Origin of the sequence: Amaricoccus sp. (genome assembly GCF_017993425.1) — a bacterium.
Lineage (GTDB): Bacteria > Pseudomonadota > Alphaproteobacteria > Rhodobacterales > Rhodobacteraceae > Amaricoccus.
Window position 1 is genome coordinate 1 of record NZ_JAGOMQ010000026.1, and the last position, 56652, is coordinate 56652.

The window sequence follows — 56652 nt, forward strand, 5'->3', positions numbered from 1 at the left end:
GACATGGCCCCGTAGCGTCCGGGAGAGGGCGGCGACGGCTCGGTGAGACATGGGACGATCCTTGCAAGGGAGTCGTCCAGTAGAATCCAACCAGCCGCCCTCAGCCAGCACTGTGTCGTGTAGTGTGCCGTTGGTATAATTTCCGATTTTCGCTTACATGAAATCAATGACTTAGCGAATATTCACGCGTGAACACACGCGCCGCGTCCTGCGCCGGCATGGCCCGCGCGCCGGCGCGCCTCCCTCCGGAGACAGCGCCGGTCGGGCGCCCGGACGGGCCTCAGCCCGGCTTGTAGTCCCGGGTCGCCTCCGGATCGTCGGTCCCGAACTCCACCGCCATCAGCTCGCGCCAGACCGCCTCCGGGATCGGCGCCTCGGCCCAGTCCAGCGTCTGCGCCACCCGCTCGGGCTTCGAGACGCCGCAGATCGTCGCGGCGATCCGGTCGTCGCGCAGCGAGAACTGGAGGGCGGCCGCGCCGGGGGCGACGCCGTGGCGGGCGCAGATCTCCTCGATCCGCGCCACCGCCGCGGTCTCCGGCCTGCCGTCCTGGTAGGCGTAGCGGCCATAGACCGCGAGCCCCTTCGCCAGCGCCCCGCTGCCATAGGGGGCGGCGTTGAGGACGGCGATCCCCCGCGCCTCGGCGAGCTCGATCATCGGCTCGGCGTTGCGGTTGACCAGCGTATAGCGGTTGTGGGTGATGATCGCGTCGAGGTCCCAGTCGCGCATCAGCGGCATCATCACGTCGATCCGCCCGGCCGCGAGCCCGACCGCCGTGGCGAGCCCCTGCTCCTTCATCCGCATCAGCGCGGCGAGCGCCCCGTCCGGGCCGGTCACGTCGCGGAGATCCGAGGCGTATTCCGGGTCGTGCAGGTGCAGGATCTCGACGCGGTCGCGGCCGAGCGCCTTCAGGCTCGCCTCGAGCGAGCGCCAGGCCTGCGTCCCGTCGAGGAGGTTCGTCTCCATGTCGCGGTCGAGCTTCGTCGACAGCACCCGCCCCTCCGGCCAGCCGCCGAGCTCGCGCACCACCTGCCCGACCCGCTCCTCCGAGCGGCCCATGCCGTAGTTGCGCGAGCTGTCGATGAACCCGTCGGGCCGCGCAAGGATCGCCCGCACCGTCGCCCGCGCCCGCTCCTCGTCGACGGCGTAGCCGTAGGTGTCCGGCATGTCCCCGAGCGCCGAGGTCCCGAACCCGATCGCCGGGACCTTCAGCCCCGACGCCCCGATCGCCGTCGTCCGCACCGCATTCCTCCCCGCATTTCCCTGTCGCGCCGTCCGCCCCTCCGGGCGCGCGGAGCCGCGCCTTCTCCGGGCGCCGGCTCGCATGGCTCGCGCGACATTCCCCGCCCGCCGCCGCGCCTGTCAATACCATTAGGGTCGCGCGCGCCCGCGTCGGGAGGCCCATTGGCCTGACGAGGCGGCCTCGGGCTAAGCCCCATTAGGGTCGCGGGCGCCCGCGTCGGGAGGCCGGCGCCCGCGCGCGTCGTCTCCGCCATTCGGGCCGCACCGGCGGGCGACCCTTCGCCGACGGGGGCCGGTCTCCTGCCGCGTTCCGCTTACATCAGGCCGTCGAAGGCGCGCGCCTCCACCCGCACCTCGCGCCGGTTGATCGCGAACACCCGGTTGAGCACCCGCGCCAGCGCCTTGCGATAGGCGCGGCCGCCGGCGACGCCGTCGGTCGTCGCCACCCGCGCGCGGCGGCTCTCCACCGCCGTGATGCGCATCCCTCCGTGGCGCCCCTCCGCGATGGAATGGAAGAGCGGCGTGCTCTCGTTGACGGTCAGCGCCTTGAACCGGACGCGGTCCATGAAGGGCTCGTGCCGCTCCAGGAACGCGGCCGTCGCGTCGAGGTCCTCGGCCGTCTCGCCCGGAAAGCCGCGGAACATCGTCGCCCGCACGCTCAGCCCCGCCTGGTGGGCGTTGCGGATGAACTCGGAATTCGTCTCGACCGAGGCGCCCTTGTCCATCGCGTCGAGCAGGCGCTGGCTGCCGCTCTCCAGCCCGAAGCTGATCCGCCGCATCCCCGAGCCCACGGCGGCGCGCAGGTCCGGCAGGCTGAGGCCATTGTCCCGGCGCTGGTCGACGTGAACCGTCCCGATCCACTCCGCGCCGGGCACCACCGACCGGATGCGATCGGAGATGCCGCGGAACATCGCAGGGTTCGAGTTGAGCTTGAGGTCGAGGAAGATGAAGCTGGCCGTGTCGTGGCGACGCGCCTGCACGGCCAGCTCCTCCATCACCCGATCGACGCTGCGCGTGCGGAAGCTGCGCCCGTTGGCCGAGATCACGTCGCTGCAGAACACGCAGCGGTCCCACTGGCAGCCGCGCCCGGTCATCACCGGCACAACGCGGAACGGGTAGAGGCTCCACGGAAAGTCCGAGAAGTCCGGGATCGGCGTCGCGTCGAGCGGGCGCAACGGTCGGGCGGCGGCCGAGCGTCGCCCGTCGGACAACGTCACCCCGGGATGGTCGAGGAGGCCCTCGCCCGCTCCGGCGACGGCGTCGGAGGCCAGCCCCGCGACGTCGAGGTCGGCCTCCGCCCCGACGATCGCGGTGACGCCGGGAAGCTCCCGCCAGGCGTCCGCCACCTCGGGCAGGTTGAACATCGGCCCGCCGACCACCAAGGGAACGCCCGCACGCCGCGCAATCCCGCCGATCTCCGCGACGCTGGGATAGTGCTGGAGATAGGCCGAGAGCAGCACCACGTCCGGGCGTCGCGCCTCGATCGCCCGCGCCGTCTCGCGCAGCACCACGGGATCGGGCCGGTTGGTCCGCCAGTCGTGCAGCGCGCCCTTGAGGGTCCGCGCCGCCGCCAGCGGCGACCACGTGGCGTGCTGGAGCTGCCGCGAGAAGTGATCCCGAAGCGTGTCGCGATGCTCGCGCTGGGCGCCGCGGACGTTCAGGTTGAGGGGGCACAGCACCTCGACGACGTGACCGGCCTCCCGCAGCCGCGCGACCAGAAGCCCGACCGCCAGCGTCGGAAAGGTCGCGAAGTTGTTGAGATCGACGATCAGGACGCGGGCGACGCGGCGGCTCTCGCCGGGCGCTCCCCCTTCGGCCAGGGAGGGAGCGATGCCGACGGAACGGCTGCTATCCCGACCCGAGCCGGTCATGCAACACCCCCGCGATCTGCCGAGGATCATGCCACCGAAGCCATCCGGCGGCAACATTTCTGACGCCGGGAGCAACAGCGGAGGGCCGGCCTCCCGAGGGTTCCCGCGTGCGTGCCGCGTGCGCGCTGCCAGGCCACGCCGTTCGCACGCCTCATAAGGTCCCGAAGGTTCCCGCGCGCCTGCCGCGTGCGCGTGCGGGGGGTCGCAGCGGCCGCCCGTGACGGACGGGCAGGGCGCTACATCAGCCCGTCGAAGGCGCGCGCCTCCACGCGCACCTCGCGCCGGTTGATCGCCAGCACCTGGTCGAGCACCCGCGCGACGGCGCGGCGGTAGGCAGGGCCGCCGACCGCCCCCTCGGTGGTGGCGACGCGGGCGCGGCGGCTCTCGACCGCAGTGAGCCGCATCCCGGGATGACGGCCCTCGCCGATGGCGCGGAAGAGCGGCGTGTGCTCGTAGACCGTCAGCGCGTTGAACCGCACCCGGTCGAGCCACGGCCGGTGGCGCTCGAGGAAGTCGGCCGTCGCCTCGAGGTCGGCCGCGGTCTCGCCCGGAAAGCCGCGGAACATCGTCGCCCGCACGCTCAGCCCCGCCTGGTGGGCGTTGCGGATGAACTCGGAGTTCGCCTCGACCGAGGCGCCCTTGTCCATCGCGTCGAGAAGCCGCTGGCTGCCGGTCTCCAGCCCGAAGCTGATCCGCCGCATGCCCCCGGCGACCGCCGCCCGCAGGTCCGCGAGGCTGAGCCCGTTGTCGCGCCGCAGGTCGACATGCACCGTCCCGATCCATTCCGCGCCCGGCGCCACCGAGCGGATCCGCTCGGCGATGCCGCGGAACATCGCGGGGTTCGAGTTGAGCTTCAGGTCGAGGAAGATGAAGTTCTCGGTGTCGTGGCGGCGCGCCTGCTCGCGCAGCTCGTCGAGCACGGTCTCGACGCTGCGCGTGCGGAAGCTGCGGCCGTTCGCCGAGATCACGTCGCTGCAGAACACGCAGCGGTCCCACTGGCAGCCCCGCCCGGTCATCACCGGAACGACGCGGAACGGATAGAGCTGCCAGGGGAAGTCCGAGAAGTCCGGTGTCGGCGTCGCGTCGAGGGGGCGGAGCGGCCGCGCGGCGGCGGAGCGCCGCCCGTCCGGCAGGGTCACGCCGGGAAAGGCCAGCAGGTCCCCGCCATGCGCCGCCGCCGCGGCGATGCCGGCGACGTCGAGGTCGGCCTCCGCCCCGACGATCGCCGCGATCCCCGGCAGCGACGCCCAGGCCTGCGCAACCTCCGGCAGGTTGAACATCGGGCCGCCGACGACGACCGGAATCCCCGCCGCCGCCGCGAGCTTGCCGATCTCGACCACGCTCGCGTGGTGCTGGAGATAGGCGGACAGCAGGATCACGTCGGGTCGCCGCCCGGCGAGCGCCCGCGCGATCTCGGCAAGCACCACGGGGCTCGGCCGGTTCGCGCGGCGGTCGGCGACGGCGCGCGCCCGGTCGCGCGCCATCACCAGCGGAGCCCAGGTGGAATGATGCAGCTTGCGCGCCAGGTGGTCCCGGAGCGTGTCGCGATGCTCGCGCTGAATCCCCGCGACGTTCAGGTTGAGCGGACAGACCACCTCCACCGCGTGCCCCGCCTCGCGGAGCCGCGCCACGAGCAGCCCGACGGCGAGCGTCGGAAAGGTCGCGAAGTTGTTCAGGTCGACCAGCATCACCCGCGCAATGCGATTATAAAATGCCGATTCAGCACTACCTTGGGTAGATACATCCACGTTGTGGCGTCGTTGCGCCACATCCAAGACGTTCATCTTATTCACCCACGCTGCCCCGCGTGGACTATACAAGCCGCGTCAATTACGCGCAACGCCCCATTGCGCCACTACAACACCCGCGAGTATTCCCAGTGCAAGTTGGTTAACGAAATCGGCTTCCCAATCCGCTCCGGCTCTGCAACAATCATTGCGGCATCGTAAAAACTTCAATGCGCTCTGCGGCAGGGAGGACGGGCATGAACCGACTGGACGGCAAGGTCGCCGTGGTGACGGGCGGCACCCAAGGGCTCGGCTCGGCGATCGCCCGGCGCTTCGCCGAGGCGGGCTGCGCCGGCGTGCTCACCTGCGGGCGCTCGCGCGCGAAGGGGGAGGCGGTCGCCGCGGAGATCGCCGCCGCCACCGGCGTCCCCGTCGCCTTCGCCCCGGCCGACCTCGGCAGCGTCGCCGATTGCCGCGCCGTCGTCGCGGCCGCCGACGCCCGCTTTGGCCGTGTCGACATCCTCGTCAACGCGGCCGGCGTCACCGACCGCGGCACCCTTCTCGACACCTCCGAGGCGCGCTTCGACGACATCTTCGCCGTCAATGTCCGCGCGCCGTTCTTCCTGATGCAGGAGGCGGTGAAGCGGATGATCCGCGACGGCGTCGAGGGCGCGATCGTCAACATCGGCTCCACCTCGGAACGCGCCGGCCAGCCGTTCATCGCGGCCTACTGCGCGTCCAAGGGCGCGCTCGCCACGCTGACCCGCAACGCCGCCTTCGGGCTCCTGCGCAACCGCATCCGCGTCAACCAGCTCGACATCGGCTGGATGGCGTCCGACGGCGAGGACCGCATCCAGCGCGAATACCACGGCGCCGACGAGGGGTGGCTCGCCCGCGCCGCGGCCGAGCAACCTTTCGGCCGCCTGCTCGACCCCGCGGAGGTGGCGCGGGCCTGCGCCTTCCTCGCCTCCGCGGACAGCGGCATGATGACCGGCGCGGTCATCCAGTTCGACCAGTCGGTCTGGGGGGGCTACGACGGCGCGCCCCCGCATCCCGCCAGCGCCATGACGCTCTGAGCACGCCGCTCCGGACGCGGCCTCCGCGGCGGCGCAGGGCGCCGGCACGAGCGGGAACGCCGGGCGGCGGTTGCTCCGGCAGGCGCCCTTGCCTTCCGCGCGGCGGGGGGCTAGATACTGCGCCTTCCGCGAAGAGTGTCGAGGAGCCGCCGCCATGGCCCGCGTAACCGTCGAAGACTGCGTCGACAAGGTCCCGAACCGCTTCGAGCTGGTCATGCTCGCGGCGCACCGCGCCCGGTCGCTCGCCGCCGGCTCGGGCCTCACCGTCGAGCGCGACAACGACAAGAACCCGGTGGTCGCCCTCCGGGAGATCGCCGACGAGACGCTGACCGCCGAGCGCCTGCGCGAGATGGCGATCGAGAGCTTCCAGCGCCAGATCGAGGTCGACGAGCCGGAGGAGGACGTGATGACCCTCCTCGTCGGCGCCGACAAGCCGGTCGACGACGACATGTCCGAGGAGCGGCTGCTGCGCGCGCTGATGGAAGCCCAGGGCGAGAACTGAGGACCCCGGGGCCTTTCACGCCGCGAGCGGGGCCTCCGTTAGTCCCGTGTTGACGAAACCGCGGTAGCGCTGGGCTCGGGAAAGTGCGAGCCAGGGAGCCCCACCCGTGACCATGGACGCGAGGCAGGGGGGCGACGCCGGCGCACGGCTGTTCTCGCGCCGGCTTGCCGTCGCATTGCTTCTCGGGGTGCTTGCGGCGATCTCCGCCGCGTTCGGCGCGACGTACTGGATGGCGCAGAAGCAGGACGCGCTTGCGGCGAAGGCGAACGTCCGGATGGTGAGCCGCGGCCTCGACCGCTTCGTCGAGACCGCGAAGGCGTCCCTGCTCGACTACTCCCTCTGGACCGCCGCCTTCGAGCGCCTCGGCGCCGACGATCGCAGCTGGGCCTACGACAACATCGGCTTCTCGGCGATCGCCGGCACGTTCGACGCGGCGGTAATCCTGCCGCTGGGGGCGGCGGACTACGGGTGGAGCCGGGGCGGCCCCGAGACGCCGCGCCCCGAGGTGCTCGATCCGGCGGCCGTCTCGACCGCGCAACGCCTGCTCGCCGACGAGCCGATCGACAGCGGCGAGGCGAAGGTGACCTTCGCGCGCTCGGGCGGCGCGCTCTGGCTACTGGCGATCGCCCGCGTGGCGCCGCAGGAAGGCATTCCGCCCGGCATGACCGACGCCGACCTGCCGCGCCAGATCTTCGGCTACGAGCTCACGCCGGAGCGGCTTCGCGACATCGGCGAGGATTTCCTGATCACCGACCTCGTGCTCGCCGACGCGCCGCAGCCGGGCTTCGAGTCGGTTCCGATACCGGACGCGGCGGGCGCCCCGCTCGCCTACCTGATCTGGACGCCGCCGCAGCCGGGGCGGGCGGTGTTCCAGGCGGCGCTCTGGCCGCTCGCCGGGCTGACGCTCATCGTCGCGGCGGTGGCGCTGGTCCTTTCGCGGGCGCTCGTCGGCTCCGCGCACCGGCTGGAGCTCGCGCTCGCCGGCGCGCAGAGGGCGGACCAGAGCAAGACGCAGTTCCTCGCCAACGTCTCCCACGAGCTGCGCACGCCGATGAACGGGGTGATCGGCATCGCCCAGCTCCTCGAGGTGCAGGATCTCGACGCGGAGGCGCGCGAGATGGTAGGCGTGCTGCTCGCATCGGCGCGCACCCAGCTCCAGCTGATCAACGGCCTGCTCGACATCACGCGGATCGAGACCGGGTCGATGCGCCTCGATCGCGCCCGCTTCGACCCCGGCGCCGCCGTCGACGACACGATGCGGTTGCTCGCGGCGGAGGCTGCGACAAAGAACCTCGCGCTCGCTGCGACCGTCGCGCCGGCGGCCCGCGCGCTCTTCCTCGGCGACGACCTGGCGTTCCGGCAGGTGCTGACCAACCTCGTCGGCAACGCCATCAAGTTCACCGACACGGGCCGAATCGACGTCGACCTCGCCGCCGTCGCGGGGGAGGACGGTCTGCGGGTGACCGTCTCCGACAGCGGCCGCGGCATCGCGCCGGACGATCATGCCCGCATCTTCGAGCGCTTCGTCCAGGTGGACGGCTCGCTGACCCGCAGCGCCGGCGGGGCCGGGCTCGGCCTCGCGATCGCGCGCTCGCTCGTCGAGCTGATGGGCGGCACGATCCGGGTCGAGAGCGCCCTGGGAGCCGGCTCGACCTTCTCGCTTTTCCTGCCGCTGGCGCGGGCGGCGTCGCCGCGCGCGATGGCGGCGTAACGGGGGCCTCGGGGATGAACCAGAGCGCGATCCTGGTCGCGGACGACAGCGCCACCAACGTCTTCGTCCTCACGGCGATGCTGCGCTCGTTCGGCCTCTCCTGCCGGGTGGCCGTCGACGGGGCGGAGGCGGTGCGGATGGCCGAGGCGGAGCCGCCGTCGCTGATCCTGATGGACATCAACATGCCGAAGCTGAACGGCATCGAGGCCGCGGTGAAGATCCGGGCCAGCGGGCAGCCGACGGCGATCGTCGCTGTCACGGCCTATCCCGACAGCCGCCACCTCGCCGAGTTCGAGGAGGCCGGCTTCGACGAGCTGATCGTCAAGCCGGTCGACCTCGCCGCGCTCCGCGAGATCGTGCGGCGCTACCTCGGGGCCGCGCTTCCTTCCGGCGCCAGCCTTGCGCTGCAGCCGAGGCGGGGCTAGAACAGCCGCTCACTGTCGCGGGGCGTTTTGCAGATGGGCCATCCGGGTCCTGGCCGGCCGGCGCTACCGGGCGACGCGGTCGTCGTCCCGGGGGCGCCCGCGCCCGACGACAGGCTGCCGACACAACCGCCGATCGCATCGAGCGAGCTCGTCGCCCGGGCGCGTCCGGGGCCCGACGGCGTCGTGCCGGAGGAGGCGCTGACCGCGCTCGTCCGCGCGTACAACCCGCGCGCCGACATCGGCCTGATCAGCGCCGCCTACGACTACGCAAGGCGGATGCACCAGGGCCAGCAGCGGGTCAGCGGCGACGCCTATTTCAGCCATCCGGTCGCGGTCGCCGTGCTCCTCGCCGAGCAGCGGCTCGACGACGCCTCGATCATCACCGCGCTCCTGCACGACACGATCGAGGACACCGGCTCGACCTACGACGAGATCGCGCTGCGCTTCGGCGACGAGATCGCCCAGCTCGTCGACGGGGTGACCAAGCTCACCAACCTCGAGCTCGGCTCGGTCGAGAACGCCCAGGCCGAGAACTTCCGCAAGCTGCTGATGGCCATGTCGAAGGACCTCCGCGTCCTTCTGGTGAAGCTCGCCGACCGGCTTCACAACATGCGTACGATCAAGCACCTCAAGCCGGAGAAGCAGCTCCGCAAGGCGCGCGAGACCATGGACATCTTCGCCCCGCTCGCGGGCCGGATGGGCATGCAGTGGATGCGCGACGAGCTCGAGGACATCGCCTTCCGCATCCTCAACCCCGAGGCGCGGCTCTCGATCATCCGCCGCTTCGTGACGCTCCGGAACGAGAGCGGCGACGTCATCCAGAAGATCACCGAGGACATCCGCACCGTTCTCGCCGCCGCCGGCGTCCGGGCGGAGGTGTTCGGGCGGGAGAAGAAGCCCTACTCCGTCTGGCGCAAGATGGAGGAGAAGAAGGAGGGCTTCTCGCGGCTCTCCGACATCTACGGCTTCCGCATCATCGTCGACAGCGTCGCCGACTGCTATGTCGCGCTCGGGGCGGTGCATCAGCGCTGGAAGGCGGTGCCGGGGCGGTTCAAGGACTACATCTCGCAGCCGAAGTCGAACGGCTACCGCTCGATCCACACCACGGTCTCGGGGCGCGACGGCAAGCGGGTCGAGGTGCAGATCCGCACCCACGAGATGCACGCGGTCGCCGAGACCGGCGTCGCGGCCCACTGGTCCTATCGCGACGGGCAGCGGTTCAAGAACCCCTTCGCCGTCGACCCGTTCCAGTGGCTGAACTCGCTGACCGAGCGGCTCGAATCCTCCGAGGACAGCGACGACTTCCTCGAGCACATGAAGCTCGAGATGTTCACCGACCAGGTGTTCTGCTTCACCCCCAAGGGCGAGGTGGTGAGCCTGCCGCGCGGCGCGACGCCGATCGACTTCGCCTATGCGATCCACACCCGGATCGGCGACAGCACGGTCGGCGCCAAGGTCGACGGGCGGCGGGTGCCGCTCTGGACGAAGCTCCGGAACGGCCAGTCGGTCGTCATCATCCGCGCCGAGGGGCAGCGGCCGCAGCCCTCGTGGGAGGACATGGTCGTCACCGGCCGCGCCAAGTCGGCCATCCGGCGGTCCCTCCGCGAGGAGCAGCGGGCGACGCTGGTGCGGCTCGGGCGCGAGATCGCCCGGGTCGGGCTGGAGCGGGTCGGCAAGAAGGCGACCGACAAGGCGCTCGACACCGCGGCGAAGCGGCTCGGGCTCGACGACGCCGAGGAGGTCCTGGCGCGGCTCGGCGCGGCGGAGATGACCGGCAAGGAGCTGGTGGCGACGCTCTACCCCGAGCTCGTCCGCGAGGCGGGGCGGCCGCAGGAGGCCGACAAGGCGGCGCCGATCGTCATCGGCCTCGGGGCCGGGCAGGAGGCGCGGCCCGGGTCCTGCTGCAACCCGATCCCGGGCGAGCGCATCGTCGGCATCGCCGTGCGCGGTCGGGGGGTGGTCGTCCACGCCATCGACTGCGCCGAGCTCGTGGCGTTCGAGGACGAGCCCGACCGCTGGATCGACCTGCGCTGGCCGGAGAGCGGCTCGGGGCGGGTGCATGTCGCGCGCATCGAGATCGTCATGGCGAACGACGCGGGCGTGCTCGGGCGGCTCTGCACGCTGATCGGCGAGCAGCGCGCCAACATCACCGACATCGCCTTTACCGAGCGCAAGCCGGACTTCTACCGGGTCGTCGTCGATCTCGAGGTGCGCGACATGGAGCACCTGTCGAACGTGCTGACGGCGATCGACGCCGACTCGGACGTGGCGCAGGTGCGCCGCTTCCGGCAGGCGACGGCGCTCGCGTCCGGCTGAGCGGGCCGGCGCGGCGATGGTGTTCCGGAGGCGCGACCGGCCTCCCTTCCTCACCCGGGTCCGCGAGCTCGTCTATCCGCGCACCGGCTGGAAGCGGGCGATCGAGTACATCGGCCACCGCATCCGCCGCATTCCCGACACGCCGCACCGGATCGCCCTCGGCTTCGCCTGCGGGGTGATGGCCTCGTTCAACCCGCTCTTCGGCCTCCACTTCGTCATCGCGGTCGCGCTGGCCTGGGCGGTGCGTGGCAACCTCCTCGCCGCGATGGTCGGGACCTTCGTCGGCAACCCGCTGACCTTCCCGCTGATCGCCTCGGTGTCGCTGCCGCTCGGGCGGCGGATCCTCGGCCACGGCGCGTCGGGGCGGGACTTCACCCGGGTCTCGGAGGCCTTCGCCGGCGCGGTGGACGGGCTCCTCAAGGGGATCGGCAGCCTCTTCGGCTACGGCGCGCCGGAATGGGGCAAGCTCTGGACGCTGGCCGCGGACGTGCTCTGGCCCTACTTCGTCGGCGGGCTCCTGCCCGGCCTCGCCGCCTCCGCCGTCGCCTACGGCCTGCTCCGCCCGATCATCGCCGCCTACCAGGCCGCGATGCGGGCGCGCCGGGCGGAGCGGGCGGGGCGACGGCAAGGCGAGGCGGGCTGACGGCGGCGGATCGCCGGCCTATAGTCCGGCTCCGTCCCTCCGGAGAAGGCCGCCGTCCATGCCCATCCCCCGCCTGCGCCTCGGCGTCAACATCGATCACGTGGCGACCGTGCGGAACGCCCGCGGCGGGCCCTATCCCGACCCGCTCCGCGCCGCGCGGCTGGCCGAGGCGGCGGGCGCGGACGGCATCACCGCGCATCTGCGCGAGGATCGCCGGCACATCACCGACGCGGACATCGACGCGCTGTCGGCGGGCATCGCGCTGCCGCTCAACCTGGAGATGGCGGCTACCGAGGAGATGCAGGCGATCGCGCTCCGCCACCGGCCGCACGCCGTCTGCCTGGTGCCGGAGCGGCGCGAGGAGCGCACCACCGAGGGCGGGCTCGACGTCCTGCGCGACGAGGCGCGGCTGGCGCGCTTCATCGCCCCGCTGCGCGACGCCGGCAGCCGGGTGTCGATCTTCATCGCCCCGGACCGCGAGCAGATCGCCGCGGCGCGGCGGATCGGCGCGCCGGTGGTCGAGCTGCATACCGGGGCCTATTGCGAGCACTGGCTGGCCGACGAGCCGCGGGCGCGCGACGCCGAGCTGGCGCGGATCGCCGAAGCCGCCGCCTTCGCCGACCGGATCGGCCTCGAGGTCCATGCCGGGCACGGGCTGACCTTCGACAGCGTCGGTCCCGTCGCCGCGATCCCGGAGCTCGCCGAGCTCAACATCGGCCACTTCCTGATCGCCGAGGCGATCTTCTCCGGCCTCGACTCGGCCGTCCGCCGGATGCGCGAGGCGATGGACGCGGCGCGAAACGGGGAGGATGCCCACGCGTGAACACGGGCCAAGTCATTGATATGTCTTGAGCGACTGCACGTTTCCGCACGATCCTGCACGATTTTGCACGAAATTCGCCGGGCGCCGGCTGCGGCGGCATCCGCGCATTGACTCCGCCCGCCGCCCGGCTATAAGGCCGGCTCTCCGTCCGGTTGGGGCGGGGTTTTGGCGTCCGTGGCCCCCGCAAGGGGGATCCTGTCGGCCCGGGAGACCGGGCAAAGGAGGGCGCCGGCGATGTTTGAAGCGATGAAGGAGACCGCAGGTGACCAAGCGCACCTCCGCGAAGTACAAGATCGACCGCCGCATGGGCGAGAACATCTGGGGCCGCCCGAAGTCCCCGGTGAACAAGCGTGAATACGGCCCCGGCCAGCACGGCCAGCGCCGCAAGTCCAAGCTCTCGGACTTCGGAACCCAGCTCCGCGCCAAGCAGAAGCTGAAGGGCTACTACGGCGACCTGACCGAGAAGCAGTTCCGCCGCATCTACGCCGAGGCCGAGCGCATCCGCGGCGACACCGGCGAGAACCTGATCGGCCTGCTGGAGCGCCGGCTCGACGCCATCGTCTACCGCGCCAAGTTCGTCCCGACGATTTTCGCCGCCCGCCAGTTCGTGAACCACGGCCATGTCACCGTGAACGGCAAGCGCGTCAACATCGCCTCGTACCAGGTGAAGCCGGGCGACGTCGTGCAGGTGCGCGAGCGCTCGCGCCAGCTCGCGATCGTGCTCGAGGCGATCGGCTCGCCGGAGCGCGACGTGCCGGAATACCTCGCCGTCGACCATTCCAAGCTCTCCGCCGAGTTCGTCCGCGCCCCGGCGCTCTCCGACGTCCCCTATCCGGTGATGATGGAGCCGAATCTGGTCGTCGAGTACTACGCGAAGAACTGACGCCAAGTCTCTGCAATCACGGAACGGCCCGCGCCTCCCGCGCGGGCCGTTCGCGTTTGGGCGGGTTCGCTGATCGCTTCCCCCGCCGAGCCGGCGAGTTGGCGCCGCGGGCGGAAGGAACAGCCGTCCCGGTCCGCTACCGCAGCGGCCAGACCAGCATCAGCATAGGGACGGCGACGGCGATGACGAGGAGCGAGAGGGGGGCGCCGAGGCGGGGGTAGTCGCTGAAGCGGTAGCCGCCGGGGCCCATGACCAGCGTGTTGCACTGGTGGCCGATCGGGGTGAGGAAGTCGCAGCCGGCGCCGATCGCCACCGCCATCAGGAAGGCCTCGGGGCGGTAGCCGAGGGTCTCGGCGAAGCCGGCGGCGATGGGCGCGACGACGAGGACGGTGGCGGCGTTGTTGAGGAAGGGCGTCACCGCCATCGCCACGACGAGGATCAGCGCCAGCGCGCCGGCGGCGGGGAGGCCGGCGCCGGCGACGGCGAGCCAGGCGGCGAAGACGTCGCTCGCCCCGGTGGCGCGCAGGCTGTCGCTGACCGGGATCAGGCAGGCGAGCATGACGAGGATCGGGCCCTCGAGCGCGTCGTAGGCCTCGCGGAGCGGGATCACCTTGCAGAGGATCATCGCCGCCGCCGCCGAGAAGAAGGCGACGGGGACGGGGAGGATGCCCGTCGCGGTGGCGAGGATGGCGGCGAGCAGGATCAGCCCGGGCGCGAGGCCGTTGCGCAGGCTGCCGAGGAGGACGGGCCGCTCGACGAGGGGGAGGACGCCGAGGTCGCGCAGCGTGCCGGGCAGGTCGGTGGGCGCGCCCTGGAGCACGACGACGTCGCCGAGCGCGAGGCGCACGGCGCTCGGGCGGCGGGCTAGGCGGACGCCGGGGCGGCTGACGGCGAGGAGGTTGAGGTGGAAGCGGTCGAAGAGCGCGAGGCTCTCGGCCGACCAGCCGATCAGGCTGGAGCCCGCGCCGATGACGCCCTCGATCGCCATCGGGGCCTCGCCGGCGTTGCGGCGGCCGCCGGCGACGCGGAGCTTCGCGCCGGCGGCGATGCGGTCGAGCTCGGCGTGCGGGCCCTCGATCAGCAGGAGATCGCCCTCGCGGAGCGTCGCGTCGGGGAGCGGCGTGATGCGGCGGCCGCCGGCGCGCAGGATCGAGGTGACGACCGCGTCGCCGCGGGCGATCTCGAGGAGCGCCGAGACGGGCTTGCCGACGACCGTCGAGGTCTCGGTGACCTCGGCCTCGGTGACGTAGTTGGCGATGTCGAGGGCGTGCTCCATGGCGTCGGTGGCGCGGACGCGCGCCGGGACCAGCCACCAGAAGAGCGACAGGAAGACGAGGCCGGTCAGCGCGAGGCTGGCGCCGACCGGGGTGAAATCGAACATCGAGAAGGGCGCGCCGGTCATCTCCTGGCGCACGCGCGAGACGACGATGTTGGGGGAGGTGCCGATCAGGGTCATCAGCCCGCCGAGGAGCGAGCCGAAGGCCATCGGCATCAGGAAGGCCGACAGCGGCGCGCCGGAGCGGCGGGCGAACTGCGCGGCGATCGGGATCATGATGGCGAGCGCGCCGATGTTCTTGACGAAGGCGGAGAGCACGGTGACCAGCGCGACGAGGAGCAGGATCTGGGCGCGCAGGCTGCGGACGTTGGGGGCGTAGCGCTGGACGGCGGCCTCCATCAGGCCGGAGCGGGCGACGCCGGCGCTGACGAGGAGGGCGGAGGCGACGATGATGACGATGTCGTCGCTGAAGCCGGAGAAGGCGCGGTCGTAGGGCACGACGCCGAGGGCGAGGGCGAGGAGCAGCGCGCAGATGGCGACGAGGTCGTAGCGCAGGCGCCCCCAGACGAAGGTCGCCATCATCAGCGCGATCACGGCGACCGAGAGCAGTTGCGGGGCGGTCATGGGGAACCTTGGCGGGGGCGCCTGCGACAACGCCGGAGGCGCGGTTCGGTTCAGTCCGGGGCCCCGGCGGGCGGGTCAGGCGGGCGGCGGGGTCTCGACGGTCTGGAGCTCCTCCGCCGGCCGGCCGTCGATGGCGCCGAGGACCGCGCCGGCGAGGCCGACGCCGGCGGCGCGGAAGTCCTCGCGGACCACCTCGATCTGCGGGCGGAACTTGCGCATCAGATCGAAGCTCTCCTTCACCGCCACGTCGAAGTCGCGGCCGATGACGAGGCCCGCCTCCTCGGCGGCGGCGATGGCCAGGATGGCGCCGTAGGCGGAGGCGCAGACCAGGCCGTCGGGGCGGCGGCGGGCCGTCATCAGCCGGCGGATCTCGGCGGCGATGGCGGCGGGATCGCTGTCGATGTCGACGCCGTGGACCGGCAGCTCGGTCAGGTCGCGCCGCTCCACGCCGCGGACGAAGCCCGCGGCCATGTGCTTGGCGTAGGTGAGGTTGCCGGGCGGCGGCAGCAGCGCCAGCGTGCGGCGTCCGCGCGCGGCGAGGCGGTCGACGGCGGTCTCGGCGTAGGCGGCGTTGTCGAAGTCGTAGAACGGGTGGGCGAACTCCATCTCGGTGCGGCCGTGCGTGGCGAAGGGGAAGCCCGCCTCGTGGAGGTAGCGCGCGCGGCGGTCCTGCGGCTCGGTGCGGGAGAAGATCACCCCGTCGGCGGAGGCGGTCTCGACGATGTAGCGCACCGGGTCGAGCGGGTCGCGGGCGCGCGAGTAGGGCGTGACGATCAGGTGGTAGGGCGAGGCGGCCAGCCGCTCGGAGATGCCGTGGACGATGTGCGAGGTGAGGCCGAGCGCCTCGGTCTCGGTGGAGAGGATCAGGCTGATGACGTTGGTCTTGCCGGTGCGCAGCCGCACGCCGGCGCGGTTCGGGCGGTAGCCGATCTGGCGGGCGACGAGGCGGACGCGATCCTTGGTGGCCTGGCCGATGTCGGGCGCGTCGTTGAGGGCGCGGGACACGGTCGTGACGCCGAGGCCGGTCATGTAGGCGATCGTCTTCAACGTCGGGCGGCCGTCGCGTCCGGCGGGCGCGGCGGGGGCGTCCCCCGGCCGGCTCACGGCCGGCCGCCGCGGGCTGGGGGCGAGATTCGCGCGGGAGGGTGTGGTGGGCCGAGGTGAGTCATTTGCGGTAACGTTACAGGTCGACGTGCCGGGTCGCAAGCGTCGATTCGTTTGCTGCGACGCGGCGGCGGCTGTAGCCCAAACCCGCGGTATGTGCAGCCGGAAGGGTTTGCGAATGCGGTACTTTGTTCGCAAACGCACAGAGCGACCGGGCGCAGCTCCGGCGAGTCGGGGTCGGCGAGGCGGCGGGCAAAGTTTCCGTTGCTTCCGGAACGGGCGGTGTGCTACCTCCGATCTATAACGATGCAGCTGTGGGAGGCTCTGATGAGGATTGGCAGCTTGGGGGCCGCGCTCGCCGGTTCCGTGGCGCTCTGGGGCGGGGCGGCTCTCGCGACCGATCTCGAGGTGACGCACTGGTGGACCTCCGGCGGCGAGGCCGCGGCGGTCGCCGAGCTGGCGAAGGCCTTCGACGCCACCGGCAACCACTGGGTGGACGGCGCCATCGCCGGCGGCGGCTCGACGGCGCGGCCGATCATGATCTCCCGCATCACCGGCGGCGACCCGATGGCGGCGACCCAGTTCAATCATGGCCGCCAGGCGGAGGAGCTGGTCGAGTCCGGGCTGATGCGCGACCTGACCGACCTCGCCACGGCGGAGGACTGGGCGGGCGTGATGGCGGCGCCGGGGATGCTCGAGAGCTGCACGCTCGACGGCAAGATCTACTGCGTGCCGGTCAACATCCACTCCTGGCAGTGGCTGTGGCTCTCCAACAAGGCCTTCGCCGACGCGGGCGTGCCGGTGCCGACCAACTGGGACGAGTTCGTCGCCGCGGCCCCGAAGCTGCGCGAGGCGGGCAAGATCCCGCTCGCCATGGGCGGGCAGCCCTGGCAGCGCGCCGGCGCGTTCAACGTGATGATCAACGCGCTGGGCGGCAAGGACCTGACGATGAAGGTCTACGGCGACAAGGACGCCGAGGTCGCCGCCGGGCCGGAGATGGCGAGGATCTTCGCCGCCGCCGCAACGGCGCGCGAGATGGCCGAGGGCTCCAACGTCCAGGACTGGAACCAGGCGACCAACATGGTCATCACCGACGCCGCGGGCGGCCAGATCATGGGCGACTGGGCGCAGGGCGAGTTCCAGGTGGCCGGCAAGGTCGCGGGCACGGACTATACCTGCCTGCCGGGCCTCGGCGTCACCGAGATGATCTCGACCGACGGCGACGCGTTCTACTTCCCGGTGCTGAAGGACGAGGAGAAGACCAAGGCGCAGGAGGTGCTCGCCTCGACGATGTTCAATCCCGAGGTGCAGGTCGCCTTCAACCTCAAGAAGGGCTCGCTGCCGATCCGCAAGGATGTCGACCTCGCCGCGGCCAACGACTGCATGAAGAAGGGCCTCGCCATCCTCGCCAAGGGCGAGACCGTGGTCTCGACCAACCAGCTGATCAGCCCGGACACCAACACCCAGATCGAGCAGCTGATGACCGAGTTCTTCAGCGACAAGTCGATCACCCCGGAGGACGCGCAGGCGCGCTTCGCCGAGATCATCGCCAACGCCGACTGACGCCGGCGCACGACCGCCGGCCCGGATCCGGGCCGGCGGAACCTTTGGCTGACCAGCGGGGGGTGACCGCATGGCCGCTCGGCGTCCGAACCAGCTCTTCCGCAATCTCAACGCGAAGATCGCCTCGGTTCCGATGATCCTGACCGCCGTCGTCGTGTTCTTCGGCGGCACGATCTGGACAATCGTGCATTCCTTCACGAACTCGAAGCTGCTGCCGCGGCTCAATTTCGTGGGGCTCGACCAGTACGAGCGGCTGTGGGGGACCAACCGCTGGCTGGTCTCGATCGAGAACCTGGCGATCTACGGCGTGCTGAGCCTGATCTTCAGCCTGGTGATCGGCTTCCTGCTGGCGACGCTGCTCGACCAGAAGATCCGCTTCGAGGACACGTTCCGCACGATCTTCCTCTATCCGTTCGCGCTCTCATTCATCGTGACGGGGCTGGTCTGGCAGTGGCTGCTGAACCCCGAGTTCGGCCTGCAGAGCGTCATCCGCAGGCTTGGCTTCGAGGGCTTCACCTTCGACCCGCTCTACAATTCCGACATCGTCATCTACGGCATCCTGATCGCCGGCCTGTGGCAGGGCACGGGGCTCGTGATGTGCCTGATGCTCGCCGGGCTGCGCGGCATCGACGAGGACGTCTGGAAGGCGGCGCGCGTCGACGGCATCCCGACCTGGAAGACCTATCTCTTCGTCATCATCCCGATGATGCGGCCGGTCTTCATCACCACGCTGGTCATCATCACCTCCGGCATCGTCAAGCTCTACGACCTCGTGGTGGCGCAGACCGGCGGCGGCCCGGGCATCGCCTCGGAGGTGCCGGCGAAATACGTCTACGACATGATGTTCCTCGCCCAGAACCTCGGGCAGGGCTTCGCCGCCTCGTCGATGATGCTGCTGACCGTGGCGATCATCCTCATCCCGTGGGCCTACCTCGAGTTCGGAGGCAAGCGCCGTGTCTAATCCCGCCGCCATCGCCGGCGCCGTGCTCGCCGACGCCGCCATCGAGCGCGAAGCCGCCGCGTTCGGGGCGGGCCCCCGCGGCGCCCGGCCGCGCCCGACCTTCTCGCGCCGCAACGTCTTCCTCTACGGCACGCTGATCCTCGTCGCGGTCTACTACCTGCTGCCGCTCTACGTGATGGTGGTGACCTCGCTGAAGGGGATGCCCGAGATCCGCCTCGGCAACATCTTCGCGCCGCCCGTGGAGGTGACGTTCGAGCCCTGGGTGAAGGCCTGGGCGACCGCCTGCACGGGGCTGAACTGCGACGGGCTCTCGCGCGGCTTCTGGAACTCGGTGCGGATCACCGTGCCGTCGGTGATCATCTCGATCGCCATCGCCAGCGTGAACGGCTACGCGCTCGCCAACTGGAAGTTCAAGGGCTCGGAGACCTTCTTCGCCATCCTGATCTTCGGGGCGTTCATCCCCTATCAGGTGATGCTCTATCCGATCGTGATCCTGCTGCGCGAGATGGGCCTCTACGGCACGCTCTGGGGCCTCGTCGTCGTCCACTCGATCTTCGGGATGCCGATCCTGACGCTCCTTTTCCGCAACTACTTCACCTCCGTGCCGGAGGAGCTCTTCAAGGCCGCCCGCGTCGACGGGGCCGGGTTCTGGGCGATCTACTTCAAGATCATGCTGCCGATGGCGCTGCCGATCTTCGTCGTCGCCATCATCCTCCAGGTCACGGGCATCTGGAACGACTTCCTCTTCGGCGTCGTCTATACCAAGCCCGACACCTATCCGATGACGGTTCAGCTCAACAACATCGTCAACTCGGTGCAGGGCGTGAAGGAATACAACGTCAACATGGCGGCGACGATCATCACCGGCCTGGTGCCGCTCGCCATCTACTTCGTCTCCGGCAAGCTGTTCGTGCGCGGCATCGCCGCGGGCGCCGTGAAAGGGTGAGCCTCATGAGAAACGCGAGCGGCGCCAGCAGCGTCTCGGTCAAGGACCTCCACCTCGCCTACGGCAGCCTGACGATCCTGAACCGGCTGAACCTCGACATCGCCGAGGGCGAGTTCATCGTGCTGCTCGGGCCGTCGGGCTGCGGCAAGTCGACGCTGCTGAACTGCATCGCCGGGCTGCTCGACATCACCGACGGCCAGATCTTCATCAAGGGCAAGAACGTCACCTGGGAGGAGCCCAAGGACCGCGGCATCGGCATGGTGTTCCAGTCCTACGCGCTCTATCCGCAGATGACGGTGCGGGGGAACCTCTCGTTCGGGCTGAAGAACGCCGGCCTCCCGAAGGCGGAGATCGAGACGCGGATCGCGCGGGCGGCGAAGATCCTGCAAATCGAGCCTCTGCTCGACCGCAAGCCGGCGGCGCTCTCGGGCGGGCAGCGGCAGCGCGTGGCGATCGGGCGGGCGCTGGTGCGCGACGTCGACGTGTTCCTGTTCGACGAGCCGCTGTCGAACCTCGACGCCAAGCTGCGCTCGGAGCTGCGCGTGGAGATCAAGCGGCTGCACCAGCAGCTCGAGAACACCATGGTCTACGTGACCCACGACCAGATCGAGGCGCTGACGCTCGCGGACCGCATCGCGGTGATGCGCGGCGGGATCATCCAGCAGCTGGCCGACCCGAAGACGATCTACAACAAGCCGGCGAACCTCTTCGTCGCGGGCTTCATCGGCTCGCCGGCGATGACGATGCTGAAGGGCCGGATCGAGGCGGGGGGCGACGTGCCGGTGTTCCGGGCGGGCGACGCGGCCGTGCCGCTCGCGGGCTATGACGGCGTGACGCCGGCGGCCGGCAGCGAGGTGATCCTCGGGGTCCGGCCGGAGCACGTGACGCTGCGGCCCGCGGGCGGCGGCCATGCCGCCAAGGTCGATCTCGACGAGCCGATGGGGTCGGACAGCCTCGTGTGGCTGACCTTCGCCGGCCAGCCGCTGTCGGTCCGCGCCGCGGCGGACCACGGCTTCCGCCATGGCGACGCGGTGGCGCTGGCCTTCGACATCTCCAAGGCCTCCCTCTTCGACACGGCGAGCGAGCAGAGGCTCTGATGCACGACCTCAGCGGCATCTGGGACCTCGCCGACGGCGAGGGCGAGCACCGCGTGCCGATGGCCGTCCCGGGCGACGTCCATTCGGCGTTGCTCGCGGCCGGGGTGATCCCCGACCCTTACGTCGGCCGCAACGAGGACGCCGTGCGCTGGGTGGTGGACCGCGACTGGACGCTGACGCGGCGGTTCCGGCACTGGTCCAACGTGGAGACGACGCACACCTTCTTCGCCGACTGCCTCGACTGCATCGCCGAGGTGCGGCTGAACGGCGCGCTGATCGGGCGGTCGGAGACGGCGTTCCGGGCGGTGGCCTGGGACGTGTCGGGCGCGCTCGTCGAGGGCGAGAACGTGCTGGAGATCACCTTCCGCTCGGCGACCGCCGAGGCGAATCGGCGCGCAGTGGAGCAGCCCTTCCCCGTGCCCTACCACAAGGGCAACTGCCCGATCCCGAACGGCAACATGCTGCGCAAGCCCCAGTGCGACTTCGGCTGGGACTGGGGCATCGCGCTCGCGCCGGTCAGCGTCTCCGGCGCCATCGGCATCGCCCGCGGCGCGGGGGTTTTCCGCGACGTGCAGGTCGTGCAGCGGCACCTTGCAGGGCGCGTGCGCGTCGCGGTGACGGCGCGGATCGACGGGGTGGCGATCGGGGAGACGGCGTTCACCAGCGAGGGGGCTCCCCCCGAGCTCGTGCCCTGGAAGGTCTGGCTGTGCGGGGTGGAGGCGTCGGGCGTCGTGGAGGCCGATGCGGAGCGGCGGGTGGTGTTTCGCGCCGAGCTGGACATCGAGAGCCCCGAGCTCTGGCATCCCGCCGGCTACGGGGCGCAGCCGATCCACGAGCTGAGGATCGCGGCGCGCGGGCTGCGCCGCGTGCTGCCGGTGGCGCTGCGCGACGTGCGGCTGGTCTCGGAGCCCGACGCGGCGGGGCGGAGCCTTGCGCTGCACGTCAACGGGCGGCCGGTGTTCTGCCGGGGGGCCAACTGGATCCCGGCGGACGCGCTGCCCGGGCGGATCACCGCGGAGAGGACCCGCGCCCTGCTGCAATCGGCGGCGGACGCGAACATGAACATGATCCGCGTCTGGGGCGGGGGGCGCTACGAGCCGGACTCGTTCTACGAGGCCTGCGACGCGCTCGGGCTGCTCGTCTGGCAGGACTTCATGTTCGCCTGCCATCTCTACCCGTCGACGGAGGCCTTCCTCGCCGAGGTCGGCCGCGAGGTGGAGGAGCAGGCGGCGCGGCTCGGGCGCTTCGTCGCGCTCTGGTGCGGCGACAACGAGCTGCTCGGCGCCCTCGGCTGGTTCGAGGAGAGCCGGGCCAACCGCGACCGCTACCTCGTCGCCTACGACCGGTTGAACCGCACGATCGAGGCGAGCCTGAAGCGCGTCGATCCGGGGGCCAACTGGTGGCCTTCCTCGCCCTCGCCGGGGCCGATGAGCTTCGGCGACGCCTGGCACGACGACAGCTCGGGCGACATGCATTTCTGGTCGGTCTGGCACGAGGGCCGCGACTTCGAGCACTACCGCGACGTAAGGCCGCGCTTCTGCTCGGAATTCGGCTTCCAGTCCTATCCGTCGATGGAGGTCGTGCGCAGCTTCGCGGGGCCGGAGGATCTCAACATCGCCTCGCCGGTGATGGAGAGCCACCAGAAGGACGCCGGCGGCGCCGCCCGCATCGCCGGGACGATGTTCCGCTACTTCCGCTTCCCGGAGGGATTCGGGAACTTCGTCTGGTTGAGCCAGATCCAGCAGGGCGTCGCCCTCAAGACGGCCGTGGACTACTGGCGCAGCCTCAAGCCGCATTGCATGGGCACGCTCTACTGGCAGCTCAACGACGTCTGGCCCGGGCCGAGCTGGTCGAGCCTCGACTACCGCGGCGGCTGGAAGCTCCTCCACCACATGGCCCGGCGGTTCTTCGCGCCGGTGAACGTGGCGGCGATCCCGGAGGGGCAGGGCTTCCGTCTCGTCGGGATCAATGACACCGCGGCGCCCGTCGAGGTGACGGTCGAGGCCTTCGCCGCCGCGATGGACGGCGCGACCCGCGCGCTCGGCTGCACGACCGCCCGGGTCGGGACCGAGGCGGCCGCGCCGCTCGGCGAGGCGGCGGTCGGGCCGGGCGAGATCCTCGCCTTTCGCTGGCGGGCGTCGAACGGCGCGGCGGGGGGCGACCACGCGCTCGCCGGCCGCTACAAGGGACTGGACCTTCGGGATCCCGGCCTGACGGTCACGACGGAGAGCCGCGACGGCGCCTGCGTCGCGACGGTGGCGACGCAGGCCCTCGCGCTCTTCGTGACGCTCGAGGCCGACCGGCCGGGCCGGTTCTCGACCAACGCGCTCACGCTCTTCCCCGGCCATCCGGCCGAGATCGTCTTCACCCCCGCCGACGGCGAGCCCGCCGACGTGCGCCTGACCACGCGCGACCTCTGGTCGAGCGCCCGACCGCCCGCGCCGGTGGCAAGCCATTCGGCAAGCCCGATTCCAGCCTGATTCCAGCCGCTTTCCAGCCGAGGAAATCCCGATGACCGACTTCTCCTTCCAGCTCTTCAGCGCGCGGAACTTCCCGCCGCTCGCCGACGTCCTCTCCATGGTCGCCGCCGCCGGCTACAAGGGCGTCGAGGGCTACGGCGCGCTCTACGCCGACGACGCCAAGGTCGCGGAACTGAAGGCTAATCTCGCCTCCTCCGGCCTGAGGATGCCGACGGGGCACTTCGCCCTCCAGATGATCGAGGACGAGCCGGGCAAGGTCGTCGAGATCGCCCGCGCCCTCGGCGTCGCGACGGTCTATTGCCCCTTCCTGATGCCCGCCGACCGCCCAAGCGACGGAAAAGGCTGGGAAAACTTCGGCCGCCGCCTCGCCGCGGCGGGCGCTCCGCTCAAGGCCGAGGGCCTCGGCTTCGGCTGGCACAACCACGCCTTCGAGTTCGAGAAGACCCCCGACGGCGCCATCCCGCAGGCGGCGATCTTCGAGGGCGGGCCGGATCTGGAATGGGAGGCCGACATCGCCTGGGTCATCAAGGGCGGCGCGGATCCGCTTGAATACATCCGGCTTTTCGGCCCGAGGATCACTGCCGTCCACGTGAAGGACATCGCCCCCGCCGGCCAGAACGCCGACGAGGACGGCTGGGCCGACGTCGGCTACGGCACGGTCGACTGGAAGGGCCTGATGGCGGCGCTGCGCGACACCCCGGCCCGGAATTTCGTCATGGAGCACGACAACCCCAAGGACGCGAAGCGCTTCGCGGAGCGCTCGATCGAGGCCGCCAAGGCGCTGTGAGGAAATCGGACATGACCCGAGAGCTCGGCATCGGCATCATCGGCTGCGGCAACATCTCGGCCGCCTACTTCAAGCTCGCGCCCCTGTTCCGCGGGCTCTCCATGCGCGCCTGCGCCGACATGAACCCCGCCGCGGCGCAGGCCCGCGCGGCGGAGTTCGGCGTCGAGGCGCAGAGCGTCGAGGCGCTGCTGGCCAACCTCGCGGTGGACGTCGTCATCAACCTGACCATCCCGGCGGCGCATTACGAGGTCTCGAAGGCGGCGCTGGAGGCGGGCAAGCACGTCTATTCGGAAAAGCCCTTCGTCCTCGGCGTCGAGGAGGGGCTGGAGCTGAAGCGCCTCGCCGACGCCAGCGGCCTGCGGGTCGGCTCGGCGCCCGACACCTTCCTCGGCGGCGCGCACCAGTATGCGCGCAAGCTCGTCGACGACGGCGCGATCGGCACGCCGACCTCGGGCACGGCCTTCGTGATGTCCTTCGGCATGGAGCACTGGCACCCGAACCCGGACTTCTTCTTCCTGCCGGGGGCCGGGCCGATCCTCGACCTCGGGCCCTACTACCTCGCCGATCTCTTCAACCTGATCGGGCCGGTGCGCCGGGTGGTGGCGCTGACCGGCTCGGCCACGCCGACCCGGACGATCCTGACGGAGGGGCCGCGCCAGGGGGAGACGATCCCCGTCAAGACGCCGACGACGATCCATGCGCTCCTCGACTTCGAGTCCGGCGCGCAGGTCACGCTGGCGGCGAGCTGGGACGTGGCGGCGACACGCCACCGCAACATAGAGCTCTACGGCGCCGACGGGGCGCTGTTCGTCCCCGACCCGAACTGGTTCGGCGGGGTGGTCGAGCTGACCAGCGGCCGCTCCGGCAAGATCGAGGAGGTGAGCCAGTGGAACCACCCCTTCGGCGTGCCGAACGACGAGCGGCCGCACGGGGTCTACGCCAACTACCGCACCGCCGGGCTCGCCGACATGGCGATGGCGATCATCGAGGGGCGCGAGTCGCGCTGCTCGCTGGAGCGGGCGCTGCACGGGATCGACGTGATGACCGGCATCCTGCGCTCGGGCGAGGCGGGCGGCTTCGTCGACATGCGCACCACCTGCACCCGGCCGGAGGCGCTGGGGCCGGAGGCGGCGCGAGCGCTGCTGGCGACGGTGCCGGCGTGAGCTGGCGCCCGCGCGAGGACCGCTACGAGCGGATGGTCTACCGGCGCTGCGGCGCGAGCGGGCTGATGCTGCCGGCGATCTCGCTGGGGCTCTGGCACAACTTCGGCGAGGACACGCCCCACGCGACCAAGCGCGCCATCGTGCAGGCCGCCGTCGACGCGGGGATCACGCATTTCGACCTCGCCAACAACTACGGGCCTCCCGGCGGCGGCGCCGAGGAGGCCTTCGGGGAGATCCTGCGGACCGATCTCGCCGGGCTTCGCGACGAGCTGGTGGTGTCGTCGAAGGCGGGCTACCGGATGTGGCCGGGGCCCTATGGCGAGTGGGGGAGCCGGAAGTACCTGATCGCCTCCTGCGACGCCTCGCTGCGGCGGCTGGGGCTCGACTACGTCGACATCTTCTACTCGCACCGCTTCGACCCCGACACCCCGCTCGAGGAGACGATGGGCGCGCTCGACGCCATCGTGCGGGCGGGCAAGGCGCTCTATGTCGGGATCTCGTCCTACAATTCCGAGCGGACGCGGGAGGCGGCGGCGGTCCTTGCGGACCTGGGCACGCCCTGCGTGATCCACCAGCCGAGCTACAACATGCTGAACCGCTGGGTGGAGCGCGACGGGCTGAAGGAGACGCTGGCCGGGCTCGGGATCGGCTCCATCGCCTTCACGCCGCTGGCGCAGGGGATGCTGACGGGGAAGTACCTGAAGGGCGTGCCGGAGGGGAGCCGGGCGACGCAGGGCAAGTCGCTGAAGCCGGAGTTCCTGAACGCCCGCACGATCGAGAACCTGCGGGGGCTCGACGCCATCGCCGGGCGCCGCGGCCAGACGCTGGCGCAGATGGCGATCGCCTGGGTGCTGCGCGACGGCGGCATCACCTCGGCCCTGATCGGCGCCTCGCGACCGGGCCAGGTGGAGGATTGCGTGGGCGCGATCGGCAATCTCGAGTTCACGCGGAAGGAGCTGGCGGAGATCGACGCGCTCGCGGACGAGGAGAAGATCAACCTCTGGGCCCGGTCGTCGGAGAGCTGACGTGGCCGCGGCCCGACGAGGAGGCTGGGGAGAGACATGATCCGCAATCCGATCCTGCCGGGGTTCAACCCGGACCCGTCGATCTGCCGCGTCGGGGAGGACTACTACATCGCCACCTCGACCTTCGAGTGGTATCCCGGCGTGCAGATCCACCACTCGCGCGATCTGGTGAACTGGACGCTGGTGCGCCGGCCGCTGGAGCGGGCGGACCAGCTCGACATGCGGGGCGAGCCGGACAGTTGCGGGGTCTGGGCGCCGTGCCTCAGCTGGGCGGACGGGCGGTTCTGGCTGATCTACACCGACGTGAAGCGCTACGACGGCAACTTCAAGGACGCGCACAACTACCTCGTGACCGCGGAGCGGATCGAGGACGCGTGGTCGGAGCGCACCTACATGAACTCGTCGGGGTTCGATCCCTCGCTCTTCCACGACGACGACGGACGCAAGTGGTTCGTCAACCAGCAGTGGAAGCACGACGCCGACAGCGTCGGCGGGCGGCCGCGGGGGACGGCGTTCGACGGCATCCTGCTGCAGGAGTATGACCACGCCCGGCGCAGGCTGGTCGGGCCGATCCGCAACATCTTCGCCGGATCGCCGCTGGCGCTGGTCGAGGGGCCGCATCTCTTCAAGCGGGGCGGGTGGTACTACCTGACGACCGCCGAGGGGGGCACGGGCTACGACCATGCCGTGACCATGGCGCGGTCGCGCGACATCGGCGGGCCCTACGAGCTGCATCCGACGACGCATCTCCTCACCGCGAAGGATGCGCCGGAGGCGCCCCTGCAACGGACCGGGCACGGGCAGATCGTCGAGACGCCGGCGGGCGAGACCTATCACACCCACCTGTGCAGCCGGCCGCTGGCCGGGCTGCGGCGCTCGCCGCTCGGGCGGGAGACGGCGATCCAGAAGCTCGTCTGGGGCGAGGACGGCTGGCCGCGGCTTGCCCAGGGCGGGCTGGTCCCGGCGGTGGACGTGCCGGCGCCGACCGACGCGGAGCCGGCGGCGCCGCGGGCGGTGGAGCGGGTCCTCGACGGCGACCGCCTGCCGCCGGAGTTCCAGTGGCTGCGCAGCCCGGAGCCGGAGCGGCTGTTCACGCTGACCGGCTCGGCGCTGCGGCTCCATGCCCGCGAGTCGATCGGGTCTTGGTTCGAGCAGGCGCTGGTGGCGCGGCGGCAGGAGCATCTCGCCTACCGGGCCGAGACCGAGGTGGCGTTCGAGCCGGAGACCTACCAGCAGGCGGCCGGGCTCACGACCTACTACAACCGCTCGAAATTCCACTTCCTCGCGGTGACCTGGACCAAGGGGATCGGGCGGTCGCTGACGATCATGAGCTGCCCGGGCGACTGGCCGGACGGCAGGCTGTCGTTCCCGCTGGGGACGCCGATCCCGATCCCGGCCGGGCCGGTCGGGCTCGCGGTCGAGGTGGACCACGCGGCTCAGCGCTTCCTGGTGCGGCTGGAGCAGGGCTGGACCCGGGTCGGGCCGGAGCTCGACGCGAGCGTGATCTCGGACGAGGGCGGAAGGGGCGAGCACGGCTCGTTCACCGGGGCCTTCGTCGGCATGGCCGCCTTCGACACTTCCGGCCGGGTCCTCCCGGCCGACTTCCGCCGTTTCGACTATTTTCCGGGGTGAGGGCGATGCGGGTTCTGTTCACGGGCGGGTCGGGCAAGGCGGGGCGGCATGTCGTGCCCTGGCTGATCGGGCGGGGCCACCGGGTGGTGAACGTCGACCTGACGCCGCTGCCGGGGGTCGACACCATCAAGGCCGACGTCACCGACGTCGGCCAGATGTTCAACGTGCTGACGAGCTACGGGAACCTCGGCGAGCTCGACGCCGGGACCGGACCCGCGCCTTACGACGCGGTGGTGCATTTCGCGGCGATCCCGCGGATCCTGATCGAGCCGGACGACGAGACCTTCCGGGTCAACACCATGGGGACCTACGCCGTCCTCGAGGCGGCGGTGAAGCTCGGGGTCCGCAAGATCGTCGTCGCCTCGTCGGAGACCACCTACGGGGTGTGCTTCTCGGACGGGCGGACGGATCCGCGGAGCCTGCCGCTGGAGGAGGACTACGACGTCGACCCGATGGACAGCTACGGGCTCTCCAAGGTGCTGAACGAGGTCACGGCGCGGAGCTTCGCGCGGCGGTCGGGGGCGGACATCTATGCGCTCCGGATCGGCAACGTGATAGAGCCGCACGAGTATGCGACGCTGTTCCCGGGCTATTTCGCCAACCCGGAGGTTCGGCGGCGCAACGCCTTCTCCTACATCGACGCGCGCGACCTCGGGCAGATCGTCGACCGCTGCCTCGCCGTCGACGGGCTCGGCTTCCAGGTGTTCAACGCCGGCAACGATGACGTCGGGATGAACATCCCCACGGCGGAGCTGATCGCGCGGTTCTACCCGGGCGTGCCGGTGACGCGGGCGCTCGGCGAGCACGAGGCGCTGTTCTCGAACCGCAAGATCCGGGAGGTGCTGGGCTTCCGCGAGGAGCACGACTGGCGGAAATACGTGGCCGGATGAAGGCGTATCACAGTGGGACGCTATTCAACGGTTTGTTTTTTCTGGAAAATCTAGAGGCGCCGCCGCGGCCCCTGCGTGAGCGACCGATGCGGGCAGTGCCCGCGAGGCCACGGCGCGACAAGCGAAAGCACTGCTTTCGCCGCGCCGACGACCGGAGCGCGTTGGCGCGGAGGTCGTGGGGGGTCCAGATTTCCCCGTTGCGCGCAATCCATCCGTGAGCGCCCCGGCGAGCGCGGAATCGCGCTCGCCCCCCCGAGGGGCGATCGCGGACGGATTTGCCACGGGTCAAATCCGTCTGGCGTCACCGTCGCGACCTGCTTCCGGCGGGGCTTTCGTTCCACTGTCGTGCAGTGCATGGCCGCCCGACCGGGGCGCCAATCAGGCGACGCGGGAGAGGATGGCGGCGTGGAGCGCCGGGCCGGCGACGATGAGGCCGGGCACGAGCGGCGCGGGGTTGTTGTAGGAAGCGGGCGCGCCGGCGCGGGTGGTGACGGCCGCCCCGGCCTCCCGCGCGATCAGGTCGCCGGCGGCGACGTCCCATTCCCAGCAGTCGCGGAAGGTCAGCATCGCATCGAAGCGGCCCTCGGCGGCGAGGCAGAGCCGGTAGGCGAGCGAGGGCCGCATGTGCCGCTCGAGCCGCGGGGCGGCGCCGCCGCGCCAGTGGCGGGGGTCGAGCTGGGCGGCGGTGGCGAGGACGCGGGCGTCGTCGAGGTCGGCCCGCGCGCTCGCCCGGATCGGGGCGCCGTCGAGGAAGGCCCCGCCGCCGGCGGCGGCGCGGTAGGTGCGCCCGAGGAGCGGCAGGTGGACCACGCCGGCGACGATGCGGCCGCGCTCGGCGACGGCGAGCGAATGCGACCAGGCGCGCTGGCCGGAGGCGAAGGCGCGGGTGCCGTCGATCGGGTCGACGATGAAGACGCGCGCCGCTTCGAGCCGGCCCGGCCCGTCCTCGCTCTCCTCGGAGAGCCAGCCGTAGTCGGGGCGGGCGGCGAGGAGCTCGGCACGCAGCATCCGGTCGACCTCGAGGTCGGCCTCGGTCACCGGGCCGGCGCCGCCCGGCTTCTCCACCGCCTGCGGCCCGGCGTGGAAGTGGCGCAGCGCGATCTCGCCGGCGGCGCGGGCCGCGGCCTCGAGGAGCGCGAGGTCAGGCTCCGGCAATGACGAGGCCGTCGACGAGGAGGCTGGGGACGACGCGGCCGAGATGGCGTCGCGCGTCGTTGGCGGGGACGATCGAGGCGAGCATCGGCCGCAGCGAGCCGGCGATGGTGCATTCGTTCACGGGGCGCACGATCGCGCCGTTCTCGACCCAGAAGCCGCTCGCCCCGCGGGAATAGTCGCCGGTCGTCGGATTGATCGACGCGCCGATCAGCCCGGTGACGAGAAGGCCCGTGCCCATCTCGGCGAGGAGCGCGTCGCGCGAGCGGGCGCCCTCGGTCAGCGCCAGGTTGCCGGCGACGGGGCTCGGCGGGTCGCCGGCGCCGCGGGCGGCGCTGGCGGTGGAGCGCATCCCGAGCTGGCGCGCGGTGGCGAGGTCGAGCGTCCAGCCGGTCAGCACCCCGTCGTCGACGAGCTTGCGGCGCATCGAGGGCAGCCCCTCGGCGTCGAAGGGGCGCGAGCCGCCGATGCGGGGGCGGAGCGGATCCTCGACGAGGTCGAGGCCGGCCGGCAGCACGCGCTCGCCGAGGGCGTCCTTGAGCCAGCTGGCGCCGCGGGCGATGGCGACGCCGTTGACGGCGCCGACGAGGTGGCCGATCAGCGAGCCCGCGACGCGCTCGTCGAAGAGCACCGGGAAGGCGCCGGTCGGCGGCTTCGACGCGCCGCGGCGGGCGACGGCGCGCTCGCCGGCGCGTCGGCCGATCTCCTCGGGGCTGTCGAGGTCGGCGGCGTGGACGCGGGCGTCGTAGGCGTGGTCGCGCTCCATGCCGAGGCCCTCGCCGCTGATGGCGACGGCCTGGATCGAGCGGCCGGTCTGGGCGTAGCCGCCGGAGAAGCCGTTGCTGGCGGCGAGGTGGAAGGCCCCGGCGCTCCAGCCGGCGCCGGTCCCGTCCATCTTGCTGACGCCGGCGACGGCGATGGCGGCGGCCTCGGCGCGGCGGGCCTCCTCCTCGAGCTCGGCCGGCGTCGGCGGCGGAGCCGGGTCGACGAGCTCCAGCGCGGCGACGTCCCAGTCGCGGGCGAGTTGGTCGGGGTCGGCGAGGCCGCACCACGGGTCCTCGGGGGCCTCGCGGGCCATGGCGACGGCGCGCTCGGCCATGGCGGCCATCGTCTCGGGGCGGACGTCGGACGAGGAGACGAAGGCCTGCCGCCGGCCGATCAGCACCCGCAGGCCGATCTCGACGCCCTCGGCGCGCTGGGCCTCCTCGAGCGCCCCGCCGCGGACCTCGATCGACAGGCTGTCGCCGGCGACCGTCACCGCGTCGGCGGCCTCGGCCCCGGCGCGGCGGGCGGCGTCGAGCAGCCGTTCGGCGAGGCCGGCGAGGTCGCGCGCGGGCGCGGGGGCCTCGGTGGCGCGGGCGGTCGGTGCGGTCATGGAAGCGGGCTCCGGGGTCGGCGTCGTCGCCTAGGTAGGATGAAGCCGGGCGCGAGACAACCGTGCGGGCCGCCGGGCGCGTTCAGCCTTGCGTTCCCGGGCGCGAGCGCCTTTGATCCCGGGGTCTGGTCGGAGAAGGAGCCGGGGCGTGGGCGTGCTGGACGGCAAGGCGGCGATCGTCACCGGGGCGGGACGCGGCATCGGCGCGGCGACGGCGGAGGCGCTGGTCGAGGCGGGCGCGTCGGTGCTGCTGCTGGCGCGGCGGCCGGCCGACATCACCGGGCTCGCCGGGCGGCTTCGCGCGAACGGCGGGCGGGTCGAGGCGATGACCTGCGACGTGGCGCGCTGGAGCCAGGTCGAGGCGGCGGCGGCCTTCGCGCGCGAGAGCTTCGGCCGGATCGACATCCTCGTCAATAACGCCGCGGTGATCGAGCCGATCGCGCCGCTCGCCGGCGCGGACGCCGCGGCCTGGGGCGCCTCGATCGACATCGGGGTGAAGGGCGTGTTCCACGGCATGCGCGCGGTGCTGCCGGAGATGCGGGCGCGGGGCGCGGGGGTGATCGTCAACCTCGGCTCGGGGGCGGCGCTCAATCCGCTGGAGGGCTGGAGCGCCTACTGCGCCGGCAAGGCGGCGGTTCACATGCTGACGCGCTGCGTGCATCTGGAGAACCGGGGCCGCGGGGTGCGGGCGATGACGCTGTCGCCGGGCACGGTGGCGACCGACATGCAGCGGGCGATCCGGGCGAGCGGCATCAATCCGGTGAGCCAGATGGACTTCGCGAGTCACGCGCCGGCGACCGCGCCGGCGCGGGCGATCGTCTGGCTCTGCACCGAGGCGGCGGCCGACCTCGCCGGCGAGGTGGTCTCGCTGCGCGACCCGGAGGTGCGAAGGCGGATCGGGCTCGACTGAGCCGCCTGCAGGCCTCCCCGCCGCACGGGCAGGGGGAGCCGCCCGCGCCGCATTCCCCCTTCAGGCGTTCATACTGGCTTGAAATCTATCGAGCAGGCGCCTCCCCGCCAAAGGGCGGAGAAAACAAAGACTCGCGGCCGCCTGCGGCCGCTCCGGAGGTCGGCCGCAAAGGCGGCCGACCGGCAGCGCCGGCCGAGCGGGAGCCCTTGCGGCTCCCCGAGGCCGGCGCTTCTCCCCCCCGGCCGGGGTCAGCCCTTCGGCTGGGCGGTGGTGCGCAGGTAGGGCAGCACGCGGGTGAAGCCGCCGAAGCGCTTCTCGGCGTCCTCGTCGGAGACCGCGGCGGTGACGATGACGTCCTCGCCCTGCTTCCAGTTGGCCGGCGTCGCGACCTGGTGACTCGCGGTCAGCTGGATCGAGTCGAGCGCGCGCAGGATCTCGTCGAAGTTCCGCCCCGTCGTCATCGGGTAGGTGAGCGCCAGCTTGATCCGCTTGTCGGGGCCGATCACGTAGACGGTGCGCACCGTGGCGTTGTCGGCCGGGGTGCGGCCCTCCCAGGAATCGGGGGCCTCGGCGGGCAGCATGTCGTAGAGCTTGGCGACCTTCAGCTGGGCGTCGCCGATCAGCGGGTAGGTCACGCGGTTGCCGGTGGCGACCTCGATGTCGTCCTTCCACCTGGCGTTGTTCTCGACCGGATCGACGGAGATGCCGAGGATCTTGGCGCCGCGCCTGGCGAACTCGCCGGCGAGTCCCTGCATGGCGCCGAGCTCGGTGGTGCAGACCGGCGTGAAGGCGCGGGGGTGGCTGAAGAGGATCGCCCAGCCGTCGCCGATCCAGTCGTGGAAGCGGATGCGGCCCTCGGTGGTGTCGGTCTCGAAATCGGGCGCGACGTCGTTGATGCGCAGGCTCATGGCTAACTCCTGACTTGCCGCCGCCCTCGGAGAGGCGGGAGAGGCGGAGAGCTATAGCACCCTCCCCCGCCGGGGTCGACGGGGCGCCGTCGCCGGGGCGCCGGCGTCGCAACGCGCTGACAAGAATGCGAAACTCCCCGGCATTGACTGGCGGCGCGCAACCGCTAGGGTCGCGGCCGAGTTCCCCGACCGGCACGGAGCGCCCGAGATGGTCCAGCGGCTGCATTTCGTCTTCGGCGGCGAGCTCGTCGATCCCCGGCGGACGGAGTTCCGCGACGTCTCCGCCATCGACATGGTCGGCGTCTTCCCGGACCATGCCTCGGCCTGCGCGGCCTGGAAGGCGAAGGCGAAGGCGACGGTCGACGACGCCCGTGCCCGCTATCTCATCGCGCATATCCACCGGCTGCGCGACGAGGAGCGCGAGGCGGGGCCGACCGAGGAGATCGGCTGAGCCCGTGGCGAGCGGCCAGCCCCGGTCGCTGCTGCTCGCGCTCTACCTCGCGCTGTCGCGGCGGGCGGGGGGGCTCGGGCGGCGCGTGCTGCGGCGGCGCGCGGCGGAGGGGAAGGAGAATCCCGAGCGGCTCGGCGAGCGCATGGGGATCGCAGGCGTGGCGCGGCCTGAGGGGCGGCTGGTGTGGTTCCACGCCGCGAGCGTCGGCGAGGCGGTGTCGCTGCTGGAGCTCCTGCGCCGCCTCGAGGCGGGGCGGCCGGATCTCACCTGCCTCGTCACCACGGTGACGCTGACCTCGGCGGAACTCCTCGCCGCGCGGCTGCCGGAGCGGGTGATCCACCAGTTCGTGCCGCTCGACGTCGCGCCCTGGGTGGCGCGCTTCCTCGACCACTGGAGGCCGGACCTCGCGGTCTGGACCGAGAGCGAGATCTGGCCGGCGACGCTGGTCGCGGTGTCGCGGCGGGGCGCGCCGATGCTGCTGATCAACGCGCGGATCTCGCTGCGCAGCCTCAAGCGGTGGCGGATGGCGCGGGGCATGGCGCGGGCGCTGCTGACGCGCTTCGACCGCATCCTCGCGCAGGACGACCTGGCCGCGGAGCATTTCGCCGAGCTGGGGGCCGACCCGGACCGGATCGAGGTGACCGGCTCGCTCAAGGAAGGGGCCGCGCCGCTCGGGCATGACGAGGCGGAGCGGGCGCGGCTCGGCCGGGCGCTGGCCGGGCGGCCGGTCTGGCTCGCCGCCTCGACGCATCCCGGCGAGGAGGAGGTGGCGGCGGCCGCGCATGTCGCGGCGCGGCGCAAGCTGCCGATGCTGGCGATGATCCTCGCGCCCCGGCATCCGGCGCGCGGTGACGAGGTGGCGGCGCTGCTGCGCGCCCGCGGCCTCGTGGTGGCGCAGCGCTCGAAGGGCGAGCCGCTGACCGCCGACGTCGACGTCTATCTCGCCGACACGCTCGGCGAGATGGGGCTCTGGTACCGCATCGCGCCGGTGAGCTTCGTCGGCGGCTCGATCGCCGAGGTGGGCGGGCACAATCCCTTCGAGCCGGCGCTTCTCGGCTCGGCGATCCTCTACGGGCCGCACGTGCGCAACTTCGCCGACGGCTACGAGCGGCTGGCGGCGGCGCGGGCGGCCTTGCGGGTGCGCGACGCCGAGGAGCTCGCCGTCGTGCTCGCCGAGACGCTCGCCCCCGACCGCGCCGCCGCGATGGCCGCCGCGGCCTGGGACGCGATGAGCGACGGGGCCGAGGTGACGGACCGGGTGATCGAGGTGCTGGGCGCGTATCTCGACCGGGCGCCGGGCTGATGCGCCAGCCGGCGTTCTGGGCGCGGCCGCCGGCGGCGCCGGGGCTCGCCGCGCGCCTGCTCGCGCCGCTCGCCCTGATCTGGACGGCGGTGACCCGGCGCCGGCTGCGCCGGCCGGGCGCGCGGGTGGGCGTGCCGGTGATCTGCGTCGGCAACCTGACGGTCGGGGGCGCCGGCAAGACCCCCACGGTCGCGGCGCTGGTCGAGCTGCTGGCGGCGCGCGGGTTGGCGGCGCATGTCGTCTCGCGGGGACATGGGGGTTCGCTCCCTGGCCCCGAGCGGGTCGATCCGCGCCGCCACGGCGCGGCGGAGGTCGGCGACGAGCCGCTGCTCCTCGCCGCGGTGGCCCCGGTCTGGATCGGCCGCGACCGCGCCGCCGCGGCGCGGGCGGCGGTGGCGGCGGGGGCGCAGGCGGTGGTGCTCGACGACGGGTTCCAGAATCCGGCGCTGGCGAAGGACCTCTCGATCGTGACGGTCGACGCGGGCTTCGGCTTCGGCAACGGCAGGGTTGTCCCTGCCGGCCCGCTGCGCGAGCCGGTGGCGGACGGGCTCGGGCGGGCGGATCTGGTGCTCGCCATCGGGCCGGAGGCGGCGCGGGACCGGCTCCGCGCGGGGTGGCCGGCGCTGGCGGCGCGGCCGGCGCTGGCGGGCGAGGTGCTGCCGCTCGCGACCGGAATGGACTGGCGCGGTCTCCGGGCGCTCGCCTTCGCGGGGATCGCCCGGCCGGAGAAGTTTTTCGCGACGCTGCGCGGGCTCGGGGCGGAGGTGGTGGCGACGCGGAGCTTCGACGACCACGCCGCCTTCGCGCCGCGGCTGCTGGCGCGGCTCGAGGGCGAGGCGCGGGGCCTTGGGGCGCAGCTCGTCACCACCGAGAAGGACGCCGTGCGGCTGCCCGAGGCCTTCCGGCGCCGGACGCTGGTCGTGCCGGTGCGACTGCGGCTGGTCGATCCGGCGCCGCTGGTCGCGGCGCTGGAGCGGCTGGGGCTCTGAGGCGCGACGGCTTCGCATTGCAACCATTTGCGGCCGCCTCCCGGCCCCCCGCGTCCAGTCCCCGGCGGGCGGCCGGGGCGCGCGGCTGCCTGGGGCGCGCGGGGTGCGATCGGGTCGAGGCCCGGATCGGCGGGCGGGCGGCCGGGGCGCGCGGTTGCGCGGGGGGCGAGGGGGTCTTAAACCCGGGAGCGGGCGAGGCGGCGCGGAGCGCGGGGATGCTGGTCGGGCGGAGCGTTCTGCTGATCGTCGGCGGCGGGATCGCCGCCTACAAGAGCCTGGAGCTTGTCCGGCTGATCCATAAGGCGGGCGGGCGGGTGACGCCGGTGCTGACCCGGGCCGGGGCGGAGTTCGTCACCCCGCTGTCGCTGTCGGCGCTGGCGGGGACGCGGGCCTATGCGGACCTCTTCGACCTGACCGACGAGGCGGAGATGGGGCATATCCAGCTGTCGCGCGCCGCCGACCTGGTGGTGGTCGCGCCGGCGACGGCGGACCTGCTCGCCAAGGTGGCGAACGGCCATGCCGACGACCTCGCCTCGACGCTGCTGCTGGCCACCGACAAGCGGGTGCTCCTCGCGCCGGCGATGAACGTGCGGATGTGGCTGCATCCCGCGGTCGCCCGGAACGTGGCGCGGCTCGGGGCCGACGGGGCGCTCTTCGTCGGGCCGCGCGAGGGCGAGATGGCCTGCGGCGAGTTCGGGCCGGGGCGGATGGCCGAGCCGGCGGAGATCGTGGCGGCGATCGAGGCGGCGCTGCGCCCCGCGGGCGCGGGGCCGCTCGCGGGCCGGCACGTGCTGGTGACCTCGGGGCCGACGCACGAGCCCATCGACCCGGTGCGCTACATCGCCAACCGCTCCTCCGGGCGGCAGGGGGCGGCGATCGCCGAGGCGCTGGCGCGGCGGGGGGCGCGGGTGAGCTTCGTCACCGGCCCCGCCGAGGCGCCGCGCCCGAGGGGCTGCGAGGTCCACGAGGTCGAGACGGCGGTGGAGATGCTGGCCGCCGTCGAGGCCGCGCTGCCGGCGGACGCGGCGGTGTTCGCGGCGGCGGTGGCGGACTGGCGGGTGGTCTCGGCGAAGGCCTCGAAGATGAAGAAGGACGCCTCCGGCGCGCCGCCGCGGCTGGAGCTCGCGGAGAACCCCGACATCCTGCGGACGGTGGCGCGGCGCGAGGCCGGGCGGCCGCGGCTGGTGGTGGGCTTCGCCGCGGAGACCGACGACGTGCTCGCCAACGCCAGCGCGAAGCGGCTGCGCAAGGGCTGCGACTGGCTGGTGGCCAACGACGTCAGCCCGGCGACGGGGATCATGGGCGGGACCGAGAACGCGGTGACGCTGATCACCGAGGCGGGGGCGGAGGCCTGGCCGCGGCTCTCGAAGGCGGAGACGGCGGAGCGGCTGGCCGACCGGATCGCCGGGGCGCTGGCGTGATCGCGGTCGGCGTGCAGCGGCTGCCCGGGGCCGATCCGGCGGTGCCGCTGCCGGAGTATGCGACGGCCGGGGCGGCCGGGGCGGACGTGCGGGCGAACCTCGCGCCGGAGGACCGGGCGGCGGGGCTGACGCTCGCGCCGGGGGAGCGGCGGCTGGCGCCGACCGGCTTCGCGCTGGAGCTGCCGGAGGGCTGGGAGGCGCAGGTGCGGCCGCGCTCCGGGCTGGCGCTGAAGGACGGGATCACGCTCCTGAACGCGCCGGGGACGATCGACGCGGACTATCGCGGGCCGGTGGGGGTGATCCTCGTCAACCTCGGAGATCGTCCGTTCACGGTGGCGCACGGGATGCGGATCGCGCAGCTGGTGCTCGCCCCGGCGCCGCGGGCGGTGTTTCGCGAGGTGGCGGAGGTCGGGGCGACCGGGCGGGGGGAAGGCGGGTTCGGGTCGACGGGGCGGGGGTGAGCGCGGCGGGCGCGGCTGCGTCATGTCTCCCTGGCCCGAGCCGGGCGCCCCGGACCGGGCGGTGCGTGCGGGACGTGTTCACGCGTGAAAATTGCCTAAGCCATTGATTTTGCGTAGGCGTGAATGGAAGATTACCGGCGTGCGCACACTGCACGACAGTGGAGAGGAAGCCCGGCCCGAGGCTGGCCGCGACGCCGACGCCAGACGGATTTGACCCGTGGCAAATCCGTCCGCGATCGCCCCTCGGGGGGCGAGCGCGATTCCGCGCTCGCCGGGGCGATCACGGACGGATTGCGCGCTCCCGGAGAAATCGGCGCCCCTCACGGCTTCCGCGCCAACGCGCTCCAGCCGTCGGCGCGGCGAAAGCCGTGCTTTCGCCTGTCGCGCCGGGCCTCGCGGGCAAGCCCGCTTCGGTCGGTCGCGGCTCCGCGGATCCGACAGGGCAGGCGTCGTGCAGTGTGCCGGCGTGCGCACGCTATGCGGCCACCAGGGCCGTGCATGTCGGGGCCAATCGTCCGCGATGCTGTCGGACAATCCCGGGCAGATGCGAGCAGGCGACATCTCGATCATGTTTGTTTGCGCGCAAATATAATTCGAAATATATTTGCAAATATTTTGAATATAACGGTGAAAATCATTGCACAGTCATCAGCGCCGCATTTCGCGGCGCCGCTCGACTCCCTTCGAGCTTGCGCCCTCCCTTTCCGAACCGCTCCGCGTCGAGCAGGTTGACATGAGACGTCGCCGCTGGTCGTGGAGTTGGGCGCGCGACTTGAGGCGCGAGGCGGGGCGTAGCGGCCGGTCCGCGGCCCGGAGCCGGCGTCAGCGGTCGCCGACGAGGGCGCGGGCGAGGGCGAGGTATTCCTCCTCGATCGCCTCGGAGCCCAGGCGGCCGCCGGGGCGGTACCAGGTGTTGACGCCGGTCAGCATGGCGATCAGCGCGAAGGTGGCGAGCTTGGGGTTGCCGAGGCGGAAGTCGCCGGAGGCGACGCCGGCGACGAGGATGTCGGTGAGCACCGCCTCGTAGCTGCCCCGGAGCGTCTCGACGCGGGCGAAGTTGCCGGGCTCGAGGCTGCGCAGCTCCATGTAGGAGAGGAAGACCTCCGCCGCGCGGCTGAGGTGGTGGCGGATATGGAAGCGGACGAAAGCCTCGAAGCGCGCCGGCGGGGTCGGGTCGGCGGGCCGCGGGTGCTCGGCCCAGGCGGCGAGCAGGTCCTCCATGTGCTCCGTCATGATGTCGGCGAGGAGCGTCTGCTTGTCGGGCGTGTAGAGGTAGAGGGCGCCCGCCTGCACGCCGACGGCGGCGGCGATCTGGCGCATCGACACCGCGGCGTAGCCGTGGGCGGCGAAGAGGCGCAGCGCGGCGCGGCGCAGATCCTGCGCCGTCCTCTCGCCGTTCGACCCCGTCCTGCGCGCCATGGCGGGACGCTAAATGAACGGGCGTTCAAATGCCAGCGCGACGACGGGGCGTCACGGTCGAGTCCCGGCGGCGTCACGGGGGCGGTGGCAAAAGCCGGGACGTCGGACGGACCGGGCGTTGGCGCGGTCCCGCCGAGCTTCTCCCGGAGGCGCGAGGCCCCGGGGATGAAAGACCGGAAGGATATTGAAATGAAGTTCTGCATTCTCGCGGCTGCGGCCGCTCTCGGCATTGGCTCCGCCGCGGTCGCCGACACGGGCCAGCTCGCCGCCTCGGCGGGGATCGGCGCGGGGGAGGCCGCCGGCCTCTCGCTCGGCGAGCTGGCGCGGCACAAGTTCAACGCCGACGCGCGGGCGGACGACCATATCGCGGTCGTCGTGGTCGAGGGCAGCGCCCCGGCCGCCGCGCGGGCCCAGCTGGCGGCCGCGGCCGGGATCGACCCCGCGATGGCGGCGGGCATGTCGCTGACGGAGCTCGCCGAGGCGAAGATCCGCGCCGAGGCCCGCGGCGACGATCGCCAGCCGGAGATGGCGGCGAGCGCCGCGGCGACGGCGCCGGGGGCGCAGTTCGTCGCCAAGTCCGGGATCGACCCGGAGGTCGCCCGCTCGCTGTCGGTGAACGAGGTCTTCCTGGCGGACATCGTGCGCCGCTCGGACGACGATTGAGCGGCGGCGGAGCGCCCGCCGTCCCGGGACGGCGGGCGCGGTCGGCAGGGCGCCCGTGGCGGCGCCACGGGCCCCCTTCCCGCGTCAGGGGGCGATGGCCGCCTGCGGCGCGTCCTCGGCGCGGTCGAAGCGCACCTTGACGAAGGAGCCGGGGGCCGCCTCGATCACCCCGGTCCTTGCGCCGGGCTCGCGGGCGGCGACGAGGCGGCCGGAGCGGGACTTCAGCCAGGCCTCCCAGTCGGGCCACCAGCTGCCGGCGGTCTCCTCGGCGGCCTCGAGCCAGGCCTCGAGCGTCGGCGCGGTGAGGTCGGGGTTGGTCCAGAACTGGTACTTGCCGAGCGCCGGCGGGTTGATGACGCCGGCGATGTGGCCCGAGCCGGAGACGACGAAGCGCACGTCGGCGCGCTTCATCTCCTTGGCGCCGCGATAGACCGAGGCGGCCGGGGCGATGTGGTCCTCCTTGGTGGCGACGTGGTAGACCGGGCCGGCGATGTCCGAGAGGACCACCGGCTCGCCGTCGAGCTCGAGCTCGCCCTTGGCGAAGGCGTTCCGCACGTAGAAGCGGTCGAGGTAGAAGTGGTGGACCCGCGCCGGCATCGCGGTGGAATCGGCGTTCCAGTAGAGGAGGTCGAAGGGGAACGGGTCCTTGCCGAGCATGTAGTTGCTGACGACGTAGCCCCAGATCAGGTCGTTCGCCCGCAGCATGTTGAAGGCGTTCGCCATGCGGTCGGCGGGCATGAAGCCCCGCTCCATCTCGTTGCCGATCACGTCCAAGGTCTTGTCGTCGACGAGGATCTGCAGCTCGCCCGCGTCCTCGAAGTCGAGCTGGGCGGTGAAGAAGGTCGCCGAGGCGATGCGCTTGTCCTTGCGGCGGCCGGCGCGGGCGAGGATGGTGCCGGCGAGCGTGCCGCCGACGCAGTAGGAGGTGAGGTTGAGGCTCTTCTGGCCGGTCTCGGCCAGCGCGGCGTCGATGGCGTCGGAGACGCCGGCCATGTAGCTCTCCCAGGTCTCGGCGGCGTGCCGCTGGTCGGGGTTGATCCACGAGACCATGAAGACGGTGAAGCCCTGCTCGACGAGCCACTTCACCATCGACTTCTTCGGGTTGAGGTCGAGGATGTAGAACTTGTTGATCCAGGGCGGCACGAAGAGCAGCGGCCTTGCGTGGACCTTCTCGGTCAGCGGCGCGTACTGGATGAGCTGGAGGACGTCGTTCTGCCAGATCACCGCGCCGGGCGAGACGGCGGTGTTGCGGCCGACCTCGAAGGCGTCCATGTCGGTCTGGCGAATCAGGAGCTTGCCCTTGCCGCGGTCGAGGTCGGCGAGCATCATCCTGAGCCCGCGGACGAGGTTGTCGCCCTTCTCGTCGACGGTGGCCTGCAGGACCTCGGGGTTGAGGGCGAAGAAATTCGCGGGGTTCATCGCCTCGACGAACTGGCGGGTGTAGAACGAGGCCTTCTTGCGGTCCTTGGGGTCCATCTCGCCGACCGAGGCGACGGTGTCCTGGATCCAGCCGGAGGTCAGCAGGTAGCTCTGCTTGAGGTAGTCGAAGACCGCGTTCTCCGACCAGTCCTTGTGGGCGAAGCGCTTGTCGGCCTTGGCCATGAACGGGGCGTCCACCGGCTCGCCGGCGTCCTTGGCCCCGAGCCATTTCAACAGCGACTGCTGCCAGAGCTGGTTCTGGGCGGCCCAGTATTCCAGCGTCATGTCCGCGACCTGCTTGGGGTTGTCCCACATGGTGCGGTAGAGTTCGGCGAAGGTCGGCCAGGTGTTGAGCGGGTCGGGGTGGCCGGGGCCGCCGGCCTCCATCTGGGTGGAGAGGAAGCGTTTCCAGATCTGGCCCGAGATGTCGATGACCTCGGCCATGTTGTGGGCCACGCGGTGGCCCTGCTCGGCCAGAGTCTGGGCGTCCTTCGATTCGCTCACGGCGTTCTCCTTCCCCTCGCGGCCTCGGGGCCGCCGTTTGTGGGGGGATGATAGCGTCTGGTTTCCGGCTTGCCCATGGGTCGCGACAGGGCGCGGGGGCGGCCTCGACGCGGGCGGCGGGCTTGGGTATGAGCGGCGGGGTGACCTGCGCGTTCCGCCTCCGTCCGGCCGTGGCCGGGCTCCTCGCGATGCTGGCGCTCGTGGGCTGCGCGCCGCCCGAGGCGGCGGCGCCGGTCTCGGAGCATGTGCGCGCCGCGCCGCCGCCGCATCTGCTGCCGACCTCCGCCTTCGAGGCGCCGCGGGCCGAGGGCCTGGCGAGCGCGCAGAGCGTCGAGGCCGAGCGCGACGCGCTGGCGGCGCGGGCTGCGGCGCTGCGGGCGCGCGGCGCCGCGCTCTCCGGGACGCCGGTGCTCGAGGAGGGCGAGCGGGCCCGGCTGGAGCCCGTGGCGGAGGACGCCGGGACGCCGTAGGCCGCGGGGGATGCGGGACGGCGGGCGGAGCGGCCGGTCGAGGCGTCGGGCTCCCGGATCGCGGCGGCGGCGGTCGCGTCGACGGCGGCGATGGCGCGGCGGCCTGGAGGTCGGCTCCCGCCGCTGCCGCGCTCCCCGCCCTTCAGGCGATCGCACGGGTGCGGGGGAGTGAGGCCGACAAAAAAGCGCCGCCACCCGGGGTTGGCCCGGGGGCGGCGTCAGGGAGCGGCGCGGCCGAGGCAGTCGGCAGGCAGGACGGGCAGTGTCCGGCGGATCCGCGCCGCTGGCGGTCAGGCAGGAAGCAGTCTGGCGAAAGGGGGCTGGCGAAAGGGTCAGGCGAGGCCGGGCAGGAACAGGCCGGCGAGGATGGCGACGACGAGGGCGGAGAGGCCGAGGGCCTCGCGCAGGACGGCGTCGGGGTCGGAAGCGAACAGGCGGCGCCAGGCGTCTATCATGGCTTTGTTCCCTCTGTGTTCGGCAAAAGTTCGCACTGCGTTAACCAAGAGTCAAGCGATTCGCGAACGAAGGCGGAACATAGATCAGCCGACGGCGAGGAGGCGGATGGCCTTGTCGCGCTCGAGGAGGTGGAGGAGCGTGCGGGCGGCGCGGCCGCGCGGGGTGGCGAGGTCGGGGTCGCGGGCGAGGAGGAGGCGGGCGTCCTCCTGGGCGGTGCGCATCAGGTCGGCTTGCGTCTCCATGTCGGCGATGCGGAACCTCGGCAGGCCGGACTGGGCGGTGCCGAGGACGTCGCCGGCCCCGCGCAGGCGCAGGTCCTCCTCGGCGATGCGGAAGCCGTCCTCGGTGTCGCGCAGCGCCCGGAGCCGCGCCAGGGCGGTCTCGCCGAGCGGCGGGTCGTAGACGAGGAGGCAGGTCGAGGCGGCGGCCCCGCGGCCGACGCGGCCGCGGAGCTGGTGGAGCTGGGCGAGGCCGAAGTTCTGGGCGCCCTCGATCACCATGATCGAGGCGTTCGGCACGTCGACGCCGACCTCGATCACCGAGGTGGCGACGAGAAGCCGGGTGCGCCCCGCAGCGAAGTCGGCCATGGCGGCGTCGCGCTCGGCCGGCGCGAGCTGGCCGTGGACGAGGCCGACGCGCTCGGCGCCGAGGGCGAGGCGGAGCGCGCGGGCGCGCTCCTCGGCGGCGGTGAGCTCGGCGACCTCGCTCTCCTCGACGAGCGGGCAGACCCAGTAGGCCTGGCGGCCTTCGGCGAGGGCGGCGCGCAGGTGCTCCACCACCTCGTCGAGCCGGCCGGAGGAGGCGAGCGCGGTGCGCACCGGGGTGCGGCCCGGCGGCTTCTCGTCGAGGACGGAGAGGTCCATGTCGCCGTAGGAGGCGAGCGCGAGCGAGCGCGGGATGGGCGTCGCGGTCATGACGAGGAGGTCGGCGGCGCCGCCCTTGGCGCCGAGGTCCATGCGCTGGCGCACCCCGAAGCGGTGCTGCTCGTCGACGATGGCGAGGCGGAGGTCGGCGAAGGCGACGTCCTTCTGGAAGAGCGAATGGGTGCCGACGACGATGCCGGCGGCGCCGGAGGCGATGGCGTCGAGGCGGCGGGCGCGCTCGGCGCCCTTGTCGCGGCCGGTGAGGAGCTCGATGCGCACGCCCGCCGCCTCGGCGAGGGGGGAGAGCGAGCGGAAATGCTGGCGGGCGAGGATGTCGGTCGGGGCCATCATCGCCGCCTGCCCCCCGGCCTCGACGGCGGCGAGCATGGCGAGCAGCGCGACGAGGGTCTTGCCGGCGCCGACGTCGCCCTGGAGCAGGCGGTTCATCCGGCGGGCGTCGGCCATGTCGGCGGCGATCTCCGCCGCGGCGCGGGTCTGGGCTCCGGTGGGGGCGTAGGGCAGCGCCGCCAGCGCCCGGGCGCGCAGGCTGCCATCGCCGCTTGTCTCGAAGCCCTTGGGCCGGCGCATGTGGGCGCGGGCGAGGGCGAGGGTGAGCTGGTGGGCGAAGAGCTCGTCGTAGGCGAGCCGCTCGCGGGCCGGGGCCTCGGGGGCGACGTCCGCCGGGCCGGCGGGCGCGTGGGCGGCGCGGACCGCGTCGCGCCAGGAGGGCCAGCGGCGGGCGGCGAGGACGGCGGGGTCGATCCATTCTGGCAACTCGGGGGCGCGGGCGAGCGCCTCGGCGGCGGCGCGGGCGACGATGCGCTGGGTGAACCCCTGCGTCAGCGGGTAGACGGGCTCGAAGTCGGGCAGGGCCGCGTCGCCGGGGCGGAGGATGTGGTCGGGGTGGACCATCTGCGCCACGCCGTCGAAGAGCTCGACCTTGCCGGAGACGATGCGGCGGGCGCCGGAAGGCAGCGACCGGCCGAGTGCATCGCCGTGGGCGCGGAAGTAGACGAGCAGGAACTCGGTCGCCGCGTCGCGGACGTGGATGCGGTAGGGCCGGCCGCGGGCGGCGGGCGGCTGGTGCATGCCGACCGCGACCTCGACCGTCGCCACGGCGGGGAGCGCGAGGTCGCGGATGGTCGGGCGCGGGCGGCGGTCGACGACGGCGTGGGGGAGGAGGAAGAGGAGGCCCGCGGGGCGCTCGACCTCGAGCCGCGCGAAGAGCTTCGCGACCTTCGGCCCGACGCCGTCGAGCGCGGTCAGCTCGGCGAAGAGCGGGAAGAGGATCTCCGGGCGTGGGCTCATGCGCGCGAGGTCGGGGCGGGGATCGGGCCGCCGCCCCGGGACGGGCCGGCGTCCGGGCTTCCGGCGCCGGCCGGCGTTTGTCAACCTCGGGCGGCCGGGAGAGCGGGGACCGGGGCGGCCGGGGGGAGGCCGGCCGGGCGACACGGCGGCCGGGCGACACGGGCGGCCGGGCGACACGGGCGGCCGGGCGATGCGGGCGGCCGGGATGCGGCGGCCGGGCGATGCGGGCGGGTCTGGCCCCCTCGGACGACAGGGAGGCCGGCGTCGCAGGCGAGGTGGGCCGTGGAGGGCCCGGGCGCGCGACGGGCAGGCGTGGCGGCGGGTCGTGGGGCCGTCGGCCTCGGGCGGGGGCGCGGGGACAGTGGCGCGGGGAGAGTGGCGCGGCGGAGCGGGGCGAGGACGGCGCCGCTGGCGAGGGGCGCCGGCGGGGGCGTGGCCTTTGAGGGTTGCGCGGGGGCGCGGGGCGACGCATCACGGGGGCGCAGCCAGGACAGGGAGGACGGCATGGGGGTCTCGGAGCTCGTCGCGCGCGGGGTGGCGATGGTGGGCGCGGCCGCGATCCTCGCGCGTCGCCATGACCGCCATGCCGGGCCGCAGGCGGTCGGGCCGACGCCTGCCATCCCGCCGGCGAAGCCGCAAGGCGTGCCCACCCTGAAGATGCCGACCGCCCGCGGCTGGCCGCAGGGGACGAGGCCCACGCCGGCGCCCGGGCTCGCGGTCAACGCCTTCGCGGCCGGCCTGAAGCATCCGCGCTGGATCGAGGTGCTGCCGAACGGCGACGTGCTCACGGCCGAGGCGTTGCAGGAGCCCGGCCGCATCCGCAGCGCCTTCGACTACGCCATCCACGTCACCATGCAGCGCGCCGCCGCCGTCGGCCGCAGCCCGAACCGCATCACGCTGCTGCGCGACGCCGACGGCGACGGGGTGGCGGAGACGCGCGACACCTATCTGGGCGGGCTTAACCAGCCGTTCGGGATGGCGCTGGTCGGGGACACGTTCTACGTCGGGGTCACCGACGGGTTGCTCGCCTATCCGTTCGAGCCCGGGGCGACGCGGCTGGGGGGGCAGCCGCGCCGGCTCGCGGACTTCAGGCCCGGCGGCCACTGGACGCGGAGCCTCCTGGCGAGCCCCGACGGGGCGCGGCTCTATGCCGGGGTCGGCTCGCTCAGCAACATCGGCGACCACGGGATGGCGGAGGAGGAGGGGCGGGCGGCGATCCATGTCCACGACATCGCCTCCGGCGCGACGCGGATCTTCGCCTCCGGGCTGCGCAACCCGGTCGGGCTCGCCTTCGAGCCGGCGACGGGCGCGCTCTGGACGGTGGTCAACGAGCGCGACGGGCTCGGGGACGAGACGCCGCCCGACTACCTGACCTCGGTGGTCGAGGGCGGCTTCTACGGCTGGCCCTATTGCTACTGGGGGCGGACGGTGGACGACCGCGTGCCGCAGGACCCGGCGCGCGTCGCGACGGCGCGGACGCCGGACTACGCGCTCGGCGGGCACACCGCCTCGCTCGGGCTCTGCTGGCTGCCGGAGGGGGTGCTGCCGGGCTTCGGGCCGGGGATGGCGATCGGCCAGCACGGGTCGTGGAACCGGGCGACGCTCTCGGGGTATCGCGTGGTCTTCGTGCCCTTCGCCGACGGCCATCCCTCCGGCCCGCCGCGCGACATCCTCTCGGGCTTCCTCTCGGCGGACGAGCGGTCGTCCTGGGGGCGGCCGGTCGGGGTGGCCGTCGGCCCGGACGGGCGCTCGCTCCTCGTCGCCGACGACGTGGGCGACGTGATCTGGCGCGTCTCGGGGGCGTGACGCCGCGGGGGCCTGCCGGTTAACCGTGTCGCAAGGCAGGGCGTGGCAGGGGAGATGACGCGGAGGGTGGCGGCGGGATAGGCTCGCTGCCGGAACAACGGCTGCCAGGAGGGCGCCCATGGCCGGACGGCGCGCCCTCGCGGCGACGCTCCTCGCGACGCTGGTCGCGGGCGGCGCCGTGGCGGGCGAGGCGGAGCTCGCCGGCCCGGCGCGGGTGCTCGACGGCGACACGCTCGACATCGGTCCGGTGCGGGTGCGCATCCACGGGATCGACGCGCCGGAGTTCTCGCAGACCTGCGCCGCAGCCGCGGGCGGGGACTGGGCCTGCGGCAAGGCGGCGGCGGCCCGGCTGGCGGAGCTGACGCGGGGCGCGCGGGTGGCGTGCGACCCGCAGGAGCGCGACCAGTACGGGCGGATCGTGGCGCGCTGCTCGGCGGGGGGCGTCGATCTCGGCGGCGCGCTGGTCGCCGAGGGGCTGGCCTGGGCCTTCGTGCGCTACAGCGACGATTATGCGGCGGCGGAGGCGGTCGCCCATGCCTCCGGCCTCGGGATCTGGCAGGCGGAGACGATGGCGGCCTGGGACTGGCGCGCCACCTCCTGGCGCGACGCCTCGGGGACCGCGCCGGCGGGGGACTGCCCGATCAAGGGCAACGTCAACCGCGCCGGGGAGCGCATCTACCACACGCCGTGGTCGCGCGACTACGCCCGCGTCCGCATCGACGAGGGTCTGGGCGAGCGCTGGTTCTGCGACGAGGCCGAGGCGCAGGCGGCGGGCTGGCGCCCGCCTCGCTGAGCTGCCCCCGGCGGGGGCAGCGCCGGCCTCGGGGACCCCGCGAGGGGGCCCCGCTCGGCCGGCGCTCGGGACTTGCGTCCCGAAGGGGGGGCGGATGGCCGGGTGTCGGCCTCGCCGCGCGCGGGCCGATCGGGGCGGACGCCCCGGAAGGAGCGGGATCGGGCGGCGGGGGGAAAGCGCCGGCCTCGAGGCCCGCGAGGGGCCTCGCTCGGGCGGCGCTTGGGACTTGCGTTCCGAAAGGGGGGTGGATGGCCGGGTGTCGGCTTTGCGAGCCGCGCGGGGGTTGATCGGGGCGGACGCCCCGGAAGGAGCAGGATGGCGGGCGGCGGGGGGAAGCGCCGGCCTCGGGGAGGCGCGCGGGCGCGCCCCCCGCTCGGCCGGCGCTGACGGTCGGCCGCCTTTGCGGCCTCCCTGCCGGAGCGGCCGCAGGCGGCCGCGAGTCCTTTGTTTCTCCCCGCCCTTTGGCGGGGAGGCGCCTGCTCGATAGGGTTTCAAGCCAGTATGAACGCCTGAAGGGGGAGTGCGGCGCGGGCCGGCGCGGGGCGGCGAGGGGGTATAGGGGCTATTCGGCGCTGAGAGGGGCGCGCGGGCGTTCCGGGAAGGCCTGCATGACGACGCCGACGAGGAGGAGCCAGAGCGAGGTGACGAGGAGGCCGGCCTTGACGGGGCCCGGGGGGTCGAAGGCCTCCCAGATCGACCAGCCCGCGAGGATCACCCAGAGGATCGTCACCGTCAGGTTCAGCGGCCGCCAGCGGGCCGTGCGCATCGGGTGGATGAACTTGAGCCAGGTGTACTGCGCGAGCGCCAGCGCGCCGATGATGGCGAGCGTCGCCCAGACCGGCGGGTCGAAGACGAGGAAGACGAGGAGCGGCATCTGCCAGACCGCCGGGAAGCCGACGAAGCAGTTGTCGTCCGCCTTCATCCGCACGTCGGCGAAGTACATCGCCCCGGTGAGCGCAATGACCAGCGCCGCCATCAGGCCGAGATGCCAGGGCAGCAGGCCGGTGTAGATGAGCGCGTAGGCGGGGATGAAGACGTAGGTCAGATAGTCGATCACCAGGTCGAGGATCGTGCCGTCCCAGTTCGAGGCGTTCTTCTTGGTGTCGACCTTGCGGGCCAGCGGCCCGTCGATGCCGTCGACGATCAGCGCGATGCCGAGCCAGCCGAACATCAGCCGCCACTCGCCCTTGGTCGCGGCGACGAGCGCCATCAGCGCCAGCGCGGCCCCCGAGCCGGTCAGCAGGTGGACGGAGAAGGCGAGCGGCTTCGTCTTCGGCCTCATCCCCACCAGATACGGGGAATCCGCGCGCAGCGGAACCCCTGTCGGCGGCCGGCTTGCCGGTCGCGGCGGCCCGTGGCAACGTCCGCGCCGCGCGGGGGGAGGGCGGCATGGACGATGGCGGGGTGCGGTGGAGGCTCTATGCCGAGGCGTTCCGCGCCTGGGTTCCGATCGTCGTCTCGCTCTGCGCGATCAGCCTGACGATCTACCAGGCGCAGGCGACGCGGCGGCACAACCGCCTCGCGGTGATGCCGCGGGTCGACGTGCGTTTCCAGGTGGACGGCGACACCGGCGACATCGAGATGCGGATGGTCGATGTCGGGATCGGGCCGGCCGTGGTGACCGGGGTCGCGCTGGTCGAGGGGGGCGTGCGCTTCGACCGGGGGGACTTCGCCGCCTGCCGGATCCTCGACGAGCGGCTGGGCCGCGAGGGCGACGACTGGGATACGGAGTGCTTCGTGATGGACGGGACCTATGTGCTGCGGCCCGGCGACGGCGCGCTCCTCTATGCGAGCCGGCGGGCGGACGGCCTGCCGCCGGTGGCGCCGAAGATCCCGGAGGACCTCGACGTGGTCGAGGTCGCGGTGCGCTACTGCTCCTTCTACGAGGATTGCTGGCTCTCGACCGAGCGCTGAGCGGTGCGGGGGGCGGCGCCTGTGGGTTGCGGGCGGGGGACGCGGCGCTCTTCGGTGCGCGCCGACGGCCCGGCGCCGGCGGGGCCGAAGGCCCCGGTCCGCTGCTGCGCCTTCTGCGAGGATCGCCGGCTGTCGACCGGGCGTCGAGCGGGGCCGGGCCGGGCGCCCTGCGTGCTGCGGCCGGGGACGGGGCGCGGCGCCGTGCGCGCCGGGGGACCGACGGCTCGGCGCCGGTGACGCCGAAGGTCCCGGTCCGCTGCTGCGCCTTCCGCGAGGATTGCCGGCTGTCGACCGGGCGTCGAGCGGGGCCGGGCCGGGCGCCCTGCGTGCTGCGGCCGGGGACGGGGCGCGGCGCCCTGCGTGCCGGAGGACCGACGGCTCGGCGCCGGTGAGGCCGAAAGTCCCGGTCCGCGGCTGCGCCTTCCGCGAGGATTGCCGCCTGTCGACCGGGCGTCGAGCGGGGCCGGGCGCCTGCGTGCTGCGGCCGGGGCGGGCGCGGCGCCGTGCGCGCCGGGGGGTCGACGGCTCGGCGCCGGTGGGGCCGAAGTCCCGGTCCGCGCGCCCGTTCTACGACGATGGCTGGCTCCCGACCGGGCGCCGGGCGGGGCGGGGGCCGCGGGCGAGGCCGTCGCGGATCGCCGCGGCGACGGCGTCCACGGTGATGTCGAGCCAGGGGGGGGCGGCCGGGCGGGGGGCGGGGTCGAGGTAGCCGCCCGCGCCGGAATGCGACATCGCGCCGATCTCGCGCTCGACGAGGCGGCCGTCATGGCGGGCCTCGTTCCAGAACGACCCGCCCGCCACCGGCCAGCGGCCCGGGAAGGCGGCGCGGCCGAGCGCGTAGACGCGGTCGCCGGAGCCGAAGAGCGAGGTGAGCCAGGCGGCGGCGTCGATGCCGCGGTCCGAGCACATCACCCCGCCGATCGTGACGATCGCCGGGGCCGCGCCGAGCGCGTCGGCGAGGTAGGTGGCCGCGCCGACCGAGATCTGGCCGCCGCCGCTCGAGCCGAGCAGGATCACCGGGGCGGGCCGGCGCGGGTCGTAGCCGGCGGCGGCGAGGCGCTCGCGGACGATGCCGGCGATGCCGAAGCCGTAGAGCGGCCCGTAGCGGTCGTCGGCGGAGACGAGGACCTGGAAGAGGTTGCGGACGTTGAGGATGGCCGGCAGCAGCCGGGTCCCGTTCAGCCGCCAGTCGAGGACGCGCCGCCAGAGCCAGGTGAACACCCGCTGTCCGGTCAGCAGCTCGCGGCCCGAGGGCGCGTAGGGGAAGACGTCGCGGACGATGCGCGCCTCCGGCAGCTCGGCCTGGAGGCGGTCGAGGAACACCGTCTCGTGCGGCAGCAGCTCCTGGCCGGAGATCGCGCCGATGCCGGAGAGGAAGACCACGAAGCAGTCGGGCGGCGGGCCGGGAGCGGGCGCGCGGGGCGGGGCGGGCTCGGCGGGCTCGTCGCCGGGGCCGAGCCAGCCCGCCCACCAGCCGAGCGATTCCACCGGGGCGAGCGCCAGCGACAGGACGAGGCCGAGCGCGCCCATGGCGGCGAGCCAGAAGAGGGCCTCGGTCACGGGGCGTCGCGGTCTTCGCCGTCGCCGTCGCCCCGCCCGGCGCGGGCGCGGCGGCGGAGGTCGTCGACGAGGCCGCCGGCGTTGAGGGTGAGCGGCGCCCCGGCCGCGACGCGCTCGAGGCCGCCGAGCAGCCAGCCGACGGGGCGGCCGAGCAGCACGGTGAGGAGGCGCATCGCCGCCCAGCCGCTGAAGGCGAAGAAGGCCGCGCCGGCGAAGGGCAGGCCGAGGCCGTGGTGGAGGCCGAAGAGGGTCAGGAGCAGCACCCAGACGTCGATCGCCCGGTCGAGCTGCTCGCCGATGTAGGGGGCGAGGGTGAGGATGCCGAGGAGGCGGGGCGCGTGGGCGAGCGCGACCACCGCGGCCGTCGGCAGGAAGGCGAGGTTGCGGCCGAAGGCCATCTCGTCGAGGGCGAGCGCGAGCGCCACGGTCAGGAGGGCGCCGGCGACGTAGACGGCGCCCTGCAGCGCGAGGCTGAGGACGAAGCGCCCGGGCCGGACGTGGTTGAGGAAGAGCGTCACCGCGTGGCCGGTCGCCTGCGACATGCCGGCGACGAAGACCAGCGCGAAGACCGTGCCGCGCGGGCCGCCGGGGGCGGCGACGCGGCGGAAGGCGTCGGGGTCGAAGGAGAGGGCGTCGACGCCGAGGGCGAGGGCGTCGAGCATCGGCGCGGGGCCCCGGGGGGGGGGGCGGCTCAGCCGCGCTTCCGGCGCCGCTCGCGGGGGGCGCCGCCGCCCTCGCCGCCGTCGCCAACGCCGTCGGAGGCGGAGGAGAAGCCGCCGAGGCGGCGCTCGATCTCGGCGAGGTCGGGGCGCGGGCCGCGCGGCGTCGTCTCCAGCGCGGCGCGCATGGCGACGAGGTGGGCGGGCGCGGTGCCGCAGCAGCCGCCGATGATCGTCGCGCCGCAGTCGCGGGCCAGGACGGCGTAGTCGGCCATCAGCTCCGGCGTGCCATCGTAGTGGATGTGGCCGTCGTGGAACTTCGGGATGCCGGCGTTGCCCTTGGCGATGACCGGCAGGCGCGGCGACTGGGCGGTGAAGCCGAGGACGGTGCGCAGGAGGTCGGAGGCGCCGACGCCGCAATTCGCCCCGAAGGCGAGCGGGGCGTTGGGCAGGCCGTCGACGAGGCCGACCATCGCGGCCGAGGTGACGCCCATCATGGTGCGGCCCGCGGTGTCGAAGCTCATCGTGCCGCACCACGCCCCGCCGGCGCGGGCGATGCCGAGGGCGGCGGCCTCGAACTCCTCGGGCGCGGAGATGGTCTCGACCCAGAGCACGTCGGCCCCGCCGGCGAGGAGGCCGCGGGCCTGCTCCTCGAACATCTCGGCCGCGCCCTCGATGGTCAGCGGGCCGAGGGGGGCCATGATCTCGCCGGTCGGGCCCATGGAGCCCGCGACGACGACCGTGCGGCCCGAGGCGTCGGCGACCTCGCGGGCCAGCTCGGCGGCGATGCGGTTGAGATCATAGGCGCGGCCGTCGGCGTCGTGGAGCTTCAGCCGGCTGGCGTTGCCGCCGAAGCTGTTGGTGAGGAAGAGGTCGGAGCCCGCGTCGACCGCGCCCTTGTAGAGCGCGCGGATCTTCTCGGGCTCGGTCTCGTTCCAGAGCTCGGGGGCCTCGCCGGCCTCGAGGCCCATGTTGAAGAGGTTGGTGCCGGTGGCGCCGTCGGCCAGCAGCCAGTCGCGCTCCCGGAGCAGCCTCTCGAGCGGGTTCGCCATTCTCGCCTCTCCCTCAGGCCTGCTGCATCGCCGCGCCGGCCAGCGCGCGGATCCTCGCCACCATCGCGCGCAGCCCGTTCGAGCGCTGGGACGACAGGTGCTGGTCGAGCCCGAGCCTGCCGAGCTCGGCGAGGGCATCCACGGCGAGAACGCCCTTCGGGTCAAGCCCGGCGTAGAGGGCGTGCAGCGTCGCGATGAGGCCGCGCACGATCAGCGCGTCGGAATCGCCGACGAAGTCGAAGCGGGCGGCCTCGCCCTCGCCGGTGGGGGTCGGGACCAGCCAGACCTGGCTGGCGCAGCCCTCGACCTTGCTCGCGGGCGTGCGCAGCGCCTCGTCGAGCGGGGCCATCGCGCGGCCGAGCTCGATGACGTAGCGGTAGCGGTCCTCCCAGTCGTCGAGGAACGCGAAATCGTCGGCGATCGCTTCGAAACGCGGCGTTGCCAAGGGCGGCCTTCCTTCCTGCCAGCCCGTGGCAGATATGACGTCGGGGCCGCCGGGTCCAGTGCGGCCGTGGCGGTTTGGGCCTTCCCAAGCGGCCGGCTGCGAGCTATCCGGGGGCCATGAGGACCGGCCCCGGGATGCGCGTTGCGGTGGTCACGCTGGCGGGGTCGCTTCTCGTCGGCGGGTGCAGCTTTGGCTTCGGCCACAACGAGCCGCGCGCGACCCGCGACGTCGATTCCGAGGGCACCGTTCGGTCGAACGAGCAGGGGTTCCTGACCGGGCTCTTCACCCGCACGCCGGTCGACCTGCCGGACGCCGTCGCGGTGCCGATGCGCGAGGCGACGCTGGAGCGCGGCTATGGCGGGGTGATCATCCGCGCCACCGGGGTGGGGCCGACGCAGGGCTGGTTCAACGCGGCGCTGCTGCCCGATGAGCAGCCGGACGCCGCCGGGGTGCTGACGGTGAACCTGGTGGCGGTGCCGCCGCTGACGCCGATGCCGGCCGGGCCGGAGCGGACGCGGCTGCTGATGACCGGCGCCTTCGTGCAGGAGCTGGAGCTGCGCAACATCCGGGCGTTCCGGGTGGTCGCGGCCAACCAGTCGGTGACGCTGCCGGTGCCGGCGCGCCCCGCGCCCCCGCCGGTGGAGCTGCCGCCGGAGGACGCGGACGCCTCGTTCTGAGGCGGCGTCTGCGCCCGAGAGCGCTGGTCGGAAAATGTCCCACAGGGGGACAGGGTTCAAGACATTGATCTTGAGGCGGAATAGAAGTTGGTAATTTTATTCCGCCGCCGCGCCTGTCCCGCGGCGTGCCGGGTCGCCTCGGACGGCCGCCGCGCCCGGCCTCTGGCGTCGGCGGTTGCGACCGCGCCCGGCGACATCTCGCGGGGGGCATAGGCGGGGGGCGGCCAGTCCTTTCCACGAATGTTGTGCCGTTCCTCAGGTGGTCGGGTGGCCGCGCGTGACTCGCGCCTTAAAGCTGCCGACCGCCCTTGCGCAACTCTTCCGCCGTGATGCGCAGGGGTTTGCCGTCCTTTGCGATGACGATCTCGGTATTGGTCTGGATGGCTGTTTCACGCGCTATTCTTGCCGCGCGCAGCATGGCCGCCAGCGAGGCGCGGAGATCGGGGTTGCTGGCCTTGGACAAGTCCTGCGGCTTCATTGGTTTTCTCCCCATTCCAGCATCACGTGCTCGGTGTTTACCTGCGCCGTTGGGGCCGGCGATGATGATGATCTTCCTGGTCGAAACCGCTTCGGTTATCGTCGGCCTCCCTCCGCTTATTCCGCTCGAAGATTTCTTCGACTTGTCCCGCAGTCGACTTCTTGCCGCCGCATCCGTCAAGAGCACTGGCCTCAAACGAAAAATTGGCCGCATATCGGCCAATCGCACACTACACGACAGGAGCCGGTCGTCGCCCGAGGCCGCGTCGCTCCCCCCGACCGAAGCGGGCTCTGCCCGCGATGCTGCGGCGCGACAAGCGAAAGCAAGGCTTTCGCCGCGCCGACGGCTGGAGCGCGTTGGCGCGTAAGCCGTAGGGGGTCCAGATTTCTCCGTCGCGCGCAATCCGTCCGTGATCGCCCCGGCGAGCGCGGAATCGCGCTCGCCCCCCGCAGGGGCGATCGCGGACGGATTTGCCACGGGTCAAATCCGTCTGGCGTCACCGTCCCGCACTCTCCCGACCGGGGTTTCTCTCCACTGTCGTGCAGTCTGGGCCAATCGAAATCATCTCGGCAACACTTTGGAAAGGGCTGGGGCGGCCGGCTGATCGTCCGCCCCAAGGCGGGCGATCAGCCGGCGGGCGTTTGACGTCGGGCGTTCGCCGCCACGCCGCTCGCCACGGCGACCACGCGGACGCGGGCGCCGGCGGCGGAGAGGGCGATCTCGCCGCGCTTGAGCCGCAGCGCGTCGCGCCCGAAGATCTCGTAGCGCCAGCCGCGCATGGCGGGGACGTCGGGCGCCTCCTCGGAGGCGATGGCGTCGAGGTCGGCGCTGGAGGCGACGAGGCGCTGGGCCACGCCCTCGGCGTCGCATTGCGACTTCAGCAGCACCCGCAGCAGGTCGGCGAGCGCCTCGGCCCCGGGCTTGCGAGAGGGCGCGTCGGGCACGCGCGGCAGCTCGGAGGCCGGCAGCGCCTCGGCGGCGGCGACGGCGGCGAGGATGCCGTCGGCGATCTCGCCCCGGCGCGCCTCGCGCAGGAGCAGGCGGGACTTGCCGAGATCCTCGGCGTTGCGCGGCCGGTTGGCGGCGAGCTCGAGCAGCGCGTCGTCCTTGAGGATGCGCGAGCGCGGCACGTTGCGGCCCTGCGCCGCCTCTTCGCGGAAGCGGGCGAGCTCGCGCAGCGCGGCGAGGAACTTCGGCGCGGTCGAGCGGGTCTTGAGCCGGGTCCAGGCGGTCTCCGGGTCGACGCGGTAGGTCTCCGGATCGACGAGGGTGGCGATCTCCTCCTCGACCCAGCCGGCGCGGCTGGTCTCGGCCAGGCGCTTCGCCAGCGTCTCGTAGATGCGCCGCAGGTGCGTCACGTCGGCGAGCGCGTATTCCTTCTGCGCCTCGGAGAGCGGCCGGCGCGCCCAGTCGGAGAAGCGCGAGGACTTGTCGATCGCGGCGCGCGCGATCTGGCGGGCGAGGGTCTCGTAGCCGACCTGATCGCCGTAGCCGCAGACCATCGCCGCGACCTGGGTGTCGAAGAAGGGCCGCGGCAGCACGCCGGCCGTGGTCGCGAAGATCTCGAGATCCTGGCGCGCGGCGTGAAAGACCTTGACGACGTTCGGGTCGCGGAAGAGCTCGTAGAGCGGCTCGAGCGACAGGCCCTCGGCCAGCGTGTCGACGAGGACGGCGGTCTCGGGGCCCTTGCCCGGGCGGGCGAGCTGCACGAGACAGAGCTGCGCGTAGTAGGTGCGCTCGCGCATGAACTCGGTGTCGATGGCGACGTAGGGGGCGGAGCGGCACTCCGCGACGAAGGCGGCCAGCGCGTCGGTAGTGGCGATCAGCTCCAATCCTGCCTCGCGAACTCGGTTGTAAACATCATACTTTCAGCACTTTGCAGCGACAGACCTCAGCTCGGGCCGCACACTCTCTTGCACATCCGCCTGCGCCTGACAAGCCACGCCCCCCGGGGGCTCACGGGGTTCTCGCGCGGATGTGCGGCGGAGATGCGGGCGGTCAGCCGCGCCAGTAGGAGGCGGTGAAGAGGACGTAGACGGTGAGGAGCTCGAGCCGGCCGACGAACATCAGCGCCATGATGAGCCAGAGCGCGGGGTCCGAGAGCGTGGCGTAGTTGCCCACCGGGCCGATATGCGGGCCGAAGCCGGGGCCGACGTTGGTGAGCGCCGCGGCGGAGCCGGAGATGGCGGTGACGGGATCGAGGCCGAGGAGGACGAGCCCCACCGCGCCGAGGCCGAGGGTGAGGAAGAACAGCATGAAGAAGGCCATGACCGAGTTCATGACCTCCGGCGTGATCGCCCGTCCCTCGTAGCGGGGCAGCGTCACGGCGGTCGGGCTGTAGATCCGGCCGATCTCGACGGCGGCTGCGGAGCGGAGCAGCTGGTAGCGGAACACCTTGGGGCCGCCGGAGGTCGAGCCGGAGCAGCCGCAG

51 protein-coding genes (1 of these 51 only partly in view) are annotated in these 56652 nt (G+C 72.8%); 31 read left to right on the forward strand and 20 right to left on the reverse strand.

Translation table 11 applies throughout. The annotated features are described in order from the left end of the window. Positions 1–280: 280 nt before the first annotated feature. The 3 genes from KBB57_RS13110 to KBB57_RS13120 form a co-directional block, all read right to left on the reverse strand. Entirely contained in the window at positions 281–1240 is a 960-nt protein-coding gene (locus KBB57_RS13110) for an aldo/keto reductase (protein WP_290750900.1), read from the reverse strand. Between the two features lie 314 nt (positions 1241–1554). After that, entirely contained in the window at positions 1555–3111 is a 1557-nt protein-coding gene (locus KBB57_RS13115) for a radical SAM protein (RefSeq protein WP_290750903.1), read from the reverse strand. A 236-nt stretch (positions 3112–3347) separates the two neighbouring features. After that, positions 3348–4895, reverse strand: coding sequence for a radical SAM protein (locus KBB57_RS13120; protein WP_290750905.1), 1548 nt, complete (start codon positions 4893–4895; stop codon positions 3348–3350). A gap of 200 nt (positions 4896–5095) precedes the next feature. On the opposite strand from KBB57_RS13120, the gene KBB57_RS13125 reads away from it, so the two are divergent. The 8 genes from KBB57_RS13125 (at position 5096) to rpsD (ending at position 13217) form a co-directional block, all read left to right on the forward strand. Continuing rightward, positions 5096–5914, forward strand: coding sequence for an SDR family oxidoreductase (locus KBB57_RS13125; protein ID WP_290750907.1), 819 nt, complete (start codon positions 5096–5098; stop codon positions 5912–5914). A 154-nt stretch (positions 5915–6068) separates the two neighbouring features. Further along, a complete protein-coding gene (gene rpoZ / locus KBB57_RS13130) occupies positions 6069–6416 on the forward strand; it encodes a DNA-directed RNA polymerase subunit omega (RefSeq protein ID WP_290750909.1) in 348 nt (115 codons plus the stop codon). Between the two features lie 112 nt (positions 6417–6528). Beyond that, positions 6529–8127, forward strand: a complete 1599-nt coding sequence (locus KBB57_RS13135; protein WP_290751036.1) for an ATP-binding protein — start codon at positions 6529–6531, stop codon at positions 8125–8127. 14 nt (positions 8128–8141) lie between these two features. Continuing rightward, positions 8142–8552, forward strand: coding sequence for a response regulator (locus KBB57_RS13140; RefSeq protein ID WP_290750912.1), 411 nt, complete (start codon positions 8142–8144; stop codon positions 8550–8552). A 33-nt stretch (positions 8553–8585) separates the two neighbouring features. Continuing rightward, positions 8586–10868 carry a bifunctional (p)ppGpp synthetase/guanosine-3',5'-bis(diphosphate) 3'-pyrophosphohydrolase gene (locus tag KBB57_RS13145; RefSeq protein ID WP_290750915.1) on the forward strand — a complete coding sequence of 761 codons (2283 nt, stop codon included), beginning with the start codon at positions 8586–8588 and terminating at the stop codon, positions 10866–10868. A gap of 16 nt (positions 10869–10884) precedes the next feature. After that, a complete protein-coding gene (locus tag KBB57_RS13150) occupies positions 10885–11511 on the forward strand; it encodes a DUF2062 domain-containing protein (protein ID WP_290750917.1) in 627 nt (208 codons plus the stop codon). A gap of 58 nt (positions 11512–11569) precedes the next feature. Beyond that, on the forward strand, positions 11570–12334 hold the full coding sequence (locus KBB57_RS13155; protein ID WP_290750920.1) for a pyridoxine 5'-phosphate synthase: 765 nt from the start codon (positions 11570–11572) through the stop codon (positions 12332–12334). 262 nt (positions 12335–12596) lie between these two features. Further along, complete coding sequence (gene rpsD, locus KBB57_RS13160; RefSeq protein ID WP_290750923.1) at positions 12597–13217, forward strand: 30S ribosomal protein S4; 621 nt, start codon at positions 12597–12599, stop codon at positions 13215–13217. A gap of 136 nt (positions 13218–13353) precedes the next feature. Here rpsD and KBB57_RS13165 read toward each other — a convergent pair whose 3' ends face one another. Next, a complete protein-coding gene (locus tag KBB57_RS13165) occupies positions 13354–15117 on the reverse strand; it encodes an SLC13 family permease (RefSeq protein WP_290750925.1) in 1764 nt (587 codons plus the stop codon). A gap of 75 nt (positions 15118–15192) precedes the next feature. Then, positions 15193–16164, reverse strand: coding sequence for a LacI family transcriptional regulator (locus KBB57_RS13170; protein ID WP_290750928.1), 972 nt, complete (start codon positions 16162–16164; stop codon positions 15193–15195). A 384-nt stretch (positions 16165–16548) separates the two neighbouring features. Here KBB57_RS13170 and KBB57_RS13175 point away from each other — a divergent pair, with 384 nt between their 5' ends. The 10 genes from KBB57_RS13175 (at position 16549) to KBB57_RS13220 (ending at position 28765) form a co-directional block, all read left to right on the forward strand. Continuing rightward, positions 16549–17784, forward strand: a complete 1236-nt coding sequence (locus tag KBB57_RS13175) for an ABC transporter substrate-binding protein (RefSeq protein ID WP_290750931.1) — start codon at positions 16549–16551, stop codon at positions 17782–17784. A 70-nt stretch (positions 17785–17854) separates the two neighbouring features. Then, positions 17855–18745 carry a carbohydrate ABC transporter permease gene (locus tag KBB57_RS13180; RefSeq protein WP_290750934.1) on the forward strand — a complete coding sequence of 297 codons (891 nt, stop codon included), beginning with the start codon at positions 17855–17857 and terminating at the stop codon, positions 18743–18745. A gap of 40 nt (positions 18746–18785) precedes the next feature. Next, the gene (locus KBB57_RS13185; protein WP_290751038.1) at positions 18786–19691 is read left to right on the forward strand and encodes a carbohydrate ABC transporter permease; all 906 of its coding nucleotides are present in this window, start codon (positions 18786–18788) and stop codon (positions 19689–19691) included. Positions 19692–19696: 5 nt separating this feature from the next. Then, positions 19697–20788, forward strand: a complete 1092-nt coding sequence (locus KBB57_RS13190) for an ABC transporter ATP-binding protein (protein WP_290750936.1) — start codon at positions 19697–19699, stop codon at positions 20786–20788. Next, positions 20788–23268: a glycoside hydrolase family 2 protein gene (locus tag KBB57_RS13195; RefSeq protein WP_290750939.1), complete on the forward strand. Its 2481-nt coding sequence runs from the start codon at positions 20788–20790 to the stop codon at positions 23266–23268. The genes KBB57_RS13190 and KBB57_RS13195 overlap by 1 nt, the downstream gene beginning before the upstream one ends. A gap of 31 nt (positions 23269–23299) precedes the next feature. Further along, complete coding sequence (locus KBB57_RS13200) at positions 23300–24055, forward strand: sugar phosphate isomerase/epimerase (protein ID WP_290750941.1); 756 nt, start codon at positions 23300–23302, stop codon at positions 24053–24055. Positions 24056–24066: 11 nt separating this feature from the next. After that, positions 24067–25218: a Gfo/Idh/MocA family oxidoreductase gene (locus tag KBB57_RS13205; RefSeq protein ID WP_290750944.1), complete on the forward strand. Its 1152-nt coding sequence runs from the start codon at positions 24067–24069 to the stop codon at positions 25216–25218. Continuing rightward, a complete protein-coding gene (gene mgrA / locus KBB57_RS13210) occupies positions 25215–26243 on the forward strand; it encodes an L-glyceraldehyde 3-phosphate reductase (RefSeq protein WP_290750947.1) in 1029 nt (342 codons plus the stop codon). Before KBB57_RS13205 ends, mgrA begins: the two co-directional genes overlap by 4 nt. Before the next feature lie 36 nt (positions 26244–26279). After that, complete coding sequence (locus KBB57_RS13215; protein WP_290750949.1) at positions 26280–27875, forward strand: glycoside hydrolase family 43 protein; 1596 nt, start codon at positions 26280–26282, stop codon at positions 27873–27875. A 5-nt stretch (positions 27876–27880) separates the two neighbouring features. Beyond that, positions 27881–28765, forward strand: coding sequence for an NAD(P)-dependent oxidoreductase (locus tag KBB57_RS13220; protein ID WP_290750951.1), 885 nt, complete (start codon positions 27881–27883; stop codon positions 28763–28765). A 378-nt stretch (positions 28766–29143) separates the two neighbouring features. On the opposite strand, the gene KBB57_RS13225 is transcribed toward KBB57_RS13220, so the two are convergent. Together KBB57_RS13225 and KBB57_RS13230 are read right to left on the reverse strand one after the other, a co-directional pair. After that, the gene (locus KBB57_RS13225; RefSeq protein WP_290750954.1) at positions 29144–29920 is read right to left on the reverse strand and encodes a 3'(2'),5'-bisphosphate nucleotidase CysQ; all 777 of its coding nucleotides are present in this window, start codon (positions 29918–29920) and stop codon (positions 29144–29146) included. Beyond that, on the reverse strand, positions 29907–31292 hold the full coding sequence (locus tag KBB57_RS13230) for a TldD/PmbA family protein (protein ID WP_290750957.1): 1386 nt from the start codon (positions 31290–31292) through the stop codon (positions 29907–29909). Before KBB57_RS13230 ends, KBB57_RS13225 begins: the two co-directional genes overlap by 14 nt. Before the next feature lie 148 nt (positions 31293–31440). Here KBB57_RS13230 and KBB57_RS13235 point away from each other — a divergent pair, with 148 nt between their 5' ends. Beyond that, a complete protein-coding gene (locus tag KBB57_RS13235; RefSeq protein WP_290750960.1) occupies positions 31441–32202 on the forward strand; it encodes an SDR family oxidoreductase in 762 nt (253 codons plus the stop codon). A gap of 248 nt (positions 32203–32450) precedes the next feature. Here the strand turns inward: KBB57_RS13235 and KBB57_RS13240 are convergent, their stop codons facing one another. Then, positions 32451–33110 (reverse strand): peroxiredoxin, encoded by a 660-nt coding sequence (locus tag KBB57_RS13240; protein WP_290750963.1) that lies wholly within the window; start codon positions 33108–33110, stop codon positions 32451–32453. A gap of 208 nt (positions 33111–33318) precedes the next feature. Here KBB57_RS13240 and KBB57_RS13245 point away from each other — a divergent pair, with 208 nt between their 5' ends. From KBB57_RS13245 to dut, 5 genes are all read left to right on the forward strand, one after another. After that, a complete protein-coding gene (locus KBB57_RS13245; protein WP_290750965.1) occupies positions 33319–33561 on the forward strand; it encodes a DUF4170 domain-containing protein in 243 nt (80 codons plus the stop codon). 4 nt (positions 33562–33565) lie between these two features. Further along, on the forward strand, positions 33566–34864 hold the full coding sequence (locus KBB57_RS13250; RefSeq protein WP_290750967.1) for a glycosyltransferase N-terminal domain-containing protein: 1299 nt from the start codon (positions 33566–33568) through the stop codon (positions 34862–34864). Further along, entirely contained in the window at positions 34864–35853 is a 990-nt protein-coding gene (gene lpxK, locus KBB57_RS13255; RefSeq protein WP_290750970.1) for a tetraacyldisaccharide 4'-kinase, read from the forward strand. The genes KBB57_RS13250 and lpxK overlap by 1 nt, the downstream gene beginning before the upstream one ends. Positions 35854–36068: 215 nt before the next feature. After that, on the forward strand, positions 36069–37274 hold the full coding sequence (gene coaBC, locus KBB57_RS13260) for a bifunctional phosphopantothenoylcysteine decarboxylase/phosphopantothenate--cysteine ligase CoaBC (protein WP_290750973.1): 1206 nt from the start codon (positions 36069–36071) through the stop codon (positions 37272–37274). Then, positions 37271–37735, forward strand: coding sequence for a dUTP diphosphatase (gene dut, locus KBB57_RS13265; RefSeq protein ID WP_290750976.1), 465 nt, complete (start codon positions 37271–37273; stop codon positions 37733–37735). The genes coaBC and dut overlap by 4 nt, the downstream gene beginning before the upstream one ends. Before the next feature lie 822 nt (positions 37736–38557). On the opposite strand, the gene KBB57_RS13270 is transcribed toward dut, so the two are convergent. Beyond that, a complete protein-coding gene (locus KBB57_RS13270; protein WP_290750978.1) occupies positions 38558–39154 on the reverse strand; it encodes a TetR family transcriptional regulator in 597 nt (198 codons plus the stop codon). Between the two features lie 189 nt (positions 39155–39343). On the opposite strand from KBB57_RS13270, the gene KBB57_RS13275 reads away from it, so the two are divergent. Next, positions 39344–39817 carry a hypothetical protein gene (locus tag KBB57_RS13275; RefSeq protein WP_290750981.1) on the forward strand — a complete coding sequence of 158 codons (474 nt, stop codon included), beginning with the start codon at positions 39344–39346 and terminating at the stop codon, positions 39815–39817. Between the two features lie 84 nt (positions 39818–39901). On the opposite strand, the gene KBB57_RS13280 is transcribed toward KBB57_RS13275, so the two are convergent. Next, positions 39902–41740, reverse strand: a complete 1839-nt coding sequence (locus tag KBB57_RS13280) for a class I poly(R)-hydroxyalkanoic acid synthase (RefSeq protein WP_290750983.1) — start codon at positions 41738–41740, stop codon at positions 39902–39904. Between the two features lie 140 nt (positions 41741–41880). Between KBB57_RS13280 and KBB57_RS13285 the strand changes: the two genes are divergently transcribed. Then, complete coding sequence (locus KBB57_RS13285) at positions 41881–42210, forward strand: hypothetical protein (RefSeq protein WP_290750986.1); 330 nt, start codon at positions 41881–41883, stop codon at positions 42208–42210. A 332-nt stretch (positions 42211–42542) separates the two neighbouring features. Here the strand turns inward: KBB57_RS13285 and KBB57_RS13290 are convergent, their stop codons facing one another. Both KBB57_RS13290 and recG read right to left on the reverse strand, forming a co-directional pair. Beyond that, positions 42543–42665 carry a hypothetical protein gene (locus KBB57_RS13290; protein ID WP_290750989.1) on the reverse strand — a complete coding sequence of 41 codons (123 nt, stop codon included), beginning with the start codon at positions 42663–42665 and terminating at the stop codon, positions 42543–42545. Positions 42666–42749: 84 nt separating this feature from the next. Continuing rightward, complete coding sequence (recG, locus tag KBB57_RS13295; RefSeq protein WP_290750992.1) at positions 42750–44837, reverse strand: ATP-dependent DNA helicase RecG; 2088 nt, start codon at positions 44835–44837, stop codon at positions 42750–42752. Between the two features lie 504 nt (positions 44838–45341). On the opposite strand from recG, the gene KBB57_RS13300 reads away from it, so the two are divergent. Continuing rightward, the gene (locus KBB57_RS13300) at positions 45342–46643 is read left to right on the forward strand and encodes a sorbosone dehydrogenase family protein (RefSeq protein WP_290750995.1); all 1302 of its coding nucleotides are present in this window, start codon (positions 45342–45344) and stop codon (positions 46641–46643) included. 118 nt (positions 46644–46761) lie between these two features. Then, positions 46762–47436, forward strand: a complete 675-nt coding sequence (locus KBB57_RS13305; protein WP_290750998.1) for a thermonuclease family protein — start codon at positions 46762–46764, stop codon at positions 47434–47436. 562 nt (positions 47437–47998) lie between these two features. Here KBB57_RS13305 and KBB57_RS13310 read toward each other — a convergent pair. Continuing rightward, positions 47999–48718: a CDP-alcohol phosphatidyltransferase family protein gene (locus KBB57_RS13310; RefSeq protein WP_290751001.1), complete on the reverse strand. Its 720-nt coding sequence runs from the start codon at positions 48716–48718 to the stop codon at positions 47999–48001. 107 nt (positions 48719–48825) lie between these two features. On the opposite strand from KBB57_RS13310, the gene KBB57_RS13315 reads away from it, so the two are divergent. After that, a complete protein-coding gene (locus KBB57_RS13315; protein WP_290751003.1) occupies positions 48826–49350 on the forward strand; it encodes a hypothetical protein in 525 nt (174 codons plus the stop codon). A 567-nt stretch (positions 49351–49917) separates the two neighbouring features. On the opposite strand, the gene KBB57_RS13320 is transcribed toward KBB57_RS13315, so the two are convergent. From KBB57_RS13320 to KBB57_RS13335, 4 genes are read right to left on the reverse strand one after another with little or no spacing between them, the layout of a single operon-like run. Continuing rightward, positions 49918–50910 (reverse strand): hypothetical protein, encoded by a 993-nt coding sequence (locus tag KBB57_RS13320; RefSeq protein ID WP_290751006.1) that lies wholly within the window; start codon positions 50908–50910, stop codon positions 49918–49920. Beyond that, entirely contained in the window at positions 50907–51572 is a 666-nt protein-coding gene (locus KBB57_RS13325) for a hypothetical protein (protein WP_290751009.1), read from the reverse strand. Before KBB57_RS13325 ends, KBB57_RS13320 begins: the two co-directional genes overlap by 4 nt. 29 nt (positions 51573–51601) lie before the next feature. Continuing rightward, positions 51602–52621, reverse strand: a complete 1020-nt coding sequence (gene bmt / locus KBB57_RS13330; protein ID WP_290751011.1) for a betaine--homocysteine S-methyltransferase — start codon at positions 52619–52621, stop codon at positions 51602–51604. A 13-nt stretch (positions 52622–52634) separates the two neighbouring features. Next, positions 52635–53066, reverse strand: a complete 432-nt coding sequence (locus KBB57_RS13335; protein WP_290751013.1) for a SufE family protein — start codon at positions 53064–53066, stop codon at positions 52635–52637. 134 nt (positions 53067–53200) lie between these two features. Between KBB57_RS13335 and KBB57_RS13340 the strand changes: the two genes are divergently transcribed. Beyond that, positions 53201–53743, forward strand: a complete 543-nt coding sequence (locus KBB57_RS13340) for a hypothetical protein (protein ID WP_290751016.1) — start codon at positions 53201–53203, stop codon at positions 53741–53743. Between the two features lie 289 nt (positions 53744–54032). Here KBB57_RS13340 and KBB57_RS13345 read toward each other — a convergent pair whose 3' ends face one another. Further along, a complete protein-coding gene (locus KBB57_RS13345; RefSeq protein WP_290751018.1) occupies positions 54033–54221 on the reverse strand; it encodes a hypothetical protein in 189 nt (62 codons plus the stop codon). A 61-nt stretch (positions 54222–54282) separates the two neighbouring features. Here KBB57_RS13345 and KBB57_RS13350 point away from each other — a divergent pair, with 61 nt between their 5' ends. Then, positions 54283–54588 carry a hypothetical protein gene (locus tag KBB57_RS13350; RefSeq protein ID WP_290751020.1) on the forward strand — a complete coding sequence of 102 codons (306 nt, stop codon included), beginning with the start codon at positions 54283–54285 and terminating at the stop codon, positions 54586–54588. 259 nt (positions 54589–54847) lie between these two features. Here the strand turns inward: KBB57_RS13350 and rnd are convergent, their stop codons facing one another. Both rnd and KBB57_RS13360 read right to left on the reverse strand, forming a co-directional pair. After that, on the reverse strand, positions 54848–56053 hold the full coding sequence (gene rnd, locus KBB57_RS13355; RefSeq protein ID WP_290751022.1) for a ribonuclease D: 1206 nt from the start codon (positions 56051–56053) through the stop codon (positions 54848–54850). 166 nt (positions 56054–56219) lie between these two features. Next, positions 56220–56652: the final stretch of a TrkH family potassium uptake protein gene (locus KBB57_RS13360; protein WP_290751025.1), read on the reverse strand. Its footprint extends 1016 nt past the window's final position; the window shows 433 of its 1449 coding nt (coding positions 1017–1449); the start codon falls outside the window, past its right edge — the gene reads right to left on this strand; its stop codon occupies positions 56220–56222.

Bases quoted from the DNA above. Each gene is read 5' to 3' on its own strand.
- KBB57_RS13115 (WP_290750903.1), bottom strand. From the start codon at position 3,111: ATGACCGGCTCGGGTCGGGATAGCAGCCGTTCCGTCGGCATCGCTCCC.
- KBB57_RS13120 (WP_290750905.1), bottom strand. From the start codon at position 4,895: ATGAACGTCTTGGATGTGGCGCAACGACGCCACAACGTGGATGTATCT.
- KBB57_RS13125 (WP_290750907.1), top strand. From the start codon at position 5,096: ATGAACCGACTGGACGGCAAGGTCGCCGTGGTGACGGGCGGCACCCAA.
- rpoZ (WP_290750909.1), top strand. From the start codon at position 6,069: ATGGCCCGCGTAACCGTCGAAGACTGCGTCGACAAGGTCCCGAACCGC.
- KBB57_RS13135 (WP_290751036.1), top strand. From the start codon at position 6,529: ATGGACGCGAGGCAGGGGGGCGACGCCGGCGCACGGCTGTTCTCGCGC.
- KBB57_RS13140 (WP_290750912.1), top strand. From the start codon at position 8,142: ATGAACCAGAGCGCGATCCTGGTCGCGGACGACAGCGCCACCAACGTC.
- KBB57_RS13145 (WP_290750915.1), top strand. From the start codon at position 8,586: ATGGGCCATCCGGGTCCTGGCCGGCCGGCGCTACCGGGCGACGCGGTC.
- KBB57_RS13150 (WP_290750917.1), top strand. From the start codon at position 10,885: ATGGTGTTCCGGAGGCGCGACCGGCCTCCCTTCCTCACCCGGGTCCGC.
- KBB57_RS13155 (WP_290750920.1), top strand. From the start codon at position 11,570: ATGCCCATCCCCCGCCTGCGCCTCGGCGTCAACATCGATCACGTGGCG.
- KBB57_RS13165 (WP_290750925.1), bottom strand. From the start codon at position 15,117: ATGACCGCCCCGCAACTGCTCTCGGTCGCCGTGATCGCGCTGATGATG.
- KBB57_RS13175 (WP_290750931.1), top strand. From the start codon at position 16,549: ATGAGGATTGGCAGCTTGGGGGCCGCGCTCGCCGGTTCCGTGGCGCTC.
- KBB57_RS13180 (WP_290750934.1), top strand. From the start codon at position 17,855: ATGGCCGCTCGGCGTCCGAACCAGCTCTTCCGCAATCTCAACGCGAAG.
- KBB57_RS13190 (WP_290750936.1), top strand. From the start codon at position 19,697: ATGAGAAACGCGAGCGGCGCCAGCAGCGTCTCGGTCAAGGACCTCCAC.
- KBB57_RS13195 (WP_290750939.1), top strand. From the start codon at position 20,788: ATGCACGACCTCAGCGGCATCTGGGACCTCGCCGACGGCGAGGGCGAG.
- KBB57_RS13200 (WP_290750941.1), top strand. From the start codon at position 23,300: ATGACCGACTTCTCCTTCCAGCTCTTCAGCGCGCGGAACTTCCCGCCG.
- KBB57_RS13205 (WP_290750944.1), top strand. From the start codon at position 24,067: ATGACCCGAGAGCTCGGCATCGGCATCATCGGCTGCGGCAACATCTCG.
- KBB57_RS13215 (WP_290750949.1), top strand. From the start codon at position 26,280: ATGATCCGCAATCCGATCCTGCCGGGGTTCAACCCGGACCCGTCGATC.
- KBB57_RS13220 (WP_290750951.1), top strand. From the start codon at position 27,881: ATGCGGGTTCTGTTCACGGGCGGGTCGGGCAAGGCGGGGCGGCATGTC.
- KBB57_RS13230 (WP_290750957.1), bottom strand. From the start codon at position 31,292: ATGACCGCACCGACCGCCCGCGCCACCGAGGCCCCCGCGCCCGCGCGC.
- KBB57_RS13240 (WP_290750963.1), bottom strand. From the start codon at position 33,110: ATGAGCCTGCGCATCAACGACGTCGCGCCCGATTTCGAGACCGACACC.
- KBB57_RS13245 (WP_290750965.1), top strand. From the start codon at position 33,319: ATGGTCCAGCGGCTGCATTTCGTCTTCGGCGGCGAGCTCGTCGATCCC.
- lpxK (WP_290750970.1), top strand. From the start codon at position 34,864: ATGCGCCAGCCGGCGTTCTGGGCGCGGCCGCCGGCGGCGCCGGGGCTC.
- coaBC (WP_290750973.1), top strand. From the start codon at position 36,069: ATGCTGGTCGGGCGGAGCGTTCTGCTGATCGTCGGCGGCGGGATCGCC.
- KBB57_RS13270 (WP_290750978.1), bottom strand. From the start codon at position 39,154: ATGGCGCGCAGGACGGGGTCGAACGGCGAGAGGACGGCGCAGGATCTG.
- KBB57_RS13275 (WP_290750981.1), top strand. From the start codon at position 39,344: ATGAAGTTCTGCATTCTCGCGGCTGCGGCCGCTCTCGGCATTGGCTCC.
- KBB57_RS13290 (WP_290750989.1), bottom strand. From the start codon at position 42,665: ATGATAGACGCCTGGCGCCGCCTGTTCGCTTCCGACCCCGACGCCGTC.
- recG (WP_290750992.1), bottom strand. From the start codon at position 44,837: ATGAGCCCACGCCCGGAGATCCTCTTCCCGCTCTTCGCCGAGCTGACC.
- KBB57_RS13300 (WP_290750995.1), top strand. From the start codon at position 45,342: ATGGGGGTCTCGGAGCTCGTCGCGCGCGGGGTGGCGATGGTGGGCGCG.
- KBB57_RS13305 (WP_290750998.1), top strand. From the start codon at position 46,762: ATGGCCGGACGGCGCGCCCTCGCGGCGACGCTCCTCGCGACGCTGGTC.
- KBB57_RS13310 (WP_290751001.1), bottom strand. From the start codon at position 48,718: ATGAGGCCGAAGACGAAGCCGCTCGCCTTCTCCGTCCACCTGCTGACC.
- KBB57_RS13315 (WP_290751003.1), top strand. From the start codon at position 48,826: ATGGACGATGGCGGGGTGCGGTGGAGGCTCTATGCCGAGGCGTTCCGC.
- KBB57_RS13325 (WP_290751009.1), bottom strand. From the start codon at position 51,572: ATGCTCGACGCCCTCGCCCTCGGCGTCGACGCCCTCTCCTTCGACCCC.
- bmt (WP_290751011.1), bottom strand. From the start codon at position 52,621: ATGGCGAACCCGCTCGAGAGGCTGCTCCGGGAGCGCGACTGGCTGCTG.
- KBB57_RS13340 (WP_290751016.1), top strand. From the start codon at position 53,201: ATGCGCGTTGCGGTGGTCACGCTGGCGGGGTCGCTTCTCGTCGGCGGG.
- KBB57_RS13345 (WP_290751018.1), bottom strand. From the start codon at position 54,221: ATGAAGCCGCAGGACTTGTCCAAGGCCAGCAACCCCGATCTCCGCGCC.
- KBB57_RS13350 (WP_290751020.1), top strand. From the start codon at position 54,283: ATGATGATGATCTTCCTGGTCGAAACCGCTTCGGTTATCGTCGGCCTC.